The sequence below is a fragment of the Brasilonema angustatum genome (genome assembly GCF_059505445.1).
On the sequence record NZ_JCACKO010000129.1, the window covers coordinates 39,234 to 96,904 of the forward strand.

The 57,671-nt window shown below is 44.4% G+C and carries 53 protein-coding genes and 2 pseudogenes (1 of these 55 only partly in view); 20 read left to right on the forward strand and 35 right to left on the reverse strand.

Annotation, left to right across the window (positions count from 1 at the left end; translation table 11 throughout):
* Window positions 1-118 precede the first annotated feature (118 nt).
* From AC5JM2_RS22070 to AC5JM2_RS22105, 8 genes are all read right to left on the reverse strand, one after another.
* On the reverse strand, window positions 119-310 hold the full coding sequence (locus tag AC5JM2_RS22070; RefSeq protein WP_495836971.1) for a hypothetical protein: 192 nt from the start codon (window positions 308-310) through the stop codon (window positions 119-121).
* 445 nt (window positions 311-755) lie between these two features.
* The gene (locus AC5JM2_RS22075; RefSeq protein ID WP_495836972.1) at window positions 756-1,871 is read right to left on the reverse strand and encodes a T3SS effector HopA1 family protein; all 1,116 of its coding nucleotides are present in this window, start codon (window positions 1,869-1,871) and stop codon (window positions 756-758) included.
* Window positions 1,872-1,893: 22 nt separating this feature from the next.
* Window positions 1,894-3,054 (reverse strand): phosphotransferase, encoded by a 1,161-nt coding sequence (locus tag AC5JM2_RS22080; RefSeq protein ID WP_495836973.1) that lies wholly within the window; start codon window positions 3,052-3,054, stop codon window positions 1,894-1,896.
* On the reverse strand, window positions 3,054-3,662 hold the full coding sequence (locus AC5JM2_RS22085) for a helix-turn-helix domain-containing protein (RefSeq protein ID WP_495836974.1): 609 nt from the start codon (window positions 3,660-3,662) through the stop codon (window positions 3,054-3,056). Before AC5JM2_RS22085 ends, AC5JM2_RS22080 begins: the two co-directional genes overlap by 1 nt.
* Before the next feature lie 289 nt (window positions 3,663-3,951).
* Complete coding sequence (locus tag AC5JM2_RS22090; protein WP_495836975.1) at window positions 3,952-4,272, reverse strand: hypothetical protein; 321 nt, start codon at window positions 4,270-4,272, stop codon at window positions 3,952-3,954.
* Window positions 4,273-4,816: 544 nt separating this feature from the next.
* The gene (locus AC5JM2_RS22095; RefSeq protein WP_495836976.1) at window positions 4,817-5,041 is read right to left on the reverse strand and encodes a hypothetical protein; all 225 of its coding nucleotides are present in this window, start codon (window positions 5,039-5,041) and stop codon (window positions 4,817-4,819) included.
* Between the two features lie 10 nt (window positions 5,042-5,051).
* Window positions 5,052-5,195 carry a hypothetical protein gene (locus AC5JM2_RS22100; protein ID WP_495836977.1) on the reverse strand — a complete coding sequence of 48 codons (144 nt, stop codon included), beginning with the start codon at window positions 5,193-5,195 and terminating at the stop codon, window positions 5,052-5,054.
* A gap of 146 nt (window positions 5,196-5,341) precedes the next feature.
* Complete coding sequence (locus AC5JM2_RS22105; RefSeq protein WP_495836978.1) at window positions 5,342-5,851, reverse strand: DJ-1/PfpI family protein; 510 nt, start codon at window positions 5,849-5,851, stop codon at window positions 5,342-5,344.
* A 70-nt stretch (window positions 5,852-5,921) separates the two neighbouring features.
* Between AC5JM2_RS22105 and AC5JM2_RS22110 the strand changes: the two genes are divergently transcribed.
* On the forward strand, window positions 5,922-6,068 hold the full coding sequence (locus AC5JM2_RS22110; RefSeq protein WP_495837092.1) for a hypothetical protein: 147 nt from the start codon (window positions 5,922-5,924) through the stop codon (window positions 6,066-6,068).
* A 10-nt stretch (window positions 6,069-6,078) separates the two neighbouring features.
* On the opposite strand, the pseudogene AC5JM2_RS22115 reads toward AC5JM2_RS22110, so the two are convergent.
* A pseudogene (locus AC5JM2_RS22115) lies at window positions 6,079-6,231 on the reverse strand (nitric oxide synthase oxygenase); the annotation flags it as partial.
* A 12-nt stretch (window positions 6,232-6,243) separates the two neighbouring features.
* Complete coding sequence (locus tag AC5JM2_RS22120) at window positions 6,244-7,371, reverse strand: FAD-dependent monooxygenase (RefSeq protein WP_495836979.1); 1,128 nt, start codon at window positions 7,369-7,371, stop codon at window positions 6,244-6,246.
* 70 nt (window positions 7,372-7,441) lie between these two features.
* On the opposite strand from AC5JM2_RS22120, the gene AC5JM2_RS22125 reads away from it, so the two are divergent.
* On the forward strand, window positions 7,442-7,909 hold the full coding sequence (locus tag AC5JM2_RS22125) for a hypothetical protein (RefSeq protein WP_495836980.1): 468 nt from the start codon (window positions 7,442-7,444) through the stop codon (window positions 7,907-7,909).
* Window positions 7,910-8,320: 411 nt separating this feature from the next.
* Here AC5JM2_RS22125 and crtO read toward each other — a convergent pair.
* The 4 genes and pseudogenes from crtO to AC5JM2_RS22145 all read right to left on the reverse strand — a co-directional run.
* Window positions 8,321-10,021 (reverse strand): annotated as a pseudogene (gene crtO / locus AC5JM2_RS22130) (beta-carotene ketolase CrtO); the annotation flags it as partial.
* A 198-nt stretch (window positions 10,022-10,219) separates the two neighbouring features.
* The gene (locus AC5JM2_RS22135; protein WP_495836981.1) at window positions 10,220-11,479 is read right to left on the reverse strand and encodes an MFS transporter; all 1,260 of its coding nucleotides are present in this window, start codon (window positions 11,477-11,479) and stop codon (window positions 10,220-10,222) included.
* 171 nt (window positions 11,480-11,650) lie between these two features.
* Entirely contained in the window at window positions 11,651-12,388 is a 738-nt protein-coding gene (locus tag AC5JM2_RS22140) for an LmeA family phospholipid-binding protein (RefSeq protein ID WP_495836982.1), read from the reverse strand.
* A gap of 726 nt (window positions 12,389-13,114) precedes the next feature.
* Window positions 13,115-14,083 (reverse strand): hypothetical protein, encoded by a 969-nt coding sequence (locus AC5JM2_RS22145; protein ID WP_495836983.1) that lies wholly within the window; start codon window positions 14,081-14,083, stop codon window positions 13,115-13,117.
* Window positions 14,084-14,241: 158 nt separating this feature from the next.
* Here AC5JM2_RS22145 and AC5JM2_RS22150 point away from each other — a divergent pair, with 158 nt between their 5' ends.
* The 6 genes from AC5JM2_RS22150 (at window position 14,242) to AC5JM2_RS22175 (ending at window position 19,739) form a co-directional block, all read left to right on the forward strand.
* A complete protein-coding gene (locus tag AC5JM2_RS22150; protein WP_495836984.1) occupies window positions 14,242-15,705 on the forward strand; it encodes a sensor histidine kinase in 1,464 nt (487 codons plus the stop codon).
* Between the two features lie 216 nt (window positions 15,706-15,921).
* On the forward strand, window positions 15,922-17,103 hold the full coding sequence (locus tag AC5JM2_RS22155) for a sigma-54-dependent transcriptional regulator (protein WP_495836985.1): 1,182 nt from the start codon (window positions 15,922-15,924) through the stop codon (window positions 17,101-17,103).
* Window positions 17,104-17,115: 12 nt separating this feature from the next.
* Window positions 17,116-18,492: an RNA polymerase factor sigma-54 gene (locus AC5JM2_RS22160; protein WP_495836986.1), complete on the forward strand. Its 1,377-nt coding sequence runs from the start codon at window positions 17,116-17,118 to the stop codon at window positions 18,490-18,492.
* A gap of 248 nt (window positions 18,493-18,740) precedes the next feature.
* Entirely contained in the window at window positions 18,741-18,935 is a 195-nt protein-coding gene (locus AC5JM2_RS22165; protein WP_495836987.1) for a helix-turn-helix domain-containing protein, read from the forward strand.
* A 65-nt stretch (window positions 18,936-19,000) separates the two neighbouring features.
* Complete coding sequence (locus AC5JM2_RS22170; RefSeq protein WP_495836988.1) at window positions 19,001-19,156, forward strand: hypothetical protein; 156 nt, start codon at window positions 19,001-19,003, stop codon at window positions 19,154-19,156.
* A gap of 25 nt (window positions 19,157-19,181) precedes the next feature.
* Window positions 19,182-19,739, forward strand: coding sequence for an IS630 family transposase (locus AC5JM2_RS22175; RefSeq protein ID WP_495836989.1), 558 nt, complete (start codon window positions 19,182-19,184; stop codon window positions 19,737-19,739).
* A gap of 159 nt (window positions 19,740-19,898) precedes the next feature.
* On the opposite strand, the gene AC5JM2_RS22180 is transcribed toward AC5JM2_RS22175, so the two are convergent.
* From AC5JM2_RS22180 to AC5JM2_RS22210, 7 genes are all read right to left on the reverse strand, one after another.
* Window positions 19,899-20,690 (reverse strand): CPBP family intramembrane glutamic endopeptidase, encoded by a 792-nt coding sequence (locus AC5JM2_RS22180; RefSeq protein WP_495836990.1) that lies wholly within the window; start codon window positions 20,688-20,690, stop codon window positions 19,899-19,901.
* Between the two features lie 173 nt (window positions 20,691-20,863).
* Window positions 20,864-21,619: an SDR family oxidoreductase gene (locus tag AC5JM2_RS22185; RefSeq protein ID WP_495836991.1), complete on the reverse strand. Its 756-nt coding sequence runs from the start codon at window positions 21,617-21,619 to the stop codon at window positions 20,864-20,866.
* Between the two features lie 63 nt (window positions 21,620-21,682).
* Window positions 21,683-22,426: a CPBP family intramembrane glutamic endopeptidase gene (locus AC5JM2_RS22190; RefSeq protein WP_495836992.1), complete on the reverse strand. Its 744-nt coding sequence runs from the start codon at window positions 22,424-22,426 to the stop codon at window positions 21,683-21,685.
* A 108-nt stretch (window positions 22,427-22,534) separates the two neighbouring features.
* Window positions 22,535-22,891 (reverse strand): AraC family transcriptional regulator, encoded by a 357-nt coding sequence (locus AC5JM2_RS22195; protein ID WP_495836993.1) that lies wholly within the window; start codon window positions 22,889-22,891, stop codon window positions 22,535-22,537.
* Between the two features lie 118 nt (window positions 22,892-23,009).
* Window positions 23,010-23,567 carry a DsbA family protein gene (locus AC5JM2_RS22200; protein ID WP_495836994.1) on the reverse strand — a complete coding sequence of 186 codons (558 nt, stop codon included), beginning with the start codon at window positions 23,565-23,567 and terminating at the stop codon, window positions 23,010-23,012.
* A 169-nt stretch (window positions 23,568-23,736) separates the two neighbouring features.
* Window positions 23,737-24,366: a response regulator gene (locus AC5JM2_RS22205; protein ID WP_495836995.1), complete on the reverse strand. Its 630-nt coding sequence runs from the start codon at window positions 24,364-24,366 to the stop codon at window positions 23,737-23,739.
* A gap of 7 nt (window positions 24,367-24,373) precedes the next feature.
* Window positions 24,374-30,673, reverse strand: a complete 6,300-nt coding sequence (locus AC5JM2_RS22210; RefSeq protein ID WP_495836996.1) for a PAS domain S-box protein — start codon at window positions 30,671-30,673, stop codon at window positions 24,374-24,376.
* A 221-nt stretch (window positions 30,674-30,894) separates the two neighbouring features.
* Here AC5JM2_RS22210 and AC5JM2_RS22215 point away from each other — a divergent pair, with 221 nt between their 5' ends.
* Window positions 30,895-31,299, forward strand: a complete 405-nt coding sequence (locus AC5JM2_RS22215; protein WP_495836997.1) for a hypothetical protein — start codon at window positions 30,895-30,897, stop codon at window positions 31,297-31,299.
* Window positions 31,300-31,458: 159 nt separating this feature from the next.
* Here the strand turns inward: AC5JM2_RS22215 and AC5JM2_RS22220 are convergent, their stop codons facing one another.
* Together AC5JM2_RS22220 and AC5JM2_RS22225 are read right to left on the reverse strand one after the other, a co-directional pair.
* Window positions 31,459-31,902, reverse strand: a complete 444-nt coding sequence (locus AC5JM2_RS22220; RefSeq protein WP_495836998.1) for a hypothetical protein — start codon at window positions 31,900-31,902, stop codon at window positions 31,459-31,461.
* A 264-nt stretch (window positions 31,903-32,166) separates the two neighbouring features.
* The gene (locus AC5JM2_RS22225; RefSeq protein ID WP_495836999.1) at window positions 32,167-32,379 is read right to left on the reverse strand and encodes a hypothetical protein; all 213 of its coding nucleotides are present in this window, start codon (window positions 32,377-32,379) and stop codon (window positions 32,167-32,169) included.
* Window positions 32,380-33,106: 727 nt separating this feature from the next.
* Here AC5JM2_RS22225 and AC5JM2_RS22230 point away from each other — a divergent pair.
* Window positions 33,107-34,465 carry an acetyl ornithine aminotransferase family protein gene (locus tag AC5JM2_RS22230; RefSeq protein ID WP_495837000.1) on the forward strand — a complete coding sequence of 453 codons (1,359 nt, stop codon included), beginning with the start codon at window positions 33,107-33,109 and terminating at the stop codon, window positions 34,463-34,465.
* 488 nt (window positions 34,466-34,953) lie between these two features.
* Here the strand turns inward: AC5JM2_RS22230 and AC5JM2_RS22235 are convergent, their stop codons facing one another.
* Window positions 34,954-35,724, reverse strand: coding sequence for a peroxiredoxin-like family protein (locus AC5JM2_RS22235; protein ID WP_495837001.1), 771 nt, complete (start codon window positions 35,722-35,724; stop codon window positions 34,954-34,956).
* A gap of 299 nt (window positions 35,725-36,023) precedes the next feature.
* Between AC5JM2_RS22235 and AC5JM2_RS22240 the strand changes: the two genes are divergently transcribed.
* The gene (locus tag AC5JM2_RS22240) at window positions 36,024-36,638 is read left to right on the forward strand and encodes an HD domain-containing protein (RefSeq protein ID WP_495837002.1); all 615 of its coding nucleotides are present in this window, start codon (window positions 36,024-36,026) and stop codon (window positions 36,636-36,638) included.
* Window positions 36,639-36,780: 142 nt separating this feature from the next.
* Here the strand turns inward: AC5JM2_RS22240 and AC5JM2_RS22245 are convergent, their stop codons facing one another.
* From AC5JM2_RS22245 to AC5JM2_RS22270, 6 genes are all read right to left on the reverse strand, one after another.
* Complete coding sequence (locus tag AC5JM2_RS22245) at window positions 36,781-37,449, reverse strand: lipoyl protein ligase domain-containing protein (RefSeq protein ID WP_495837084.1); 669 nt, start codon at window positions 37,447-37,449, stop codon at window positions 36,781-36,783.
* A gap of 50 nt (window positions 37,450-37,499) precedes the next feature.
* Complete coding sequence (locus tag AC5JM2_RS22250) at window positions 37,500-38,003, reverse strand: YbjN domain-containing protein (RefSeq protein ID WP_495837003.1); 504 nt, start codon at window positions 38,001-38,003, stop codon at window positions 37,500-37,502.
* A gap of 108 nt (window positions 38,004-38,111) precedes the next feature.
* Entirely contained in the window at window positions 38,112-39,644 is a 1,533-nt protein-coding gene (locus AC5JM2_RS22255) for a hypothetical protein (protein ID WP_495837004.1), read from the reverse strand.
* A 173-nt stretch (window positions 39,645-39,817) separates the two neighbouring features.
* Window positions 39,818-41,014, reverse strand: a complete 1,197-nt coding sequence (locus tag AC5JM2_RS22260; RefSeq protein ID WP_495837005.1) for an acyl-CoA dehydrogenase family protein — start codon at window positions 41,012-41,014, stop codon at window positions 39,818-39,820.
* 370 nt (window positions 41,015-41,384) lie between these two features.
* Complete coding sequence (locus AC5JM2_RS22265; RefSeq protein WP_495837006.1) at window positions 41,385-44,150, reverse strand: CHAT domain-containing protein; 2,766 nt, start codon at window positions 44,148-44,150, stop codon at window positions 41,385-41,387.
* Window positions 44,151-44,632: 482 nt separating this feature from the next.
* Window positions 44,633-45,451: a type 1 glutamine amidotransferase gene (locus tag AC5JM2_RS22270; protein WP_495837007.1), complete on the reverse strand. Its 819-nt coding sequence runs from the start codon at window positions 45,449-45,451 to the stop codon at window positions 44,633-44,635.
* A 1,125-nt stretch (window positions 45,452-46,576) separates the two neighbouring features.
* Here AC5JM2_RS22270 and AC5JM2_RS22275 point away from each other — a divergent pair.
* The gene (locus tag AC5JM2_RS22275) at window positions 46,577-46,846 is read left to right on the forward strand and encodes a ferredoxin-thioredoxin reductase variable chain (RefSeq protein WP_495837008.1); all 270 of its coding nucleotides are present in this window, start codon (window positions 46,577-46,579) and stop codon (window positions 46,844-46,846) included.
* 143 nt (window positions 46,847-46,989) lie between these two features.
* Here the strand turns inward: AC5JM2_RS22275 and AC5JM2_RS22280 are convergent, their stop codons facing one another.
* From AC5JM2_RS22280 to AC5JM2_RS22290, 3 genes are all read right to left on the reverse strand, one after another.
* Entirely contained in the window at window positions 46,990-47,214 is a 225-nt protein-coding gene (locus AC5JM2_RS22280; RefSeq protein WP_495837085.1) for a hypothetical protein, read from the reverse strand.
* Between the two features lie 78 nt (window positions 47,215-47,292).
* Complete coding sequence (locus AC5JM2_RS22285) at window positions 47,293-48,084, reverse strand: YdcF family protein (protein ID WP_495837009.1); 792 nt, start codon at window positions 48,082-48,084, stop codon at window positions 47,293-47,295.
* A 150-nt stretch (window positions 48,085-48,234) separates the two neighbouring features.
* Entirely contained in the window at window positions 48,235-49,179 is a 945-nt protein-coding gene (locus tag AC5JM2_RS22290; protein ID WP_495837010.1) for a serine hydrolase, read from the reverse strand.
* Between the two features lie 13 nt (window positions 49,180-49,192).
* On the opposite strand from AC5JM2_RS22290, the gene AC5JM2_RS22295 reads away from it, so the two are divergent.
* From AC5JM2_RS22295 to AC5JM2_RS22310, 4 genes are all read left to right on the forward strand, one after another.
* Window positions 49,193-49,897, forward strand: coding sequence for a C40 family peptidase (locus tag AC5JM2_RS22295; protein ID WP_495837011.1), 705 nt, complete (start codon window positions 49,193-49,195; stop codon window positions 49,895-49,897).
* Window positions 49,898-49,910: 13 nt separating this feature from the next.
* Window positions 49,911-50,918: a glycosyltransferase family 2 protein gene (locus tag AC5JM2_RS22300; RefSeq protein WP_495837012.1), complete on the forward strand. Its 1,008-nt coding sequence runs from the start codon at window positions 49,911-49,913 to the stop codon at window positions 50,916-50,918.
* A 528-nt stretch (window positions 50,919-51,446) separates the two neighbouring features.
* Complete coding sequence (gene recA / locus AC5JM2_RS22305) at window positions 51,447-52,532, forward strand: recombinase RecA (protein ID WP_210619642.1); 1,086 nt, start codon at window positions 51,447-51,449, stop codon at window positions 52,530-52,532.
* A 197-nt stretch (window positions 52,533-52,729) separates the two neighbouring features.
* Window positions 52,730-52,891 carry a metallothionein gene (locus AC5JM2_RS22310; RefSeq protein WP_169265613.1) on the forward strand — a complete coding sequence of 54 codons (162 nt, stop codon included), beginning with the start codon at window positions 52,730-52,732 and terminating at the stop codon, window positions 52,889-52,891.
* Window positions 52,892-52,975: 84 nt separating this feature from the next.
* On the opposite strand, the gene hemL is transcribed toward AC5JM2_RS22310, so the two are convergent.
* The gene (hemL, locus tag AC5JM2_RS22315) at window positions 52,976-54,274 is read right to left on the reverse strand and encodes a glutamate-1-semialdehyde 2,1-aminomutase (RefSeq protein WP_495837013.1); all 1,299 of its coding nucleotides are present in this window, start codon (window positions 54,272-54,274) and stop codon (window positions 52,976-52,978) included.
* Window positions 54,275-54,391: 117 nt separating this feature from the next.
* On the opposite strand from hemL, the gene AC5JM2_RS22320 reads away from it, so the two are divergent.
* From AC5JM2_RS22320 to AC5JM2_RS22335, 4 genes are all read left to right on the forward strand, one after another.
* Window positions 54,392-54,577, forward strand: coding sequence for a ChaB family protein (locus tag AC5JM2_RS22320; protein WP_495837014.1), 186 nt, complete (start codon window positions 54,392-54,394; stop codon window positions 54,575-54,577).
* Window positions 54,578-54,680: 103 nt separating this feature from the next.
* Entirely contained in the window at window positions 54,681-55,331 is a 651-nt protein-coding gene (hisIE, locus tag AC5JM2_RS22325) for a bifunctional phosphoribosyl-AMP cyclohydrolase/phosphoribosyl-ATP diphosphatase HisIE (protein ID WP_495837015.1), read from the forward strand.
* A gap of 817 nt (window positions 55,332-56,148) precedes the next feature.
* On the forward strand, window positions 56,149-56,361 hold the full coding sequence (locus tag AC5JM2_RS22330) for a hypothetical protein (RefSeq protein WP_495837016.1): 213 nt from the start codon (window positions 56,149-56,151) through the stop codon (window positions 56,359-56,361).
* A 24-nt stretch (window positions 56,362-56,385) separates the two neighbouring features.
* Complete coding sequence (locus AC5JM2_RS22335) at window positions 56,386-56,583, forward strand: DUF2811 domain-containing protein (RefSeq protein ID WP_210619654.1); 198 nt, start codon at window positions 56,386-56,388, stop codon at window positions 56,581-56,583.
* 218 nt (window positions 56,584-56,801) lie between these two features.
* Here AC5JM2_RS22335 and AC5JM2_RS22340 read toward each other — a convergent pair whose 3' ends face one another.
* Window positions 56,802-57,671 carry the 3' portion of a UbiD family decarboxylase gene (locus tag AC5JM2_RS22340; protein WP_495837017.1) on the reverse strand. The gene runs 639 nt beyond the window's last position, so 870 of the gene's 1,509 nt are visible here — the last part of the coding sequence; the start codon falls outside the window, past its right edge; the stop codon is at window positions 56,802-56,804.

Sequence of the window (57,671 nt, forward strand, 5' to 3'; positions counted from 1 at the left end):
AAACAATTCAGTTCCTGCGGGTTTTAAATCCTTAACAGTAATATCAGCCATTTGAGTTCTCCTTGAAATCAATGTTTTTTAGTATTTGGACAAACGCTTGTGTTTGATTGCTCAATCTTTAGGTTCGGCTGCAAGTATTACCAATGATGATCACACTGCAAGCTACGCTGCCACCTACACAAACGACGCTACCACCACCTTGAATATTAGCAATATCCTCAGAACCGATTTCAGTTATAAAACTTTCCGGATCGTTGAAAAACAATTCAGTTCCTGCGGGTTTTAAATCCTTAACAGTAATATCAGCCATTTGATTTCTCCTTTCACATTTGAATGGTTTTTAGTATTTGTTAATCAAATACTTTTGTTTGCTTCATGATTAAATACTAAAAAATCTCCTTACGTAATTCAAGCATTTTTGCTCTATTTTAGGAAATAAAATCTACATTTTGAGGTGACAAGAGAGTTGTTTCTACCTTTAATTTAAAAAAAATAATTATATAAAAGTTATATAAATAGAGCTTTTTTGTAAAAACTACTTGTAGGGGTAGATGAAGTTGATAAGTGTATCAACTGAAAGTAGTAGAACTAAATAAAGCAATAAGAAATGTCTCTATCCTAAGTAAGAGAAATAACTGCAATAATTATTTCTCCAGAAGTTTGAAATGTTAGCAAAACCAATAAAAAAGCCCAAGAGGATTCTTGGGCTGAACTAGAAAAGTTTGAATGTGCAATTTTTTTAGAGATTTGAAGTATCAATCACATAGCTTGACTGGTGCATAGATGTCTTCAGAGTTGGCATTGAGGTAGGCCCGCTGCCAGTCAATTCCCAATCGGGAGAATTGCTCAAAAATAAAGGTCAACCTCGCCTCTGGTGAGTCATCCCCTTTGTCGCAAGCTTCCAGCAATCCATTAGCGACTATCTGACACCGATTCATCCCAAAGCTTTCTCGGTCAGTAAACTTGTGGTCTGGTTCTTCTGCTAACCCCAACCCTGGTGCAAGCAGCTTGGTGAATAAGGGAACTTCTGGCTGAAAATGCGATCGCAATTGGTAAACTGTCGAAATAACAGAGGCGATCGCTTCATAGTCGCTCTTGTCAAAGTACAAAACTCCTGAGTCGTAGCGCTTGTAATCAGCTGGGTTGTACAAAACCTTGAAGTTAAAAGGAATAGCCATTTCGTTCAGATGCTGCGTGAGAGCACTCATAACCGCAACTGCACCTTCTGAAGTCAAATTGAAGTAGATTCGCACAGTCTGCTGATGACCCTCTAAATTGAGACGAATTGGTCCTGCATTGCCCACCGCCACATAAAAACCGCTTTGGAGCAGATTTTTCGGCATGCGGATAGCCACCTGTTCACCCACCACAACAGTAGCTTGTGCTGATTGCAGATGCCGATCGCGCTCAATATGTAACCTTAGACCATTCTTAGTCACGGCTACGCTGCCATCACTTTCTTCCCAGAGAACATACCAACAAGAGTCAAAGTAGCCAGTGCCGCTATTACTTTCGTGCAAGCGATTGTAAAAACCCAAGTCTACTCCCAAAAAAGTATTGTTCTCTAAGTCCAGTGGCAGAGGATTGGAATCTGTTAGGCGTGCGTGGGTAGTTCGCATACCACCGTTGTAATAGATGCCGTAGAGAAAAGAGCGCAGTTGCAGGCTCACATATTTGCACTGAATCTCTACAGGGATTTGCTGAAAGCGGGCGATCGCCTCTGCTGGCAGTTCAAAGGGTTTGTAATCTGGATGACGAATGCTGAAGTCAGACTCGATCTGAACCTTGCTCGCAATTTCTTGCAGAGCATCCAGCACTCGCTTAGTTGCTACATCTGGCTGTTGAATTAGAGAATCTAGTAATTGTGTCATGGTTGAGTTGCGACTAAACATCTTAAGCAGCAGTACAGCTCAAACGTCCAGATTCAGCAGCAGCAGTGCCAAAAGTCGTTGACATGGATTGTTCTGGACGGCATAACAATGTCTTAGCTACCTGAAGCATGATTATTGCGATATTGCCGAAGGTTTTCTGAAACTGAATCATCGCCAAAATCTGTTGAATCAATACAAGACCGGCAAATTGCACCACACGCCGCAAGAAATCAGGGCGCTGTTGTAAGATTTCTGGGAAGGTGTCGAAATAAGCCAAGGTCAGAACAGCGATCGAAGGCTGAAGCACCTCAAGGGGAGTCGCCGCTAGGCGTAGAGATTCTTCAATACTGAGTGCATTGCTGATCACCAAGCTACTTAACCAAATTTCCAGATAGCTGGCGATAAGTGTTCCCAAATCAAAAGCAGGGTCTCCCCAATTACAGCGCTCCCAGTCAATGAAGCGCACAATGCTGTCACCGGATTGCTGCCAATTGGTGTGCAGGAGAATATTGTTCAACTTCAGGTCATGATGCGTCAGGCAACAAGGAGCGAAAGCGCTGCCCAGTTCTCTTATCGCTTGCCCCAAGCTGTCGTAGCGCTGATAGAGCGAAAAGAATTTTAGCGCATCTGCGGGTACTCCTCCAAAAATTTCCGGTCCAATCCGTTCCAGCCCCCGAATCAAGTTAAGCACTTGACCAGTGAGGGCGTCCTTTTGATTTTGATGGAAGAATTCCCGATAGTTCTGACGATTGAAGCTGGCACGATGGATAGTAGCTAAAACAGTGCCAATTGCAGAGGCGATTTGGCTTGGGAAGTTCTTTTCCTGAGCGTAGAAATCAGTCAAATCTTGATAGTCATCCAGATACCTGAAGACAAGAATCGAATTCTCTGGGTCAAAATTGAGCACCACCGGCAGCAATGGGCGAAGGTGATCCAGTTCTGGAAATTGGTTTAAGAACTCTTGAACACGCCATTCGCCTAAAAACTCACCAAATGTTTTCCCATCCTGATAGTACCGCTCTTGCTTGACAAGGAGTTTAGAACCATCTGGTAAACTCACTCTCAAGTTAAAATTCTTGGCAGCTACTAATTCAATCTGGAGCTGGGTTTGTTGTTCGGTGGTACAAAGACCCTGACTAAATAAATAATTGCCTACGTTTTGGGAGCTTAACAGTAGTGTCATTATACTTTTAAATCGCTATATTTATTGATGTTGATGTTGAGAGAACATGGGAGATTAGGCTCAGAGGAAGATTGTAGGTCGCCAATTGTGATGTGGGTGCTTTCCTTGGACGTTACTTTCTCTACTGTCTGGGTTCCTCGAGTCGAAAGCCCCATTTTTTTCAGCAAAAGGTTAATGTTGCGATCACTGACCGAAATCCCCAACTCTTTCTCCAAGTGCTTGCTCAACCAATGGGCTGTCCAAGTCTGAAACGAATATCCATAATCACGGGGACTATGGGTAACCAGTTCTTTCAAACGCTGCAAATATTCTTCATTAACTGCCTTCGGACGACCAATTGGAGACTCTTGCCATTGGTGCGCCATTCCAGTACGTGCTATGTGCATCCAATGCCGTGCTGTTGCTGGACAACACCCCAAGGTTTGACAAATTTCGGTTTGAGATTTCCCCGAATCTGCGAGCAACATAATTTCAATGCGTTGGCGATAAGACTCAGGTAAATCCTTATGCAAACTTTTTTGCAGCATTTTGCGCTGAAACGGTGTTAAAAATTTACCTGTTGCATTGTCTATTGCTTGAGTGTCAGGTTTTGTTCGGTCATGAGACATAGTAAGTAAAATTAGACTGCTTGAAATATCCCTAAAAAATTAATGATTTTTTTTTAAGATTAATGCATTTCAAATATGCTATGCTCTTACTTCAAACTCATTAAATAATTTGCAATAAAGCTCTGCTTGGCTTTAAATTGTTCTTAATCTTTTTTTATACTTTCGTTAATTATGTTAAAAATCAAGCTTTTTCAGTTGATTTTTCCGACACAATAAAAGGAGATATGTCTCCAAATAGGAATTGGCCAACCGACGTTAACAATACTAATTGCTAATACGAGTAAAGCGATCACAAGGTGCGCCCTATGCCTGACTCACTTCGTGAGTCCCCTGAACGGAGTTCAGGGCAACAAGCGGAGCTTGTTGAGGTATAAACGGGCGATCGCTCATGCGTTGATGCATCTGCTGCCAGTGCCAAACGCTTTTCGTTCTCCGGCCTTTGGCTTAAAATCCAGCATAGCAGTGGACTAAAACAGGATGTGATATCAAGTGTTGCCCGTCCGGTTTTTGTTTTATCTTCCCCGTCTCGATACCATTCCCGTAGTTGCTGACGCACAGTATTTTCCTTTTTACCCAGTAGTTCTGCTAAAAAGACTGAAACTGTTGTCAACCCGCGCTTATTGCATCATTACCATTCCAAAGCTCCACATTGCCAGTACGACAGCTTGAGGCTTTAGTTGTTTCGCATTTTTTCAATTACTTTTCTCGTCCATTCTCTTAATTCCTTACTTTTTCCTACCTGCATTCACTTTATTACACCCTGGATTATCCTCTGCTTTTGCCTTAAATATTTCTGCGGACTTCCATCAGATAAGTATTTTACCTGCTTCTCTATGCCTTTCTTAAATACTTACCCTTGAAAGGTGTAAGGAACCCCATCAATAAATTGAGGGGCTTGATACAAGGACGCCGTATTTCTCGCACCATGTGTCTCGAAATACATCTTTTTTCTTTTCCATGTTTAAAAACAGGAGCCAGTGCCGTGGGCGAGTCTCTCGACTTGAGGCATCTGGCGTGGGCTTGTTCCTTTTCGGGGCTAATTATCCCTTACACCCCTACACCCCTATACCCGCCCCGAAGGGGCTTGGTCAACAATTACGTTGGGGAGCAAGCAAAATGTATTTTATTATACTTTAAAACTTCTGCCTTCTCCTTCAAAGACGCTGCGCGAACGTACTTCTGCCTTTCTTTTTGACAGACATTAATAAAGGAGTTTTGTCTTTTTCAGTTAATTCGTCGCTCTCCCCTGCTTCCCTTGAATAGTCACATCTATCGGCATCACTTAGCAAGCTAGCTGCGTGTAATAGCGGATTAATATTACTTTGATTACCCACCACCAGAGTCACCATATTTTCAGGCTTCAAGTATTGCTGCGCCACTCGTTACACATCAGCTGCTGTGATAGCGGCGATCGCACAGCGCGCATACCCCTTGTTGATTGTAACGTCGTGCCAAACGGCGAATCCATTCCCGGCTGTAGCCTCTTACTTCCGCTACTTCTGCTGTTGTTTTCTCTTTGGCGCGAGCAGCCAAATTATTTGATAGTGACGGCTTTCAACTAGGTCAGAGCACTGACGATAACGTTGTTCGAGTTCTTCAACCCCCAAGTGCGGTTGAATCGTTACAAGTTTCGGCATTGGCGATCGCTATTGGTATATGCACACATATTTTATTAAACACTATTCATCCGGACTTGATATCACAGGTCCTGCTGTGAAGCGGTTGCGATCGACGACCACATGACCTCCTACTACTGGAATCGCGCCAAAGGGAGCAAGTGCCTCGATTGCCTGAAAATTTGTTGTTGCCCGGTAACCAGTCAATAAGCCCGCAGCAGCCAACGTCAGGCTACCAGCGCAGATGCCGATGATATACTTGGCGCGATCGCCTCGGTCAGCGAGAAATGCCAACGTTTCTTCATCAGACAAAAGATTGGTTGTAGAGGCTCCAACACACAGAACATCGAGGTTTTGGGGACAATCGGCAAAGGTGGTCGTAGCGTGCATCCCTTCCCGATGCACCATGCCAGAGGATTCAGTATTTTTCTGAGGGTTGGTGTGCTTCCAGAGGAAGTGAATGTCGCAATTTGGAGCATCACAGAACGCTGTGTAGACACCGATAATGTCGGGAACAAAGCAGTTCGGGTCTGCAAGAATACCAATTTGTAGGCGATCTAGAGCTTGGGTCACTTTGTTTCTCCTGGATGTGAATTCTTTTCGGTATTAGGCATAGCATCTATGCTAGAAATACGACTGGGTTATGCCTAGACCTCAATCGAGTACACTTTCTGCCATTGCCATAGTGGCAATTCCTTTGCAGCTTCTGTTTGAAGCTATCGACCAAGCTGAGAGTGAACAAGATCTGCGAGTGGACATTGTGGGTTGTGCCCTAAGGAAGTGTAGATAGGTAATAAGTTGTAGCGCTTCATATCGCCAAAATTGCGGGCACCAATTTCAGCACTCATATACCAACCGTTAAAGGTTCTGGTGCAAAAATACCAGGACGACTCGTTTTCCAACAAAAACGCTTGCCGCTGAGCTGACCAAACCGATGAATTAGACCACGACACCTAAGTGCTTCCCTATAGCTCAGCTAGTAGCGGACTGTAGTTTGCGCGATAGACGGAGTTCGCTAGGTAGCGCGTCATGAAATTTCGGATGATCGGCGGGAGATTTCGTATCTGGTCCCGACGGTGGGTCTGTTCATGTACCCAGCGAATCCGAGTGATCCGTTGGGTTGTATATTCATCCAGTACTTGCGCGACGTCTCGCTCCGACACGATCAACTTGGACAGCACGAGTGCGTCCTCAAAAGCCATTGCTGCACCCGACGCCATATTGGGTGATGTTGCATGGGCAGCATCGCCGATGAGTAAGACCCTACCCGAACCCCACGGCTCCTGCAGGATGTCCTCGATGACACCAAAGTGGATCTGTTCTGAAGACTGGAGTTCTGCCAGCGCTTCAGGCACTGGACTGGCGTAAGATCCGAAGCGCGATCGCAGCCGCTCCAGTCGTCCTTCTAGAGGATCATCAAGAGGCTGAGCGATTGCAGCGTCAGCGTAGCAATATACTTGACCGCCACCGACTGGGATGAACAGAAAGACTCCACGGTGCCCGGCAAAGACGGTCCATCCCGTTATCGATGGCGGACACGACACCAGGAACCGCCAGCCCACCTGACCACAATAGCGGGGCTGCGAGTCCCCGAAGATCAGCTTGCGAATCGATGAACGCACACCATCGGCACCCACCACGAGATCGTAGAGACTCTCGGTTCCATTGCTGAATTGAACTGCAACGAGGTTCTCACGCTGCTCAAGTGCAACCACGGTTGTCGAGAAGTGAAGCTGTGCAGTTCCCAAGGCCTCGACCATGATGCTCTGGAGCGCAGTTCGGCGAATACCCACACAGGGACCGCAGCTTGCCCATACGCTTTCAGTATCGATCGTGGCTAGCTTTCGACCCCGATCATCTAGCAGTGTCTGAGTCCGTATCAACGAACCTTGGCGAAGGACCTGGTCGAACAGATTCAACGACCGAAGCGCACGCATCGCATTTCCAACAAGGTAAATACCCGCACCATGAACAGACCATGCCGCCTGGCGCTCCACGATATCGGGATTCAGTCCCTGACGCTTGAGGGCAATAGCAAGACTAAGCCCAGCCATGCCGGCTCCAACGATGAGAACACGCTCAATTTTAGGCATTTTGGTAATCCTTCCGACTTGATCTGTATTGGAAGCTGAAAGAGACCGAAGCGAGGTGGGAGATCAGTTCATGAAGTTTGTGCAACCTAACGCTAGACTTCAGCGGCTCTTTGCCCGCCGCGCATGCGGTTCAACCGACAGCAACTCAACTGCTGATTGGACTGAACTGATTCTATCTAACACCCAAAACGGGATTGTAGACAGAAAGATTTCTGTACAACATACCCCTATATGCAATCAAAAGAGTACCCGATCGAGGTCTGGGCAGAGTGGGTTGCCATCCCTAGTATACCGAACTGCTGCTGCCCGATTAAACGCTGTGCAACCAATGCACTCCCTATTGTCTGACTTGCGATCGGCGACTGCAATCGGACCAGAAGCTTACTATCAATTCGTAGCTGAAGGTCGAATACAACCCCATCACGCAGAAGCGTTTGGTTTTTCTCAGGACACGCTCAAGCTAGAGCAGGGAGAGGAAATTCAGTGTGATGTTGTTGTATTCTCTTTAGGTTCGCTGACTTCCGTATTTCCCTATTAATAGATAGGAGTTGAAATGGAGATAAGCGAATTCATTGTTTGGAAACAAGTTGATTTATTGTGCTTATCATTTTAACCATTTTTACAGTTATCTATGTCATTTTGAAATCTTCTTTAGTTTTTATTAGGAAATAAGATGCGTTTCCCCTGCACCCGAGGCAGTTTTCATTTTTGCTCCCGATGGGACGCTTCTGGGGAGTATTGAAACGGGTGTACGAACAAGCAATTTAGCCTGGGGAGAAGATGGTCACAGCCTCTTTATTACAGGCAACACAGCCATCTATTGCATTCGCTTGACTGCCACAGGCGAGGGATACAGGACTTAAGCAACTGGCACAAAAGGGGGGGCGTGGTACAACCCTGCCCCACGGTAATTTAAATCAGACCAAACACATATAAACGTCTGGACGTTTTAGTTGTTAATCTTAAACACAGATTCAACTGTTGATTTAATCGAATCCCCTGCGTCCTTTAGCCTTTGTACTATGGGCTGCTTATTCTGCAAAAAGACTCGCGCACAGTTGCGTCCTGGCATTCCTGAAATTGAACCACCAGGATGAGTGCCTGCACCTGTCAAATACAAACCCGAAATGGGTGTTTGGTAGTTGGCAATCTCTGGCAAGGGACGGAAAAATACCATCTGATCTAAAGTCATATCAATATGATAGTAATTTCCTTTATACGCGCCTAATCTTTCTCCTAGTTCAGCCGGACTTTCCACGCCACGGGCGATAATTGCGTCCTTCACATTTGGTGCGTAGTCTGCTAGCTTATCAATCACCTTGTCTGCGACTTTGTTTTTTAATTCATCCGTCCACCCTGTACCATTTAAACCAGTACCTTCTGCACCTGCGACTTGATACGGACAGAAAAACTCAATCCATGCGGTATGCTTACCAGGAGGTGCCATTGATGGATCTAGCACTGTTGGCACAACGACATACATTGAGGGATCAGAATCTGGAATTTCTCCTAAACTACATTTGCTATGAGCCTGTTCTACATGAGCAACAGAATCTGCAATTAAAACAGAGCCAATCAAGTATTCGTCTTTGTGTTCGTGGTGCTCAAAGCGCAGTGGTTCGTTTAAAGCCAAGTCTATCTTGAGGATAGTTTCGTTGTTGTTGACAATGCGGCGTTCTAATCTTTCGCGTAAATCTGGATCAGCAGCATTTACATCGCTGGTATCCATTAATTGTAAAAACACACGCTTGGCATCAATGTTTGAAATCACTGCGTGCTTAGCACGGTATTCTACGCCATTAGCCACCCGCACACCAACAGCACGATTATCATCAATCAAAATTTTCTTAACGTGCTGGTCTGTCAGGATAACACCACCTTTACTTGTAACCAAATTTACTAAGGCTTGCGTTAATGCACCAGTACCGCCACGCGGTCTAGTCATCCCTGGATTATGACGCATTGCCATCATAATTGCACCAATACCAAGGGTTTTTTGGGAGGGAGGCGCACCAAGTTCTGATGCAAGTCTTGCCAAAGGTGCTTTGAGAAATTCTGAATCAAACCACTCGTTGACAATATCCTCACCGCTGGTTAGCATATTGCGAATAAAGTCCAGCGTCTTATTGGTAGAACCAATTACCGAAAATAAATCTTTTAGCTTTGCAATGTCGTAGTTGCCAAGAATATCTAAGACAGATTTCGGTGGTGCATTAAACATGGGAATCATCGCACCAATCGCCTGCTGCCAGTATTTTGTAAATTCTAGATATTTTTTGGCATCGCGTTCACTGTAACGCGCAATTCCGGCACTCGTTTTTTCTACTGATTTATGAGCTAAGAAATATTTGCCATCCGGATGCGGACAGAAAACAACTGGATCGCACTCCAGATATTGCAAACCATATTTTTCCAGTTCTAATTCTTGTACAACTGGTCCTAGATGAATAAACTCGTGGTCAATAGCACACAAATTAAACTTAAATCCAGGAGCTTCTTGTGGTAAATATTCTTCTGTTGTTGCCCCACCACCAGGAATAGGACGTTTTTCCAATAGTAGCACACTATAGCCAGCCTTGAGTAAATAAGCAGCACAAACTAAACCGTTGTGTCCTGCTCCGATAATGACAACATCATACTCTTGCATAAATGAAAATTCGTGCCTATACGTTCCTTTACGAGGTTACAAATTATGACTTCTAATTCCATCATTCGCCAGTTATAGAAATGAGAGAATACAAACAAATTAGCTAACCACTAATTGTAAGAAACAGCAGACAATTAGTAATTAGCGGTTGTATAATGTGCCCTACACTTTTACAATAGGTCGTTATTCATAGAGTTTTTCTCAAGACTCGCTTGAAACTAAAGATTGTGCTTTGTATGAACCTTTGGTTTCTGGTACCAACATCCAGAAAATAACAGTAGCAACAGCGGCGATCGCAGCCAAGCCAAGAAAAGCAATATTGTAGCCAGCCTTTTGTACAACAAACCCAGCTAGCAGATTACTCAGACCAGCACCTATACCAATAGCAGTATTTAGTGCCCCTTGTGTGATATTAAACCGACCTGTACCTTTAGTTAAATCAGCGACCATGAGTACTGAAAGTACACCAAAAATACCGCCAGCAACTCCATCTAAAATCTGTACAGAAACCAAGAAATAAGGATTATCTGTTAGAGTGTAAAGTACACCACGAATTGGCAAGACAGCAAAGCCAAGTAAAAAGACTGGTTTTCTGGCAGCATGTGCAAAACGACCAGCCAAGCTAGCAGAAGGAATCATCACTAACTGGGCTACGATGATGCAAGCTGACATATAAAGTGTAGCTCCTGTAGCTTTGCCTTCTGCAAGTCTCTGACCGACGAGTGGTAACATCGCTGCATTGGCAAAGTGAAACAGAATTACTGCAAGACAAAATAAAAGTATGCGGCGATCGCTGAATAATTGCATAAACCCAGAGACTTGATGCCCCTCTTTTTCTGCACTATCCTCATCCTCTTCTTTTGCACCACGCGCTAATTTGTGGTCAATTTCCTTTTCGCGAATCCTCGAGACGGCAACTGCGCTAGCCGCCGCCATCGCTGCTACCAGAAAAAAGATACCTTGGCGAGTAATAAAAAAACCTATTAAACCAGCCAAAGTCGCTGCAAGTACATTGCCTGCATGATTAAACGCCTCATTGCGACCAACTCGACGATCGAAATTATCATGTCCTACCAGTCCCAAGCTAATAGCAGCGATCGCAGCTGGAAACACCGCTGCTGCCAAACCAATTAAAATTTGACCACCAATGACTATCGGAAAAATCGGGAAAAGGGCTATTACGATGCAACCAATAGATACAAGGGTTGCAGCCACTATAATCAATTCTCGTTTTTGACGCAGTCGGTCTACCAACCCACCTATTGGTGTTTGGGCAATAACTGTTGCAACAGTTGAAGCGGACATTGCAATCCCAATATCTACTGGATTCCAATGTTCTGAAGCTTTTAAAAAAATAGCTAGATATGGTCCTACACCATCACGCACATCAGCTAGAAAAAGGTTTAAAAAATCGAGTGCTCTTAAACTTTTTTGGCTTGGTTTTCTACTTTTTTCTTGCATGAAAATAACTCCGATTACCAAAATCATTTAATCATTGAAAATTAGACCAGTCTATATCTCTAAAAGTATAGTTTTAGGTTTATTTTTCCTGTATAGCAGTTAAGCTGATACAATCTTTTACTGTTCAAATTTAGTTAAAATACCTCCTTTTATTACTAAAATTCATAACAATCAGAAGGAAGGAAATTGTTTAAGACGAGCATCTACCAAAAGGAGCATCATCTCTTTTTGTATTTCCATCTTTCTGATTTGCAACACGATATCTTCATATTTAAAATATGGTAAGTTTACCAATTCTTTTATTTTTTGCATTAAGGCAACAACCACTTCAAGTGAAACTCCTTCTCCTTGAGTACAGTTAAAATATTCTAGAATGATAGGTTTATCGTCAGTACGTGGAGAATATTGTGCTGTAAAACTTAATGGACGAGTATTTCCATCCTCTGTTAATTTCACTTTTAACGCCACTGTCATTTTGTTATCCTCTAGTAGCTTCATTTGTATCTCCTCTGGATATAAAGAGACAGTTTTACCATCGGCATTAAACTCAAAGCTTGGCATTTTGCTACGGATAAACTCGGAAGTCATAGCACGGTTAATATCTTTTTCTGTCATGACAACACGAATAGTGATATTAACTGGTTCATTCAGTTCAACTTGACCAAAGAGAACACTGAATGGATTAACTGCGACATTATCTATTTGCAGCTTGATTTCCTGTATGCGAATATCTTGTTTGACCAATCCCTGACCTTCAACTGAAACTCCATCTACTAGCCCCTGCAATAACTTCAGAAAATTAGTTTGTATATCTACGTCTATTTTGTCTGCTGTATCTAGCTGTTTAGAAAGTTGCTTCTCAGCTTCGCGGGAAAGCATTTGTTCTTCTATACGTTGATATTCTGACATGAGTGAATGATTTCCTAGTATGGTGTCACTGCTTAATTTTGACGCCAACAACTGAGGAGTGTATCTACATCAGGATATAGAAGATATAAAAAAGCTGAATTTGTTGACTTTCGCCTAGAAAATGTGTTTATTATCTGACATCAAATTGAGAAATCATCTTTGCTGTCTCAAGACCTTTTCACAAAAAATGAGGTCATGTAGGACTCATATTTAATTTGTGACTAAGCTAGGTACACTTTCTGTAAAACTTAAGCGTTATGCGTTCCCTACTTCCACGAGTAAATTCACACTCATCAAACCGGATTCCTATACTTATTTTGCTTTAGTTTATAGCAAAATAAATTATAATAGGATAAATTCGATTTTCAATCACCTTACTGGTGGTACTTCATTATTAAAGTAGTCTTCTAAATGAGAAATAGGCTTTAAACCGACAGCATCTTCAGAGAGTTCTGTTACTAATTATTCATCAAAAGAAACATACATGATTTCCTCATGTACTGTAATATTAGGTGACAAAGAGAACTATAGCAATCCGTGCAGGAGTTGTAAAATTATTCGTTGAGGTGGGGAACAGAGAACAGGGAAGAAGAATATGCAAATGTACTTTGTTTTTTCACAAATGAAATAGGACTGCTATAGTCTATAGTCATGCGTTGAGGGGTCATGAACTTATTCGTTGAGGCGACGCAATTTGCTCTTGTCTTTAAGATTGATTTCCTTTGTTTAAGGAGCGATTGCCACATTGCGTTCATTCACCTTTAACGTAGTAGCTTTAATCACCTCACCGTATTTATTGCGAGTACCAAAGCCTTGTACCTGAACTTTGTCACCTACTTGAGCCGTATTAACAAGTTGATTACCAGCATGAGGTGGAAACTTCACTTGTACTCCCGAAGAAAGAATCACGCCATTAATTTCTCCTCGCTGTCCTACCAACCATTGTTGGGCTGTTCCTTCGGCTGATAAATTGCTGTAATCATTGGGGGTAGGTGGAGGTGGGGGTGGTGCATCGGGAGTTGGTTTGTTTGCGATTGTCTGCTGGGTTTGACGATTGGTGATTTCGTTTGCTTTAATTTCTTGTCCAAAGGGCGTGGATACACCCGTTTTTCCTGTTACGCTGATATCAGTTCCTAAACTGATTTGTGCAACTAAATTTCTGTTCAGATGTGGTGGAATTTTCACTTGCACTTTATTGTTGAGCAATAACCCATCTACTCTACCTTCAGGGTTGAGCAGGTATTGCTGAATTTTACCTGTCAATGTAGTAGCATCATTGTCTGGAGGAACTGGTAGTGAATCTGGAGGAGCTGGTAGTGAAGTACTTGCACGACTCTGGTCGAAATTGCTAGGATTTGGTCGTACCGAACTGATTTCGGACGAACTTGCACTCCAAGCTGGATTTCTGGTCATGGCACTGTAAGCCCATATACTACTGAGGGCGATCACCACCCCCACAGCTCCACTGCCGAGCATCAGCCGCAGGTTACGCCGCTGTGTTTGATCTTGCATCTGTTTTGCTTGCATCAGTTTTAACGCTTCCTGAAGAGCCTCTGGTGAAATATTTGCTTCTGCTGCTGCCTGCATCAATTCTGCCGTTGAGTAATCTTGATGTCGCTGCGCGTGTAACTTAGCAGCAAGGCCAAACACATCAGCAGCCGTTTGACTAGATATACGATCATTAAGGTGATTCATGATGGGGTCTTTGTGAATGGATGAGAAGTGATTCGTCACACAACGCCTGATTCATAATTATGTTGTGCAAAAATCGTGCCAAAGATACAGGTTAGATACATTTGAGTAAGGCAAGATAAGAATTGAAACAGATCACTGTTCAATGAACCCAATTTTTGATGAAACTTCGACGCTGGACACTGCGGCAGCAGCTCACCATCCTGACTATCCTATTTCTAGGTTTGAGCGCGGTAGCATTATTGCTGTTAGTGCAACTGTTTGAAAGTTTTGAAGGCGCGGTGGTGGCTCATAATCAGCAAGAACTTGCTAAAGCCAACACGCGTTTAATCAAGCTGTTCTGGGAATCGAATCTTTTTAAGGGGGGAGTCTCGAAAGGGAACATCAATAGACCTTTAACAGAGCTTTCCACTGAAGTATTGGCGAACTTTGGGCGAGTTGAAGGTGGCTTTTACCTGTTACAGGGAGATCAGCTTCTGGGCTATGCTTATCCCACACACGGTGGACCTGTGCCCAAAAGCGATATTCCACCAGCTGAACGAGATACAATTCTCCAACTGGCACGACGGGCAACGAGTCAAGGATTGCCTCAAGAATTCGTCCTGCGTCCTAAGCTGGACGTTGTGGTGGTGCGCGCAGATCCTCTGCCACTTTGGGGAGCGGTATGGACAATGAAGCGGATACCTCGCACAGAGGACAGCCAGCAAAAAATTCTTAGCGTACCAGTTGTCTTGGGAATGTTGGTGGTTGGTTTTTGGACTTTTGCCATTGCGCTCCAGCTACAGTGGGGTGTGCAACGGCTCCAGCAGAGCATTAAGGCAATGGAAGCAAATCAGGCAAATCAAATTCCACCCCTACCTGCCGAGATGGGAATGTTGGGAGACGCCATCAATACAATGCAGTCCCGTCGTCAAGAGTTAGAGCAGCGTCTGCATCGCGTGGAACGACTGGCTTCACTAGGACAGTTAGTAGCGGGTGTTGCTCACGAAATCCGCAATCCCCTGGCTAGTATGCGTTTGAATTTGCAGTACACTGATCGGCAACTGCGAAAGCAAGGCTTAACTACATTGCCTATTGATAGTCTCTTAGAACAAGTAAACCGTCTGGAGCATCTTGTACAAAGACTTTTATATTTTGACAAAAATCAGCAGCAGGAGGCTTTAGCTCTGACATCGCTAGAGAACATTGTCTTGGAATCTGTCTCGCTGTTGCGTCTCAAAGCTGAAGAACAGGGGGTAGACCTAGTTTACCAAGCTCCCGCCCACCCAATGCCAGAAATTTCTCTGCGTCGTCGCGAACTGGGACAAGTGATGGTCAATTTAATTCTCAACGCCATTCAAGCCAGTCCTGAAGGAGAACAGGTGACGGTAGGAGTGGAAGAGGAGTTAGGCGCTCAAAGTCAGCAAAAAGAGCGTTACTTTGTGGCTTGGGTAAAAGATAAAGGACCTGGTTTACCGCCAGAAGAGCAAGAACGCATTTTTGACCCGTTCTACTCCACCAAACCAGAAGGAACAGGACTGGGACTCTCAATCAGTCATGAGATTGTAACTCGACATGGAGGATATATCCAGGTGGAATCATCTCTAGGAAAGACACGATTTAGTGTTTTCTTACCTTACGACTAACGCAAAAACTCTCTCAAACTTTTATTTCTTTGTGTCCTACCCTGCGGGAAGCCACTAGCCCCTAAGGGGCAAAGCAACCTTCGGTTCGCTAGCCCCGGAGGGGGCGCTGCGCAAACGCTAACGCCGGGGGGATACTCCCCCCGGCAGACTTTGGAGCTGCGCAAACGTGTCTATGCGGTTCATTTTCTCTTCCAAATTTCTCATGCAAAATTAAAAATGGCTAAAATCCTAATTATTGATGATGAAAGAGCACTGCGGCAGGCGATCGCCCAAATTCTTCAAGATGAAGGATATGAGGTGCTGCAAGCGGCAGATGGAGAGCAGGGTTTGAAGATCCTGTTGGACAACACAACTCATCCTGATCTCGTCTTTCTGGATTTGAAGATGCCCAAAACCCAAGGAATCGCAGTCCTAAAAACTCTCGAACAAAGACTGTTTGAGTTACCTGTGATTGTCATGACTGCTTATGGTACCAGTCGCACAGCAATTGAAGCCATGCAGTTGGGTGCTTACGATTACCTGACCAAACCTTTTGATTTAGAAGACTTAGTTAATATCACCCAAAAGGCACTTGCGCATCACCAAGAACCTGTGTATCAAATGGGGGAGTCGGACTTGCAGAGTTTGGAGCAGTCAGACGAGTTATTGGGGCGATCGCTCGCTATGCAAGAAGTCTTCAAACTCATCGGGCGGGTTGCTCCAGGAAACACCACTGTTCTAATCACAGGAGAGTCGGGCACTGGTAAAGAATTAGTTGCTTCCACACTCCATACTACCAGTCCTCGTCGTAAAGGACCGTTGGTGAAGGTTAACTGTGCCGCCCTCCCAGAACATTTGCTAGAAGCTGAATTATTCGGACACGAAAAAGGTGCTTTCACCGGAGCGAATCACCTGCGAATTGGTCGATTTGAACAAGCAAACGCTGGTACAATTTTTCTCGATGAAGTTGGGGAACTCAGCCCTGTTATTCAGGGTAAGCTGTTGCGTGTCTTACAAGACCACTCATTTGAACGGCTGGGAAGTAACCAAACTCGTACCGTAGATGTACGGATTCTCGCTGCTACGAATCGGAATTTAGAGCAAATGGTTAAGCATAACCAGTTTCGGGAAGATCTATATTACCGCTTCAACGTAGTCCGGATTGATATGCCACCATTGCGCGATCGCCCGGAAGATCTTCAACAGCTAACCCAGTACTTTTTGAGTACGATCGCTTTGCGCCGAGGACTCAAGCGCTTGGCACTCACAATGGCAGCAATGGAAAAACTCACAAGCTACCATTTTCCTGGAAATGTGCGCGAGTTGCAAAACACACTCGAACGTGCTGCCGTGCTTTCTGGTGGACGTGCTATTTTACCAGAGCATCTGATATTGAGTCAACAATCACAACCAGAGTAGGAGCAGAAAATCATGTCTGCACTTATATCCACACCTTCGGTAGAAACCCATTTAGAGACTCAAGCAGTCCTTTATCCAAGCTTGCGCTATCTCGTGCAACTGCTGCCCTTGGATCATCGACGGGTTATTAAGCATCTGAGAAATGAAGTTGAACAAAATCCCTTTTTGCGTCGCACGACGAGTTCTGGCAATGGAGAAACTCTGGTGTCAGATGTTTTACCAGATTGGTATACTCCAACAGCAGCAGAACTTAGTCTTCAAGAACATCTGCAAGGACAAATTTCAGCCCTCAACCTATCCTCTCGGCAGCAAAAAGCTTTACTTTACTTGATTCAATGGTTGTCTCCATCTGGCTACTTGGAAGAATCACCGCAAGTTTGGGCGGCGGGTAGTGGGTTTTCTGTCAGTGAACTAGAAGCTGTGATTCCTGATTTGCAACGTCTGGATCCACCGGGAATTGGTGCGCGATCGCTTCAAGAATGTTTGTTGTTGCAACTTCCGGATCAACCCGAAAATTTAGCTAGACTATTAGTCCAGGATTATTTAGAGGAGATCGCAGCTTGTGTCGGCAATTCCACTGATGCAAAATTTTACCGAGAAACCCTACTGCAAAAGCTACGGCAGACTAGATCTAGTCTTGATTCAGAAACACTCGGTAGTACTATTCGCCAGATTCAAACGCTAGAACCTCGACCAGCCAGGAACTTTAGTCACACTCCTGCACCAATTGTCACCCCCGATTTAAAAGCGGAACCTTATGCAGGCGGTTGGCAAGTTATGTTGGCTTACGAGATGAGTCGAGATTTGTGCCTTGATGAGGAAGCTGTTGCTGTTCTCAACCGTTCACATCGTAAAACCAAAGAAACTCAACGGCTGGAAGTTCTGTTGCAAAAAGCTCGTTCTTTGCTTACCGCATTGAACCAATGGCAAGATAATCTCCTCAAAGTGGGAGAGTTTTTGGTTGATCGTCAACAAGCTTTTCTTTCAAGTCGAGACGCATTGGATCTCGTTCCTACACCACAACAAATGGTTGCTCAAGCGGTGGGACTCTCAAATGCAACTATCAGTCGAATTGTGCGCGAGCGATATCTGTTAATTAGTGGACAACCAAGCCAGATTGTACCATTACAAAAGCTTTGCACACCTGCTCGTGTTGGTGGACACACACCACAACAAATACAGCAGTTCATCCAGCAACTGATTCAAGAAGAATCTCCTGTAAAGCCTTATAGTGATGAGCAATTAGCACAGCTGATTAAGCTGCGATTTGGTTTACCCATCGCTCGTAGAACTGTGACCAAGTACCGCAAAATGGCAGGTGTTGATTCATCTAGTCGTCGTAAGATGCCCTTCGGGCAGGGTGTAATATCAAATCCGGTATGCATCTGAGTGATAAAAAAACCGCAGAGGCGCAGAGGACACAGAGACAGAGGAAGAAGGTTTAACTTATGGCTACGCTTTTCGCAATCAGTCGGTCACGTCAGTGCTACTGTTGCCTCAACCTCAACCAATGTTTCTTAGGAGAGGGTTAGGCTCAATATCATGGGTTGTAAATAGATCCCCACACTTACAGCGGTTTTCAATTGAGTAGACTACAAATTGGGTAAACTAGAGGAGTAGTAAAAATACTCACGGTAATGCCTGCTCCCTACTCAAATGATCTACGCCAACGCGTAATTGATGCTTATACAGCGTATGATGGGTCACTTCGACAACTTGCAGACCGCTTTAAAGTGAGCTTATCGTTTGTCCAACGGTTGATTCGTCGCTATCGAAACATAGGACAAGTGATTCCAAAACCTCATGCAGGTGGAGCGATTCCTAGCCCCTAAGAGGGGCGCTACGCAAACGGAGAGCTTCGCTTAACGCTAAAATTACAGTCGAGAAATTATCAACAGTGCAGCAGCTAGTAGATGAACAACCGGATGCCTTACTAGAAGAATTGTGCGAGCGTTTGGCGAAACGGAATGGGATTACTGTCAGCATCTCAACCATGCATCGTGCAGTTCAACGCTTAGGGTTGACCACTAAAAAAAACACTGTATGCCAGTGAGCAAGACAGCCCACGAGTCTCTAAGATGCGCTTTGAGTATAGGGATTGGGTATTGAACGTTGACCCGCACAATTTGGTATTTGTAGACGAGTCAGGTCTAAACTTAGGAATGACACGACTCTATGGACGTGCAGAACGTGGTGAGCGGTTGTACGATTCTTGCCCCCGGAATCGAGGAAAAAACATATCGTTAATTGGGGCGTTGAGTTTGGACGGACTCATTGCCACCATGAGTATTCCAGGCAGTGTTAACACCGACGTTTTTATAACTTACATTCAAGAGATTTTAGCGCCACAGCTGTGGAAGGGAGCAGTCGTAGTAATGGATAATCTGTCGGTGCATCAAGCCCAGGCAATTCGAGATGTCATTGAGGCTGTCGGTGCACGGGTTGTCTTTCTACCCCCTTATTCACCGGATTTGTCCCCCATTGAATTGTGTTGGTCAAAACTCAAACAGTGTTTGCGTGCTGCAAAAGCTCGAACTTACGAGTCATTTAACCAAGTTTTAACGCAAATTGTTACTGAGCAAATTTCGTCCGATGATGCTTGGGGCTGGTTCGCTCACTGTGGTCTATTCATTTGAAAACCGCTGTAATCATTTGATTTACCACCTTAAAACTGTAGAGTTGAGCATCAATTCAAGTAGTGGGCATCGCCCACCATTTGTAAAACCTTTCTTTGTAAAACCTTTCACGGTAAAACTTTGTGGGCAGTGCTAGCCCTACGGGATCTATTCCAAAACTTAAGCCAACCTTACCAGTAAACCGCTAAGAACAAAGGTAAAAGCATGAAAGCTGATATGGGCTAACATTGCAGCCTCTAGCGAATATTGCCAAAAGAGCCAGCCAAACGTAATCCCCACAATCCCATTCAGTAACAACGCCCGAATAATCACAACTGGAGTGAGGGGAACGATCACGGCAGTCGCTGGCAGGTGTAGTAGTCCAAATACCAACGCGGCTAGAACGATCGCACCCTGGTAAATCCCTTGACTTGGCAACGTAACGCCTTGTTTTAGTCCTTTCCACGCGATCCAAACAAGCAGCGACATTAAACCCCAGCGCATCAAAATTTCCTCAGTGATGCCGCCATAGAACATTGCTGTGAGCAAATTCAACCAACTTGGCTCTGTATTATTGGCTGCCCGTAGCGCTTCAGGTAGGACAGGTTGCATCAACTGATCGAGCAACAAGAGAACGATCGTCGCCGCTGCACCCACACCCAAGCTCCACTTCATCTCAACGGCAAAAGATGGAGACTTAGCGGTGTGAAACACCCAATGATCAATCAAATGGGAGCTTAATCCAACACGATAGGCACAACCAATTCCGATCAGAATGCTGATTGCCAGTAGAACTGAATACTGTAGTCCTTGCAGAAGCATTAAAATCCACAATGGAGGCACTTTTTCCAGTGTTTCTGGAGATAGTTTCGCTAACTGTTGCTCGACTACAGAAATAGACGTGATCGTGTACATCACAATTCCCACACTGCCCAATACAAATAAAATCCCAAATTGTTTCAGAATTGCCATTGGTTTAATCTCTAGAGACATCAGAATACTGGGTAGACACAATGCCAAGATAGAGAATGACAACTGGTGACTAACGTCACCTTATCCTGAAGTATCATTCTATTTCTCCTAAAATTAAACTCGATTGTGCGCTCTTGAAATGGATCGATTCACTGTGAGTTCACCCTCAACAATCAACCTACTGTATATCCGCCATCGATCGCTAAGGGTTGTCCCGTAATATAGCTGGCAGCATCAGAGCAGAGAAACACAACCGCTTGAGCAATTTCCGTTGCCTGACCGATACGACCCATCGGAACCATAGACCCGAGATCATCGAACGTGATGTTCATCTGGTCAGCGCTACGAGCCATGAGGTCAGTCGCAATGGGACCAGGATTGACGGCATTAATCCGAATGCCCTGTTTGGCATAATCGAGGGCAGCCGAGCGCGTCAGCCCCATCACCGCATGTTTGCTGGCAACGTAGGGAGAGATCCCCGGAAGCGCAACGAGACCATTCGTTGATGAATTGTTCACAATCACCCCTGAGCCTTGGGTCAGCATCTGTTGAATTTCATATTTCATACATAGAAATAGCCCTCGCGCATTGACCGACATGATCTTGTCAAAATCCTCTACCGATTGTTCATGCAACGGTTTAACAGCCAGATCGATTCCAGCATTGTTAAAGGCACAATCGAGTTTGCCGTAGGTTGCGATTGCTTTCTGCACCAATTCCCGAACATCCGCTTCACTCGATACATCGGATTTCACGAACAAGCATTGCGCTCCAGTATCACGAATCAGAGCCGCAGTTTTCTCACCTTCTACATTGAGTCTGTCGCAGAAGACGACTTTTGCGCCAGCCGCACCAAAGGCGATCGCTGTTGCTCTACCAATTCCCGATGCGCCTCCAGTAACTAAAGCCACTTTATCTTGCAATATCATCGTGTTTCTCTTGTTTCAATCAATATTGACCTTCAGCACAAAATCAAACTCCAATCTGTCATATTAGCCCGCGCCGATAAGCAGCATCGCCGGGATTGTGGGCAGGTTGAAAACGACGTGAATGACGACGGCGGGCCAGACCGATCCGCTGCGGCGGAAGACCTCGGCAGTGGCGAGACCAGCCACCACGGCTGTGGGAAAGATGATGTTGATGCCGTGAACGAGAGCAAAGATTAGGGTGCTACCCACGACCCCAATCAACGAACCGTAGCGCAGCAGCGCGTTGGCGACGACTCCCCGGAAGAGCAGTTCCTCGCCGAGGGGCGTGACGATTCCGAGGAACAACGTGGCCAAAACCAGAGATAGTACCCCGCCGCTGCCACCCTCGGCGTACACACCCTGGACATTGTTGGTGTTCCCGGTGATCTGGATCCAGCCCAGAACCGCCAGTCCCTTGAGCACGTAGGCGACTAGTCCAGCTCCGACCCCGATGAGCAGCCAGCGCCTTGAGACCCGGCGCACGCCGAAGGCGTTCAGGGAACGAATCCGCAGTAGCACTGCCGCTGCGAACCCAGCAATTCCGGCGATACCGGAGAGCGAGGTGAAGACCAGTCTGTAGACCACGGGGTCAAGACCGAGCCGCTTGAGTTGCGGGCCAACCCCGAACCCGACGGCTGCGAAGACGACGAGACCGACGACGATCTCGAGCCAGCCCGGACGGGAGACCTTGTTTGGTGCGGACAGCTCAGAGGAAGCGGCGGGGGTCTTTCTCGATCCCCGTGCATGGTGAGAAAACATTTTAGACATGGTAATGAACTTCTAAATTTTCTTTGGCTTAGCTAACTTGAGTTGTAGTGAGTTCCAACACTCAACTTCTTCCAGATTCTTACAACGGTTTCTCAGAGTCTTATAGAGTCAGCGAACTTGTTTTGGGGTCATTCCAGTGAGGCGCTTAAGCTGTTGGGTCAGATGGCTTTGACTGGAGAAACCTACTTGTAAAGCAATGTCCGCGATCGTCCAATCCGTTTTCAACAGCATCATTTCGGCCCGTTCCACTCGCTGTCGAATCACATACTGATGCGGTGAAATTCCCATTGCTTGTTTGAATAAACTGGCAAAGTAAGTCGGGCTAATATTGATAATTTCTGCAAGTTCAGTCACTGACAAATTTCGGTCAAGGTTAGTATGAATATAGTCGAGTACTTGCTGCAATTGGGTATGCGTTAAGCCTCTGTTCTTGAATTCAATTGTTGGTGTTGTAATTGTTAGCATGGTTCAAAAATTAGCAATCTTGTTCTACAAAACAGGCAAAAGATAGCTATCTAATTTCGATAGCTTACCAGCACTAATAAAGAAGTCAGATATAAATTGGGAGCAAAGATCGGGGAACTTAATGACTTGCAGCAATAATGGCTGCCATCAACTCCGTCGTGTTCCAGTGCCCGCTATACCGAGTTCCATTGATAAACAGGGCTGGGGCAGACGTTACTCCAGTATGTATTCCGCCTTCGATATCTTCATTGATGCGAGCGACATGCACTTGTTTAAACAACTCTTTCAGAAACTGAGGAATGTCAAGCCCTAAATCATTCGCGTACTCGACAAGATAACCGTTCTCCAACTTTTGTTGATGGGCAAATAAAGTGTCATGCATTGACCAAAACTGTCCCTGGGCGGTGGCGGCTTGGGCGGCTTGGGCTACCCGGTGAGCATGGGGATGAATCTGTGTTTGCGGAAAATGGCGGAAGATGAAGCATAAATAATCCTCTCCAAAAGAAGCACTAAGCTCTCGTTTGATAACTTTAATCATCTTGTAAACGCCTGCACTTCTAGAGCATTGATAGTCTCCATACATCACCAGCACTACCTTGGCACTCAGCACACCTTGAATACGATCTTGGGTTGAAGGTGGTACAAGTAAGGAACTGTGGTTACGGTCGTCGCTCATCTGACTGCATGACTATTTACATAAATTCAATATATGCTATTGCCTTCAAGTCGTCGTCTATAATGAGTTAAAATTTTTACAGTATAAATTGATAGAGCAACCATTCTATCGTAGAGTGGAAGCTTAGCTCTAACTCAAGTTAGAATCCAAATTCAATAGAAAGTACACCCTATAAACTGACAATGCCGCGTTTGACGGCAACAATCACAGCTTGGGTGCGATCGCTCACATCTAACTTATTCAAGATCCGATTTACATGAGATTTAACAGTACCTTCACCGATACTCAAAGCAGCCGCAATTTCGGCATTACTCATCCCCTGTGCCATTGAACGGAGTACTGTCAGTTCTCTTTCACTTAGTTCTGGATTGCTGAGGCGCTGTACCAACTTTGCTCCCACATCAGGCGGAATATACTGCTGACCTCGATGAACAGTACGAATGGCATTCAGCAGCTCGTCGGGTTCAGTTTCTTTCAACAGGTATCCTTTTGCTCCTGCCTGCAATCCCCGATAAATATCTTCGTCACTATCATATGTTGTCAGTACAATAATCCGAGCAGATTTAGCGGTAGCACGAATTGCACCGATGGCGGCAACTCCTTCAACTTCAGGCATTCGGAGATCCATTAGCGTTACATCCGGTTGGTGTTCCCGAAATAAGGCGATCGCCTGTTCCCCATTTTCTGCTTGCGCAATCACCTTCATATCTGGATCACGGTTAATAATCGTGGCTAATCCTTGCCGAAAAATGGAATGATCGTCCGCAATCAGAACCCGAATCGTCGTGGCTTGGCTCATCGTGATGCTACTCCCGATTGACGGTGACAATAATCTCTGTTCCTTGCCCAGGTTGACTCCTAATCGTCAGTTGTGCGCCGATGCGCTCTGCCCGTTCGCTCATGCCTAATAAGCCAAAACCATTAGAGGATGGAACACTCCCAACTCCAAAGCCCTGCCCATTGTCTTTCACGCGCAAGCAAAACCGATCACGATCATATACTAGCTCCACTCGAATTTCGTCAGCATTGGCGTGTCTGATAACATTGGTCAATGCTTCCTGCCCAATTCGCAGTAGGTTACTCTCTAGTTCAGTGGGTAGAGAATACACTGCACCCTTGATTTCATAATATAAAGTGGTATCAGTTGCGGCAGATCTGATTTGAGTCACCAGACGATGTAGAGCACTCTGTAAACTGCCCTCCTCCAAAAGCTGAGGACGGAGCGCTACCACCGATCGCCGCGCTTCAATCAGTCCAGTTCGCGCCAATTCTTTGATCAGGTCTAGATGTGCCTGAGTTGCTTCTAAATCATCCGTTAGTACCTGATTTGCAGCTCCCACCTGAGCCAGAATGCCTGTAAACGCCTGAGCGAGTGTGTCGTGAATTTCGCGTGCCATGCGGTTGCGTTCTTCCAAAATTGAGGCGGCTTCTGCTTGCTTAAGAGCCGTAATATCTCGCGACAGCCAAATCACCTGCTCGTGCCGAATCGGTGCAATGCGCGCCGAAAGCCAGGTTTCTCGTCCACCCGTCCACTGACTGTATTCAACTGTAAGTACTTGTTGGGTTCTCAGCACCTGCTGAATGTAATTTAGGAATTCATCGGCTTGTGCTTTTTCAAAAATCTGGTGCAGTGTTTTACCAATACATGTGTCTTCCTCAATGGGTCTATGCAACTTTCCTTCGACCATTTCGATTATTTGCCCTTCAGCAGTGAGGACACACAGCAGATCGGGAATGGCTGAAACGAGTGCCCGCAGTTCTGCCTCTGAGGCTTGCAACGCTATTTCTGCTTGCTTGCGATCAGTAATATCTGCAATCACTCCTTCTATGCATTCATCGGCTGCATTCAGACGAGAGGAGTAAAGTCCCCAAAACGGTGTGCAATCTCGTTTTCGCATCTGTGCGGCAAAGCTTCGCACTTCCCCATCACGCTTCAGCAACTCAATGGCTTGTTGGCGATCGCACTGATTTACATAGTAGCCTGTGGTGTGTTCAAGCCCAATGATCTGCTCTGGTGAATCAAAGCCAAACAGATTTGCAAAGCGTTGATTGGCATCGAGAATTAATCCATCACAGATGCGGGTTCGGTAGATGCCGACCTGCGAGTTTTCAAAGATAGTTCGGAACTTGGCTTCACTGCGTTGTAAGGCCTCTTCTGCTTGTTTACGCTGGGTGGTGTCATTTCCAACCGATAAGATTTCAACTAAGTCTCCCTGTTCATTTAAGATTGCTTGATTCGACCAGGCAAGCCAAACTCGCCTACCGTCTCGACACAGGTTTTCACCCTCGCCTTGCGGGTACGATTTAGGATTGCGAAGTAAATCGTGGATAAATGGTCTGACATCGCGTCCAGAGGTTTCGATTTCTGGAACGATCGTTTCGAGTAAGGTCCGCCCTAAAATCTGATGTTCTTCATAGCCAAGGAATTTCACCCCATAATCGTTGATGTATCGAATCCGTCCTTGCGGATCATAGCGAATGATGACTGAATTCGCGGTTTGTAACAGGTTGCGATAATTCGCTTCACTTTGTCTCAATGCGGCTTCGGTTTGTTGACGTTCAGAGATTTCCTGCTGTAAGGCTTGAGTTCGCTCTTCTACCTTCCTTTCCAGTGTTTCGGCATAGTCTGCTAAGCGTTCATACAACCGAGCATTTTCTAGTGAAATCGCTGCCTGAGCAATCAACAGTTTGAGGACTTGTAAGCGATCGCTGGAAAACACTCCAGTACTGAGATTGTTTTCCAAATAAAGAACGCCGATAAGCTGACTTTGCTTGAGAATTGGCATACAGAGGAGCGATCGCGTCTGTTTGTGTTGAATATAAGGATCATTCAAAAAAGACGGTTCGTTGACTGCATCATCAAGCACCAGAGTGTCTTGAGTGCGTTCTACCGAGTGAATGACGGAGACAGAAATTGTTGAACAGTCAGCAATAGTAACCTTTTCTAGGTGGTACTGTCTACTCCCACTGCACTGAGCCACCACAGTAAGCTGATCGTCTTCTGAGAGAATTAGAGCGCCTGTTTCGGCTCCGGCATTTTCTATCACCACCTGCATCAACGTAGCCATTAATTGATCGAGATGGATCATTTCTGAGAGGGCTTGAGCCGCTTTCATCACCGCAGCCAAATCGATCGCCGCAGTCGGACGACGGATCGTTTCATCGGTCAAGATTGAATTCGATTGCCGAATCAAGTTGGAATTGAGTAGTTGTGGATAGCGTTTTTCTAAGTCTTTAACTTTAGCTATTGCGCCCCAGCGACCATAGCAGCAGTGCGCCTCTTTCATGTAGGTTTGGGCAATTTTTTCCCGACCTCGCCCCAGATAATGTTTAGCCGCTAATTCATACGCTAATGCTTCTTCCTGGATAAACTCATTTTCAGAAGCGCCTGCGATCGCTCGTTCATAAAACTCTTCAGCCTCAAAGAACTGCCCTAAGACTCGCGCTTTCTCTGCCTCAACCAGATGATATTTATGCAAATAATTCATCGGAGCGTGTTCTGCCCATTTTCGCATCTTCGCTTGGTTGGCGTTAACACGGCTCATCCAAGCTACTTTTTCAGAGCTTGAAGCATCAAATAACAGGCTCAAAAGCACCAGAGAATCATAAAAAAGAAACAGCATTTCTATTACATCTTCTGAAGCCTGCTTTGCAAAGTCAGCAGTTTGTGCAGCTTGATGATACTCTCCAAATAGATAACATAGTATCAGTTTGTTTAAGCAAAAGTAGTGGATTTCAGTGCTGTTCTTAATTGCAGTAGCATGCAATAGCGCTTGCTCTTCATCATATACACTTCCCACTAAGCAACTGGGATTCTCAGATCTACCTAACAAATTGAGGATTGTCTGCCAAAGTACTGCAATCCAATTCAAGGAAGTTTTCCGTCTGATTTGCCTGATTGCTTTGCTGTAGCTTGCCGTTTTATTTTCCAGTTGGGTGAGTTCATCCCCGGCAAAAAATCTGTAACAACAAATATTACAGGCAGCATAGCTTGCAAATTCAAAGTCTCCAGTTTCCACGCCGTTTTGATAAGCATCAACTAGAATTGGTATTGTTTTCCTAAAATGCACCTTTGAGGGCATGATATTGGCACTAAATATCGTTAATGTTTTACTTCTCCCTTCTTGGATATTTGATCGTTCTGTCAGACTTAGAGCCAATTGGCCAAATTTATAGCCAAGTTCGATGTCTTGAACCACTGCACCTAGAACAACTCCGTAGCTAGCATAACTCAAGGGTGACCAGGTAGCGTTGCCATAATTGAGTGATAAATCTACCATTTTGCACACAATCAGTATCATCACTGCTGGTGACACCATAGAAGCAGTAACCGCAATATTAGTCAGAATATTCATTGCCGCGAGCGGCTCTAGTGCGGTCATTCTCGGTAGATTAATTAAGTCTTCAATTTCTCGTCCAGCGAGTAGTGCAGCCGTTTCCTCCAATCTGCTTTGAACATCTAACTGACTTGGAGTTTCTATCAAGGGCACTACCAAGAGCTTTAATACTGCCAAGCCAAGTTCAAGGGCTTCTTCTGAGTTGCCCTGTGACAAATATCCTTGAATTCTGGTATCATAAACCTGCACTTTGTCAACTACTGTCTTCGCATGATCGAGTACCACTTCTACGAAGTGTTCCATTTCACTAAAGCGACCGTGAAGATATGCCGCTCCTGCAGCTTCTGAGTACAGCGCTAAGGTGAGGTCATACTCACTCTGCCAACTCTCTGGATTGAGGAGTTTCAGTCCTGTAGTGAAATATTTAAAAGCTGCTTCATAAGCCGTTGCTGCCTTTGCTTTCTGTCCTGCCATTAAATTCAATCTGGCAATTTCAGTTCGTTCTGGTTGAGCAGTGACTAGTTCAACCCCATGATTAAAATGATCGACAATGGCAAATAGTCGATCAGATCGTTGCTCTTGTGAAGTTTTTTCGAGTAAATTGTGACCGATTTGGAGATGAACAGCTTGTTTCTGCAACTCATCAATCAAAGCATAAGCAGCTTGCTGGACGCGATCATGCAAAAACTTATACTCTTGAACTAACAAGTTTTCATCTAATTCTGACACAGGTTGAATCAATCCAGCTTGGATGGCTGCTACTAAATCTTGGAAAATCGCTTTAGGTGATTTTTCGCAAACGATCGCCAACGTCTCTAAATCAAATTCAGCTCCAACACAAGCCGCTAGGCAAAAAATTTGCTGTGTTGCTTCTGGTAATTTCTGCAACTGACGCAGCAGCAACTCCACCACATTATCCGTGATCTCTTGAGCTTCAATCTCAGCCAAGTTCCATTGCCAGCTCAACTGTTGTGCATTAAAGGTCAACAGATTTTCGCCATACAGCAGCTTCAAAAATTCACCGACAAAGAAAGGGTTGCCCTCGGTTTTACGTGACACAGCTTGGGCTAGGGAACGAACTGTATCAGGATTGTGATGTAATGTCTCAGCTATCAGTTGGCTTAACGGTTCCAGTGTTAAGGGAGTCAGAATGATTTGCTGAAGCATTGCTCCCTGGTTCCGTAGTTTCTTTAGCGTCAAAACCAATGAATGCGTTGGAGTCACTTCGTTGTCTCGGTAGGCTCCGATCAAAAATAGATATTGGGTTTGCTCGTCGAGCAAGATGAGTTCAATTAACTTCAGCGTCGCAAAATCGATCCACTGTAGATCGTCTAAGAAGATCACCAGGGGATGCTCTTTTGCACAAAACGCCCGCACAAATCGTTGAAACGTTAGGTTGAAGCGATTCTGGGCTTCCGTTGCTCCAACTTCTGGTGCGGGCAACTGCTTGCCAATGATTAACTCAACTTCCGGAATGACATCAATGATGATTTGTCCATTGCTGCCCAAAGCGGTAAGCAGGCGCGATCGCCACTGTTGCACTTGCTCGTCCGGTTCCCCCAGAAGTTGCTGCACCAACTTTTGCAGGGCATCCACAATGGCGCTGTAGGGAATATTGCGCCTGAATTGGTCAAATTTACCCGATATGAAATAGCCGTGCTTTGCTGTGATGGGTTTATAGAGTTCTTGCACCAATGCTGTTTTGCCAACGCCAGCGTAACCAGCAACGAGCATGAGTTCGACATTGAATTGAGCATTTTCTATGCCTTCCTCTAGTTGACAAATTTCCCCAAACGTCTCTTTTCTAGCCACTCTGTCAAACGCCGCCAATAATGCTTTAGTCTCCGCTTCTCGTCCATACAGTTTTTGAGGAATGCAAAACTGTTCTGAAACATCTTGCAGTCCCAACGACATGGCGTTAATCTGACCCATTTCTGTCAGTTGTTGAGCGCAGCGTTCTAGATCAGCTTTGATGCCCCAGGCACTTTGATAGCGATCCTCCGCATTTTTCGCCATCAGTTTCAAAATCAGGTCTGAAACGGGTTGGGGAATCGTCGCGTTCAATTCGTGCGGGGGAATCGGTGGTCTGGCAATGTGACAGTGAACTAGCTCCAGGAGATCTATAGTGGGAAACGGCAATTGTCCCGTCAACAGTTCGTAGAAGGTTACGCCCAGCGAGTAGAAATCGGTGCGATAGTCGAGCATCCGGTTCATCCGCCCAGTTTGCTCTGGCGACAAATAGGCGGGGGTTCCTTCCAGAAGATGGAGACTTTTGAACGTGGGATTGGTGCGGCTGAAGCGAGTCGCAATTCCAAAATCAATGATTTTAACAACGCCAGTCCTTGGATTAAAGACAATGTTGCCGGGATTGATATCTTTATGAATGACATGAGCAGCATGGATTCTACCCAGAATCTCTGTAATGGCGATCGCCATATCCAAAAAAATCGACAAGGGCATGGGACAGAAATCTGATTGCTGCCGCATCGAAGATTCCAAAGACTCTCCGCCAAAGTCTTCTAGAAGGATGAAGAGCGTGCGCTGATAGTTCTGCTGGCTGTATGCCTTAACTACGCCTTCGATGTTAAGGGAACGGGTAATTTCATATTCCTGCCGATAACGAGTTAATTCCTGAGAAGAAGGATAATCCTGCTTCAGAACTTTAGCGATGACTGCACAATTCTGCCGCTCTCTTATGCCCCGATACACTAGAGAAACCGAACTTTCATAGATTTTGCTGTGGATGGTAACTCCGGGTAAGGCAATCATTGGATTCTTTTCCAGTGAGTGTCATCAGCCATATCACAAAGTATATCGTTTACCAAACTCCAAAAAATAATCTCTTCAGCACATTTGCCGAAGAGGAGGTCTGAAGCAGTTGCAGAGTAATGGTTTGAGATCTTGTGGTAACAGAAGTAGTGTATAGCGATCCGTTTCTGAATTAAAGGGGGCGGGATGTCCTGTCACCAAAACAAAACACTAAACCTATCGTGACATACTCCTACACTTACTGCAAGCAGTACAGTCTAGGCTTCTCAGCCAATCCAGCTATTGCTTCGGAGGCGCTGAGCTTTGCTTTAAATCCACGGAATGCCCTACCGCAGATTAGATTTCTTACCTTGAACCCCACAAATTTTACTGTCCTGGATGAAGTGCTGGCTTATTTGCGCTATCGGACAAACCAATTGGTAATTTGTATTAATCAAGATGTGCCTACTTACTTTTCTGCTGTGCAACGGAGTCGCTTACCAATAATCACAATGCTACTGGACAGAGGCTTATCAGACACAATACGGGTGAAGCAAACGATATACATTGTAGCAAACAAACACAGAGATTGGGAATTCCGCGCTAAACGCGCCGCTTCGCTAACAAGCACTCCACTTCCTCGTTAAGTGGAGTCAACATCCGTCGGGAGTGCTTTCGTCATTCCCCGCCTTATATCCCGGCACCAAGTTTTCAACTATGGTGCGGGGCTTACGGCGAAAAAGCTAAAACGTTACTTCTGGTTTCCAGGCCCAGCTTGGGAACCAGAGGTAACACTTCATCAATTACTATTGTGGTGCAGGAGGTGGAGGAGCTACTTCATTTCTTCCACGTGCAGGAGGTGGGGGCGGAGCATTCCGTCCATCTGGTCTGGGAGCCATTGCTGGCCCTTGATCTGGGCGAGGACCCTTCTTTCCTAGTCGTTCTCCTCGCTTATGTGGAGGACGTGGCGCTTGAGCTTCGTAAGAACCGTTATAAGGAGGTTCTGTAAATATACCTGGTCGAGGATTTTGTACTCTCGGATTAACATCTGGTCGGGGCACTAGTCGTGCTCCTGGCGCTCCTGGTGATGCTGGTGGTGGGGAAGAGTTATCTGGTGAAGTAAAAGTTTGTACATCTTGAGGCTGTGGTTGAGCAAATGCGGGAGTTTCCACGGCGATCGCCAAACTACTCACAGCCAGAACTAAGAATACACCTAAACGACCTGACTGATATTTTGCTGGTTGAAACATTATATATTTTCCAACGTGTCTGATAATAATGTTTTATGCAAAAATCATGCCAATTCGATTTTTCTAAGTCGTTAGGGTTGGCTAAAACCATGACTTAACAGGACTTGCTTCTAAAAAACTTACGAGTCAGACTAGTAAATTCTGCCCCAGTTTAAATGTGTGCATCAGGCAGATGGGCGAACCCCGTCAGTCAAACAAAAACCCTCCGAGAAACCGGAGGGGTGGGAAATAAGGAGGTATTTTGAAATTAAAATAGGCTCCTTGCTAGAGTAGATCTAGCTCCTGAAGAATCTTAAGCAAAGTAACAACTAGCGAAGCAATAGAACCTACATCCTTGGTAATTTTGAGTAGTTTTCGCCAGTTGTGTAGAGATCGTTTCTTTTTAACCTGTTTAGACTGACTTGAATCATCAGCGTTTTCTTCTACAATAGAAGTGTGGACGCTTTTGCCAAAAGCGTCAGCTTTTTGTTTTCTCATAATTTCCCCTGATAAGTGGTTTGAGTTTTTGGTTGATCGCCAGTTAGCCAAAGACAATTAAGCAACTTTTCGTGACAGCCTTTGGTTGATTGCCAGTCAGCCAAAGGCTATTTAAATGACATTCAAAAAAAGTCATATTTTTTGAATGTCATTTTCCTGTCTGAATACTGATTGCATCTCCTATTGTATGATTAAGTACTTTCCCTTAACTCTTCACCTTTAGGCATAAATGCGAAATCAATTATTCAGTGTTTTCCCTTAACCTCTATTTTATTCAGAATACAAAAATCCGCTACTAAAACTGGTAGCAGATTAGATCGAATATTTTCATGTTTCTATTCACTGAAATTTTTACTACTAACAAAAGAAAGTATTTTCAGCAAAAATACTGATATTCGCTGTGCCACTTTATTTTCTGTCCAATTTTATATCCACTGGAGTTTCGACTAAAAGTCAGCGATACGCCTTTGACGTCTGCTATCCGCGCAATCGCCAGTCAAAGAGTACAAATATACTAAACAGGGGGGACATTTATTTTTTGGATTTCCGTTAAGACAAGGATTAATGAAGCGGAGGCTGCAGTCAGCTAAAACGGTCAGAATTGATCTCTAGGATTTGGTGAATGCCGATCGCTCTACTGTTTCCAAATTTAGTATGCAAATATACACATAATATTTTTATATTGCAAGACTATTTAATCAATATTCAAATTTGATATCAACTTTTTATGGTGGATCTTTCACAATCCAATATCATAAGTCTCAAATCCAGAGTTGCTCTACCTCGTGTACCGCACTTGGTAACATCTTTACCTGGTTCTCGTGCGAAAGAGATAGTGGAACGCGATCGCGCTGTCACTTCTTGTTCCTACACCCGCGACTACCCCTTGGTTGTTAATCGAGGTGAGGGGTGTATGGTGGAAGATGTAGACGGCAATGTGTTTTTGGATATGACTGCAGGAATTGCTGTCACAGCCACTGGACACGCATACCCGGAAGTTGTGCAAGCGATCCAACAGCAAGCAGCAAAGCTGGTGCATATGTCGGGGACTGATTTTTACTACGAACCAATGGTGGAACTAGCGGAGAAATTAGCCGACTGTGCCCCTTTCCCCAATAGTGCAAGGGTGTTTTTCACCAATTCTGGAGCTGAGTCTAACGAAGGAGCGATCAAACTAGCAAGATATTATACTGGGCGTTCTCTGATAGTTGCCTTTTTGGGAGGATTCCACGGACGCACCTATGGCGCGATGTCTCTGACTGGTTCCAAAGTCGTGCAGCGAGCAAACTTTGGTCCTCTGGTTCCAGGCGTGACGCATATCCCCTACGGAAGTCACGCAAGCTTGGATTACTTAGAAAAACAATTATTTCCCACAATGCTACCGCCAAAAGAGATCGCGGCAATTGTTGTGGAGGCGATACAGGGAGAAGGGGGTTATATTGTGCCAGAGGATGGATTTTTGCAGCGTATTCGCCAAATATGCGATCATCATGGCATTCTGATGGTCGTTGATGAAGTGCAATCTGGGATGGGACGCACAGGTCGTTTATTTGCCATTGAACATTGGGATGTTATGCCTGATATCATAACCACAGCAAAAGGTATCGCCAGTGGTTTACCTTTGGGAGCTATTCTCTCTCGCCCGGAAATCATGACTTGGCAACCAGGTTCCCATGCTACCACCTTCGGTGGTAATCCTGTTGCCTGCGCGGCTGCGATCGTTACCTTGCGACTGTTGTCAAGTGGTTTGATGGCAAACGCTACTAATATGGGAGCATTACTACAAAAGGGTTTGCGTCGTCTATCACAGCAGTTTCCGCAAGTTTCGCCGCCACGAGGAAAAGGCTTGATGGTCGCAGTCGATTTGTTAGATAATCAAGGTCAGTTTGATTCTCAACTACGCGATTTTATTCTTCAAGAAGCTTTTTTACGTGGTTTGTTATTGCTTGGTTGTGGAAAAGCAGCCATTCGCTTTTGTCCGCCTTTGGTTATTGATAGTGACCAAATTCAAACAGCTCTCGAAATTCTTTCTGAGGTTTTAACAACTCGTCGTAATTCTTCATCCGTGCATACAATGGGGATCTAATATAAGACTTACGCAAAAGAGATCCCCCAACCACGCCAGGTGCTACAACGGGGGCAACCCTCCGCAGTCGCCACAACGAGGCCAACCCCAACGCCAGACGCCTTAAGTCAGGAAACCCGCCCACGGCGCTGGCTCCGCAAGGCGCTGCTCTCCGCAACACACTGGCTCCCCTAAAAAAGGGGGCTTTTAAGATTCTCCCTTTTTTAGGGTATAGATAAATGCGTCCCCAATTGTTAATTTCAAAATTATTTCTTTCTTTGTTGGTTTTTGTTAGCACAGCGGGGCGTTTGCGTAGCGCCCCCTTAGGGGCTAGCCCTCCTTTGAATTTTGAATTTTGAATTGTTTGGTCGCATTCTTTTTTCAAATTGGTCTAAGTAAGTCGGTGCAAAAAAATCAAACTGTGTAAAGAAAAGTAAATAAGGCTGAAACTCTTTTTCTCCCTGCTCCCTGCTCCCTGCTTTATTCCAACAAGAATTATTTACGCCGACCTACTTACCCGTAACAAAAGATAGAGGATGACTCATATCAGCAGCAAAACCAAGGATGGCGCGATCGCGATGCTCGTAAAGCAATTCGCCTTGAGCATTAAACAGGAAAGTTGCTCCTCGTTGGGTAAGATAGGCAGAATTAGGAACATATGTCTTCCAGTTACTTAGCACTTCTGCCATATTTCGCAATCGTAAAGTGGCTAACTCAAACGGGCGCTGAAAACCTTTGCCACCCGCCCATTTAAAGAATGAACCTTTGAGTGGAGGCAAAGGGCGAGCATGAACAATTTCTTCATCGCCAATTAACTGAGGTGCTTTTGTGTCGCCCCTATATCCGCGAAACACTTCTCCTAGAGTACCAGGGCTACCAATTCCAGCACACATCAACATCAGGTTGAGCCAAGCATTGACTCCGGGCGATAAACCAGGTAGTTTGAGGGATAGACCTTCATACAGGTTGAGCGTTTGATGTAATTGGGCAGTGGGATCTACAAACAAACAATCTGCCGGAAATCCAGTATAACTACAGAATCGCTCACCAGAAGTGCGATCGCCAATTCCCACGGCTCGGATTGCGATTCCTTGCGCTTGAAGCCGTTCGGCATCTTGTCGCAACCACCAAGCATATTCAAGGCTGTCGAAATCTCCTAATTGTGGCAATATTAGCACCAGCTGCTTTGGTGAGGAAAAGCAACCGCTCAAGATAGATACAACTGCTCCATCACTCACGCGTTGACGTTCAGTTTGGTCCAAAATGCTATATGTACTCATCCGCTGCTAAGAGGTTAACTCTACATTTATCGTAAATCTTTGTAAAGGCGATAAGTAACTTACAGTAGTTTTCATATGAATAGACCACAAATCGTAGGGGAGCCAGTGCGTTGGACGGGTTTCCCGGCTTGAAGCATCTGGCGTTGGGCATTGCTTAGAAAAGCCGATGTGATAGACATTTGAGATATTAATGAGCAATGCCCACCTTACAGAAAACCGCTGTATAGTGGTTTCCAATTTCAGTAAGCAGAACTTTTCGATCTACTGATATTTGTAAATCTCTTTAGCAGGACAAGAAAGTGCAAATTAGCCGACTCACTCAACAAATACAATTCATCATCGAAATCGATAAACTAAAACAAATCCTCCGCCAAACTCTGTTGACTGATGGTTCACGTCAGGAAAATAGTGCAGAACATTCCTGGCATTTAGCAATAATGGCTGTAATATTAGCAGAATATGCTCCAGAAGGAGTTGACTTATCGCGTGCTATCAAGATGTTGCTCATTCACGATTTGGTGGAAATTGATGCAGGTGATACCTTCTGTTATGATGTGCAGGCTAACGAAAGCAAGCAAGAGCGAGAAGCTCAAGCAGCGTTGCGTCTATTTGGACTTTTACCAGCAGATCAAGCAAGTGAGTTGCGTTCTGTTTGGGAAGAGTTTGAAACACTGCAAACACCTACTGCGAGATTTGCAGCAGCCTTGGATCGCATACAACCCTTGCTGCACAACCAGCAAACTCAAGGGGGTACTTGGCGGATTCATAATGTTACACGCGATCAGGTGATGAAACGCGTAGCGCCTGTGGAGACGGGATCACCAGAACTGTGGTCTTTTGTGCAGCAACTGATAGAGGATTGTATAGCAGCTGGTTATCTTAAAGATGCTCCTGCAAGTACTCCAGCAAAGTAATACATCTCAAAAAGATAACGGGGCGGTATAATGCCCCTTCAAGAATTACACTGTGGCACATTTGGTAGGAAAGTGGCGCATTCCTTGGAGTTTTCCTGAAGCTTGCCCCTGCCCAACAGGTATTTGAGCCAATAGCGCCTAACTAGCTCAAAATTGCTTCCCACTCAGACTCACAGAGTGGTTGCACTTTTAACTCCATACCAAAACAATCTTCAGCAGCAGCAATTAAAGCGGCAATAATCTTCTCAATATCTAAGTTCTGGGGAAGGTGCACAGGGGAAAAAGATTCTGTACCAAATACTTGAGTAAATAACTCAGCACAGGGGTGCAAACGGATGGAACCATGTTGTAAAATAGCTGCACCTCGTCGCAGTTGGGCGCTACCAATGAGTTTAGTACCATCTGGCAAAATTAAATCTGCACCAGTCGCAGTGCCAAAACAGTTGGGATTGTGGATGTAACCGCGTCCAGCTGTACCGTATTGTAATTCTATGCCGAGCGATCGCCACCCTTGAATCAAAAACTCACAAATTTTTTGATACACCTGAACGCGACTCCCGACAAATCCAGATATTACATCAGATGTCACAACAGCGTAGGTTAAATCACCTTGATGTAACACTGCACGTCCCCCTGTAGGACGCCGCACTAAATCTAGTTTCTCACCTTGCCAAACCAGATGCTGCCAATGTTCAGGATATTTCTGTTGATGGTAGCCTAAAGAAATGGCAGGTGGCGACCAAGTGTAAAATCGCAAAGCAGGAGGATGTCCCGACTGATGCTGTTTTAACAACCAGCTGTCAATCGCCATCTGCACATCACCAGAGGCTTCTAGCAAGGGAATAAGTCGCCACACTACAGTCAAGCTGCACCAAACTCAGATTGTAATATTTCGTCGTTGTTATCGGCGATCGTTGCCACGATAGTAATTAAGCGAGAAGCTTCGCCAGCAGACAAATCTGCGAGAGTGCGTGTTGCAAGTACGACAACTTGGTTTTCAATGAAGGCGAAACGCGATTCAAAGGTGCTAGATGCATTCATCTCTAACAACTGTCGCATTAACTTAGGTTCATCTTTGGCGGGTAATTTCAGCACTGCAGACCAAACTGTTAAAGTATCTTCATCTGTTGTGCCGGTGAGTTGGACATACACTTCCACTGTGCCGTACTTGAACTTCCAACGGTAACCACCTTCTGAAGGATGACTCACCATTGCGCTGTCATCTTGTTCTAGGGTGTCGATAACGTTTTCGATTATCTCCACGTAGTTGATGTCATTTGTTTCTTCGATAATCTCATCGATGAGTTCATCAGTGGATGTGGATTCAGTCTCAACCGTTTCTGGATTGGATTGGTAGCTTGTCATACAGATTTTTGTCTCAACAGCATAATTGTTCCATCTAGACTACTTTATAGCTTTTGAACCCCACAATCTCAGTAACAACAGGTTTCTGAGATTGTGGTAGTTTTGGCTTTAAACCAAAGTACTGTAGTCTAAAGTGCTATCTGCAAAGATAAAATTTTCAAAGTTAGTAGTGGAGAGTGTAATCACATCTCCATTGTTATTGAAGCTGATGTTCGCTGGTTTGAGAGCATTATCTGAAGTCACACCAGAAATGGTGAGTTCAGAGCGATTGAATTGACTTAGATCAAGCGTATCCCAACCAGACCCGCCATCAACAGTCCCGGTACCAAACCCTTTGAAGTAGTCATTTCCTTTGCCTAGTTCAATTTTGATACCACCACCAATAGTTACTTTCTGTTGAACTTCACCGATAGTACTGATGGCTGTAATTTTGTCATCGCCATCGCCAGTTTTGATGCTTCCCTGTCCATAAATGCCATAGGCTGCACCACCAATAGGTGCTGTGGCTTCTCCGGTAATAATATCTTGACCAATACCTGTATCAATCAGCCCATCGTTGAATATGCCATAGGCAGTACCTTTTGCTCCTAAGATATTGCCAGAACCAGTAATTGTGTCGTTACCCCTTCCTGTAGTGATGTTACCGTCTTTAGTATTTTGGATGCCTGTTCCATCGGCATTCTTTTTATAGACGATGTCACCAGTACCTGTGCCTGTGCCTGTGATTGTGTCGTCTCCGTCCCCAGTATCAAGTGTATTACTGTTAGTGATGCCTATTCCAACACTATCACCGTAAGTGAAAAAGCTATTAACTGGAGGAGCGATACTACCAGTACCAATTATTTTATCATTTCCGTTCCCCATATGCAGACTGCCACTGTTAACGATGCCAATTCCATCACCATTTCTAAAAAAGGGTACGACTCCAGAGCTGCCTACACCGCCGATACCAATACCAGTAAGTATGTCTTCTCCATCTCCAGTATCTAATTTGCCAGTGTTCCTGATACCTGTTCCAGATCCGCCGGCACCACCATAGCGAGAGCCATTATCACCCGTGGCTCCCTGACCAGTACCAGTAATAATATCATTCCCCCCCCCTGCATTTAGAGTACCTGTGTTTTCGATGCCAGTCCCTGCACCGCTAAGACCGCCGGCAGAGAATGCACTCGCGCCTGGACCACCGTTACCACCTGTACCATTGCCGATGATTGTGTCATTGCCTAACCCAGCATTAAAATAGCCAATATTCTGGATGCCGATACCATCCCCTGCATTACCGCCAAAAATCGTGTTTAGAAAAACAGACTGCGAAGGCTCCAATACACCTTGACCTCCACGACCCCCAATACCATTGCCGATGATTGTGTCATCGTCTAACCCAGCTTTTAGAGTGCCATTATTGTGGATGCCGATTCCATCACCACCTTTGCCTCCATTAGGGTTTTCACCGATAATACCTTTGCTGCCTTCCCCACCAGTGCCAGTGCCAGTAACAGAGTCATTTCCTGAGCCTGTATAAATGAAACCTCCAGTTAAAATATCAATCCCAATTGCTGGAGATGTATTTGATTCTTCACCAACTAAAGTATCGGAACCAGCCGTGCCTGTGAAATTTGGTGGAACAGTCAATCTAGGCATAATTACAATCCTCTAGAGATTCATTTTCTTTTACTTAACACTCTGTGAAAAGAAAGGATTTTACGCAATACCCGCTATTACTTTATAAAAATTGGAAAATAATGTAGAGACTGTACTGTACAGTCTCTACATTATTTTCCAACAGACGTTTATTAGTGAAATACTATACCAAGCTACAAACAGTTAACAAGTCCAAGACGCAGAACTTCCCTTGTGAAGTCACATGAATATCCAATAGAGGCATCGGCAAGAAACTTACCTGTTTGAGCCTGCTTAGTAACTCCATAGCCACCAAGAATTTCAAGTGCTGTTTGCGCGTTTTTAATTGCCACATCCACAGCAAAAGTCTTAGCTGCTGGTGCCTTCACCATTGCAGCGAGTTGGGGGTTAGTGTCTGCAGTATTTGCTGCCTCCCATACCGTTAATCGCGCAGCCTGGGTATTTATCATCATATCAGCAAGTTTCAAGGCGACTGACTGATGCTGGATAATTGGACGCCCCCAGCTAACCCGCTTTTTGGCATAATCTAAAGCATACTCATATGCAGCGCGAGCCAAACCAACGTAGCAAGCCGCAAGTCCAATAGCCACCTCAGGAAGCAACATGAGAAGTTTTGCCGCCTCCCCCTCTTTGCCAAGAAGATTCTGTGCAGGTACTCGCACGTTGTCAAGATGAATTTCTGCATGATGAGAAGGTTTCCAACCAATCATCTCGGTTCTCTTACCAAATTTCAGACCGGGGGTATTTGCTGGAATGTAGAATATAGACATACTCTCGCCCAAAGGCTTATCGAGAGCGGTGCGTGCAATGATGAAATATGCATCTGCAATCCCAGCATTTGTGACTAACGATGACTTTTTCCCGTTCAGGATGTATGCATCACCATCGCGTTGTGCAAAAGTCTTAAGTCCGATATTAGGATCAGGTATTGGACAAAACAAATCTGAGGTGGCGACGTTTGGCTCACTCTCTGCAGCACTATACAAGTGAGGTTCCCCGGAACGAACATGCGACAATATTCGCTTTTGCTGTTCACTTGTTCCAGCCCTAGTCACGAAAAGCGACATTGCAGCAGTCAGATTAAAGTAACTAGACGCAATACTGACATCAACCGCACCTAGTTCTTCCAGAACCAAAACGAGATCTACGCACTTTCCACCCAAACCACCGTACTCTTTTGGGAGTAATAATGACGTGAATCCTAGTTCAGTTCCTTTGCGGAACAGACTTTGACAGAAATCCCAAGGTTCTATTTCTGGATTATCAGATTCCTCAATGATTTGAACAATAGGTTGAATCTCTGTTTGGGCAAACTCAAGCGCTTTAGACTGCAACATCCGCTGTTCAAGAGTGAGGCTGAAGTCAATCATGATTTGTTTTTTCCTTCATCATTGGATGTTCTTGACGCCATAGGTTAGTAGTCTGCCAAACCAAAACTTGGGTGTGGGTTGGGGGAAAGGGTAAAAAATAAGACATCTTTATCCTTTCCCCTGGCAAGTTTCCTGAGCAAAACACTAGGAGCAATTTGGGATTTGCTTTCCATATGGCTCTCGCTAACTATCATATAGCCCTTGAGATGGTAGGAAAATCTTACCTATAACTCGATAATTTTCGTTTCATATGTTATTTTTAAGTCTTGTAACTCTTACTAGATAAAGTTTTCAGTCTTTGTGGCCTAACTTCAAGACATGGCAATTTAGATAAAAAGATGTCAAAATTACATATAAAAAAATCAACTCCTCATCTCCACTCGCCCTGCAAAGTAAACGCTGCCCAATATGAAGGTTTATTCCATCTTGAGTCTTGCCACAGTTTCAGTTGTGCAGCACGTAAACCAGCAGCAGGTGACTTTCCTTGCTGTAAGATTTGCTTATAAAATTCCTGCATCAATTGTGATGTCCCCTCGTCATCCACCCGCCACAGAGACACAGCCACTCTTTCTGCGCCCGCATACATCAAGCCTCTTGTCAACCCTACTAAACCTTCACCATTGACATCCTTGCCTAATCCGGTTTCGCAAGCACTCAGGACGACTAAATCAGCGGTAAAATCGAGGTTGAAGATGTCACCCAACTGCAGATAACCTTGAATCGGTTTACCAGCTTTGTCTACAAGCGAGAGAACAATTCCTGATAATTCTGGGTTGTTGGGATCTGCAAAGCCGTGGGTAGCAAAATGCAGGAACCGATATTGCGAGAGTTGTTTGTTAGTTGCCCAATTGTAGTTAGCGTCAAAATCAAAAGCTTGCAGGTAATTTGATGATGGTACAAGTTTCAATATTGCCTTTGCTTCTTCACCTGTACCAGGAAGTCGCCCCCACCCGTTGCGGTTGAAACTTCTTGCTACTTGCTTAAGGGCAGACTGTTGTAGTTGACTCCTCAAATCCAGTTCAGAAGCAAGTGTCTTTGATTTGCCACTCAGGCGATCGTCATCTGCATCGAATACAGGATCTGCTAAGATAGCGAGGGTTTTGGGTGCGGTTTTGCGTCCTTTGAGTTCTTGTCTTTGAAAGGCAATAGTTGATGCTGAAGGTAGATTGACTATTTCATGGTTGACAATTAATGGCTGATAATTGGAAGAAGCGGCTGATTTTCCTGGTTGAATTAATGCGGCAAAAGGAATCGATTGCAAAGCACCATCAGCAACAATGACTAAGCGCTTTTGTCCTAACTTGTCAGCCACAGGTGCGAGGATGAGTTGACTGAGTTCTGTTGCAGTTTTGGCTGCTAAGTTCCCTGTTGTTGGTTGTTGCAAGTCGTCTCTGAAATTCCTGGCTGGTGTTTCTATCTGTTTACGTCCAGGGAGTTCATAGCTATTGAGAGAATTGGGAGTGACAACCCAAAGATAACTGCGTTCTTCACCCAAGGAATATTCCAACAAGAGGGTATCTTTATCAAGTTGTTGCTGAATTTGGGGTAACTTCAAAGGTTGGGGATACTGTAGTGCTGCATATTTAGGGCTACTGGTGCGGATTTGAGTTTGTACTTCTTTTTGTTGAGTCAGGAGGTTATCAATTTCTTTTCTCAGGGCTGCTGCTTGTTCTTCTTTATTACCAGGTAACTCTTGCAGACTTTTGGCTTTGACATCAACAAGCACTTGCAAGCGCTGTTCTTCTGCCAAGAGTTTGGGATCAATGCCTTTGCGGATACCAGCACGAGCTTCGGTTAATAGTTCAATTAAACCACGGGCGCGAGAGCGTTCGCTGATGTGCAGTGCAAGAGCATCATACCCTTTTGATAGGTTCTTTTTGTGCAACTGCATCAACAAGTCGATGTAGAATTTGTAATAACCTTGCTTTGAGGCAAAGTAGGAAGTTCGTAAGTCTTGGTTGACAACTTTCGTGCGTAAATCTTCGATAATTTTGATAGAGGCTTCGATTTGTTTGAGGGATTCTTCTAAGTTGCCTCGATTGCGTTCTAGGTAAGCTATGTTACCAAGGGTAGTAGCTTCTCCACCCTTGTCGCCCACCGCACGGCGCAGTGGAAGTGCTTGGTTATAATATTCAAGTGCTTTTTGTTTTTCTCCTAAATCAGAGTAATCAGAGTAAACTGCGCCGATACCATTGAGTACTCCAGCTTCTCCACCCCTGTCGCCTACCGCACGATATAGTGAAAGTGCTTGGTTGAGGAATTCAAGTGCTTTGTGTTTTTCTCCTAAAGCGGAGTAAACTTTCGCGATATTATTGAGTGTTCTAGCTTCTCCACCCCTGTCGCCCACCGCACGATGTAGTGAAAGTGCTTGGTTGTAAAATTCAAGTGCTTTGTGTTTTTCTCCTAAAGTGTCGTAAACTCCCCCGATATTATTGAGTATTGTAGCTTCTTTAAACCTGTTGCCCATCGCACGAACCAGTGGTAGTGCTTGGTTGTAAAATTCAAGTACTTTGTGTTTTTCTCCTAAAGTGTGGTAAGTTAGCCCAATATTATTGAGTACTGTAGCTTCTCCATCCCTGTCGCCCACCGCACGATATAACGGAAGTGCTTGGCTGTAGAATTCAAGTGCTTTTTGTTCTTCTCCTAAATCGGAGTAAACTCTCCCCATACCAAGGAGGGTAAGAGCTTGCTTTCCTTTATCCCCCACTTTCTGCCATAATTGCAAAACTACTTCAAATTTTCTAATCGCCTGTCTCAATGATTCTGCGCTACCTTCTTTGAAAAATGCAAACCCTTCATCAAAAGCTTTTTGTGCTGCATCATAAGTTTCTTGTTGAGAATTAGTTTCTGGTTGCTGCGCTATAAAGCGTGTATTTCTCTTCTCACTCCAAAAACTCAAATCGTCGGTTTCACAAACAAAGCCTGTTTCCACTAACTTATTTGAGTCAGTGCAGGTGTTTTTTATTCGTGTACTAGCACCTTTCAAACGATTAGTTACCGTCAAGCGAGAGTTATGAGATATTGCCCCCACTGAATCTGATAACAAAACTGCACCAAGCAGCAAAGTTAAACTGTAACGAGCACAATTCAGTAAAATCCAGCAGATATCCTGCCGAGACTCGTCTTTTTTGTTCATACTGAAGTCTCAACTTATGAATAGTTACAGTCAGAATTCTGCCGGCACAAGAACCCTGTTATTTATACATTATTTAGTTATCTTCCAATAAATTGTGGGAATTTTATTGTTATTTTATGGGTAATGTTTACTTCAGTTTGTTTTGGTTTCGTTTTTTGCAACCAATGGAGAGAGTAGGGGATTTTCTGGAAGGTTGATTAAAGCTATTTTCAGTTAATTGAACCACAGATGTTCGTAGGGGCTGTTCTTTGCCCATTGGTGTCAACTTAAGCTATAAGTCATTATTGGCAAGCATTTGAGCATTTTTGATGTACCATCTAGATTTTTGATCCCCCCTTAATCCCCCCTTAAAAAGGGGGGAAATAAAATCTTAGCCCCCTTTTTAAGGGGGTTGGGGGATCTACAACGACGCTCAATTGGGTGTTTGAACGTGATTGTTGACACGTATGGGCTAGACAAAGCCCCTGCAAGAAACTTCAAATTCAAACTTTAGCAGCCGTAACGCTTGGAATATTAACCTTCAACCGCTTAAACATCGCTTCTCGCGCTTGCAAGGCTAAGGTATTATCAATCTGTGGCAAAGTGATAGGCTGTTGATACTTCAACCGCAACGCTGTTTGAATCAGCCAGTCAGCGACAAAGGGATTCTTTGGTAACAGGGGACCGTGAGAATATGTCGCGATCGCATTCTGATAAAATGCTCCTTCTGTCCCATCCTCGCCATTGTTACCTAAACCGTGCACCACGCGTCCGAGTGCTTCCACTTTTCCTAGCTTGGTGCGTCCGCCATGATTTTCAAAACCAATCAAATAAGCTTTGCTACCTGTCATCTCTTCCAAGTCCCGCGCTAGACGAGTTGCTGTCACTTCAATGACCAAATTCCCAATACAGCGGCGGACATTTTCGCCAGGATGCACTGACACCAGATCTAATATGCCTAAACCTTGAATACGCTGTCCAAAACCTGGTTCATAATAATGTCCCAACAACTGGGGTGAACCACAGGTAAACACACCTGGAGTCCCATTTTCAATTTTTTCGCGCATTGCTTCTGCTTTAGCACCTTGCAAATCGCGCATGACGATTTCTTGCTGACGATCTTGTGCACCACCACCAACAATCACATCTACTGAACGAATATCAGCATCTGTCGCGCTTTGATCTAATGGTAAAACTTTGACACTGTATCCCCGCCATTGACTTCGCCGTTCTATACAGATGACATTACCCCTGTCACCGTACGTACTCATCAGCTTTGGATACAGCCAACCAATTGTTAACTCATACTGTTGATAACTCATAATTTATAACTATTTGCAGCGTCTCTACAATTCATAACTTTTCCCTAGTACAGTCGGAGAATCCGGTGCATATAAAAATCTGGTTTAGTGAGATAGGGAACAGGGAACAGGGAACGGGGAACAGTAAATATAGCAATCCTATTTGATTTGTGACAATTGCGCATCATCAGATTCCCGACTTCGCAAAAGTTGTCGGGAATCTTGTTGTTCACCGAGTCCCTATGCCTAACGGCACGCTACGCTATCGGGACGGGTGTAAGGGTGTAAGGGTGTAGGGGTGTAAGGGAAACCCGTCTGTGAATATAGGTTAGAAGCCTCTCCTTTAAAGGGGAAAAGAAAAAAAGATGTGTTTTCAGACGCCCTTAGCGCAAAAAAACACGGTGTCCTTGTTTAAAACTCCATCCCTTCAGGGTGGAGTCCCCTACACCCTTATACCCCTATCCCCCTACACCCCTAGTTATGAATGATTTATGACTCCTAAAACATTAAGTAAGTTGACAAATGCCGGAAAAATCCAATACATTATAATCCCCTGGCGGACATCACTGTTACCGACAAATCATAAAGTCATGATTTCAGAATCTTAAGCAAGCAGTTGACCTTCGCCCTTGGCGCGAAAAAACACGGTGTCCTTGTTTAAAACTCCATCCCTTCAGGGTGGAGTCCCCTACACCCTTATACCCCTATCCCCCTACACCCCTAGTTATGAATGATTTATGACTCCTAAAACATTAAGTAAGTTGACAAATGCCGGAAAAATCCAATACATTATAATCCCCTGGCGGACATCACTGTTACCGACAAATCATAAAGTCATGATTTCAGAATCTTAAGCAAGCAGTTGACCTTGGGAACATCCAAGAGTAAAGATAATAAGGATTAGACCTCTTGCCGAAGTCCGAGGCGACTTTGATGTTGCCATAGCCCTGTTTGTCTCTTTCTTGATTGGGAGGACAAGCAGGCAAGGACTATAGCTAATCATTGAATAATAAAGCCTGCAAGGGCAGGCTTTGTTTGTCTAGTAGCTACAGAGGCGTAAATGTGGCGTGTCTGGTGCAAACTAACTACCAACAGCAATAAAATGTGCAAGCAGTCTATTTTTCAAAAAAGCAAGTTCAGTGAGGGATGGCTGTGGAGACACTTATGGAACAAAAACTAAGTGTAAATACTAATATGAAAATTGGCGATCGCGTCCGCGTTAAAGAATCCGTCATAGTCTACCATCATCCTGAGCATCGCGGTCAAGCTTTTGACATCAAAGGCACAGAAGGTGAAGTGATAAGTATTGTTAATCAATGGCAAGGTAGACCTGTTAGTGCTAATTTGCCGATTTATGTCCAATTTAGTAAAAAATTTAAGGCTCACTTGCGTGAAGGAGAGTTAGAAGTTATTTAGCTTCTTTGTGGTCAACGACTGCATTTAGTGAGTATCATTTTTGAAAATAAGTAGCCTCCTTTTAGCAGGAGGCCATACTTTACTATATCTAATGACTCTTACATTATTCCCAAAGGAAGAACTTGTGAAACGTCAGAATATGCCTACCGACTTTTACGAAACCACTGCATGATATTTAGCTCGCCCCGCATTTTTTCTAAATCTTGACGATTGCGCTCTGCTGTCATATAATAATTTTCACAATATTGCTTGAACTCTGAGCGCGTCTTAACTTCTGTGTAAAACTGATGAGTAGTTTGGTATGCAGAAAATGTATCCTCAACTTCTGATTGAGGAGAAGGTATAATGTGCGATAACTCTTGAGACATATTCACAAATTAAGTTAGAAGTTAAAAGTTGAAAGGTTGTAAGTCGAACTTATTTTACAAATCTCTATTTATTATGACTTACAGCCATCCGCGCAAGCGATAAGCGAGAATACCAACGTATTCCTTCAAAGCAGACGTAAACAGGTGTAAATTATCAACATCAGGTAACACATTTAGTAACGCTGCTTTTGGAGTGCTAGTCAGTTCTTGCAAATCACCGCGAGTGACGAGAAAGTCAGTAGGCGTTGGAATAACATCAATACCTTGATGTTGGAAGATAAGAAGCGATCGCGGCATATGAATTGCGGAAGTCACCAGCAAAACACGGCGAATTCCACGAGATTTGAGAATTTCCTTGACATTCACCGCATTTTGATAAGTATTGAGGGAATTGGGTTCCTGTACAATAGCTTCTTTTGGGATACCAATAGCGGTGAGAATAGTAGCCATATCCGCTGACTCTGATGAACCGCCTCCCTTCCATTCAATGCGACCACCACTCAAAATGATTATAGGGGCTTTTTTCTGGCGGTAGAGTTGAGCAGCATAAATGACGCGATCGCCTGCTTCATTTAAATCTACCGATGGTCGTGGTGGCAAAGCTGATTTAGTCGCACCGCCCAAAACTACGATAGCTTCTGCCGTTGGTATTTCAGTCAGTGGAAGATGTTGCCATTCTAAAGACTGGACAAGTAACCGAGAAACCCAGCCATTACTAGTAATTAGCAATAGCATCAACGCTAATGCAATTGCAAGCGCTGCTGTGCGTGGTCGTTTCCATAACATAAAAAATGCTACCAATAAGCATAAGCAAGCGAGTCCCAGAGGATAGAAAAATAATGGTAGCAACTTAGAGAGATATAAAAACATTTGCCAAATTTCTCAATAGAACTATGAGTTTTTAATTAATTCAGCACTTACGCACTCAAAACCCGAAACCTTGATCGCCCCTTGAAAAGGGGGGAATCTTAAAAGCCCCCTTTTTAACTCTGTTGGTGGATCTCTTCTGCGTAAGTCCTACTAACCCAAACCCTCAACTGCTTCCCTCACCAGCTTCGAGACGAAAGGCAAAATTTCGCGGTTCTTAGCATTTGTTTTGCCTTCAGTAAACACAACAAGCAGATAAGGGCGTTTTTCGTTTAACTCTATATAAGCAGCATCATGCCGGACTTGACTCGTCCAACCTGCTTTTGACCAAATTTTTGCTTCTTGAGGAAGTCCACCGCCCAAAAAACCTGTCACTTGGTCTTCTTCAACATCTTTTGGCAAGTCATTCGGGTTAAGACTGCGTTTGATCAAACTCATCATGGCTTGCGATCGCCCACTAGACACCGCCACACCACCAATAATACTGTGTAGCAACCTGGCGGTAGCATTTGTTGTCACCATATTCCGATTCTCTAGCAACTCTCCTACAAAAGCCCGTTCGCGTCCGTAAGGTCCATCACACCAGGGTTTTTGGCAAACATTAATCGTTTCCATATCTGACCACTTAAGAGATTGGAAATAGCGGTTGACAATATTACGCTGCTGCTTCCAAGTTTCAAATGGTCCGGGTGATAATTCTGGTCCAGAAGTCGTTCCACTTAAAATATCTACAACTAAACTCGTCGCATCATTGCTAGAATCAACAATCATATCGCGTATAGCTCTTTCCAATTCTTTAGAAGTGGAAACCATATTTTTCTGCAGCCATTCGTTGACTGCAACCAAGTAAAACAACTTCACCACACTTGCAGGGTAAATTCGTTCTACTCCGCGATAAGTGAAACCACGAATTGGGTAGTTCCAAAAATCATCTGGAGTTAATGCACCACCAGTGTTCACGAGTACTGGCGGATCGTAGACAATCCAAGTCAAAGCAATTTGGTTGCGGGCTAAAGTTGGAAATGCAGCCCAAGTTGCTTCTAAAATGCCTAACCCAAGTTTTTCCAGTTGATCGTCTTTATTAAAGAAGAAATTCATTGTTGTTTCACCAATGTCCTTTAATCTAGAATCTCAAATCCAAACTCTCAAATCAGGTGAGTACCAGTGCCTAGCTGACCTGAACATATATGATTCTCCCAGTTGTCAACGACTGGCAACTCAAGCTGCAACTGGGCGATATTTGTGGGTAGGATCAAACTATCAAGATTGTGCAGTTGAGGTGTGTTTGTGCGAAGATGACTATCCAGGATGGCTGTCACTATCCGATTTAGGTTTGTTACAATCATGCACTGTACCTTATAAAGCGAAAAGATTTTCGGAATCACAGATAAAAAAACACCTGCCAGAGGTGATTGGGTTTACCCAACAAGCTATGCAACAACCAAATTATTACCTCTGGGGTGGTACGGTAGGACCAAATTACGACTGTTCGGGATTGATGCAAGCGGCGTTCGCCTCGGTAGGTATTCGTATACCCAGAGATGCCTATCAGCAGGAAGGTTTCACCCAAGCCATTTCTATCGCAAAATTACAACCAGGTGACCTTGTTTTCTTCGGAACTTCCCAAAAAGCGACTCATGTGGCACTCTATTTGAAAGATGGCTGCTATATCCACAGTTCCGGCAAAGAAATAGGACGTAATGGAATTGGCATTGACCGTCTTTCGGAACAAGGAGAGAAGGTTAGTCAGTCATATTATCAGCAACTGCGCGGTGCAGGAAGAGTGGTCAGAAGTTACGAACCACAAAGACGCTGAGGGAAAGAGGAATATGAGGAGTGGACTGGTTTCTGATAGACTTGCTGGACAAAATGAGGCGATATACTCAGTTGTTCCAGATGTTTCGGTTGTGGTGCCTGTGCATGATGAAGTGGAAAGTTTGCCTCATTTGCTTGAGGCGATCGCCTTCACTTTATCCGCAACTGAGTTGAGTTATGAAATCATCTGCGTAGATGATGGTTCTACAGATGGTTCTGCAGAGTTTCTTAGAGAACAAGCGCAAATCCGCAACGATTTGAAAGCCGTAATTTTGCGTCGCAATTATGGTCAAACTGCGGCGATGGCTGCTGGGTTTAACTACGCACTGGGTAAAGCAATTGTCACTTTAGATGCTGACCTTCAAAATGACCCTGCTGATATCCCTATGCTATTAGCAAAGTTGGAGGAAGGCTACGATTTGGTCAGCGGTTGGCGGAAAAATCGCCAAGATGGTGCTGTGAATCGATTACTTCCTTCCAAAATTGCCAACTGGTTAATTAGGCGAACCACGAGTGTGTATATTCATGACTATGGTTGTTCGCTCAAAGCCTACCGCGCCGAACTCGTGGCAGATATGAACCTTTATGGAGAACTGCACCGCTTTCTTCCGGCTTTAGCGTATATTGAAGGAGCTAGAATTACAGAAATGCCCGTGCGTCATCATGCCCGTCGCTTTGGTCGCAGCAAATATGGGATATGGCGGACGTTCCGAGTGTTGATGGATTTGTTAACAATTTTATTTATGAAAAAGTTCCTTACACGCCCAATGCACGTTTTTGGGTTGTGGGGATTGGTTTCAATGGCTTCAGGTGGGGCGATTGGAATTTACTTGACCTTTGTCAAATTTGCTTTTCATCAAAATATTGGCGATCGCCCTTTACTAATTCTGGCAGTTCTTTTGCTAGTAACCGGGGTACAGTTGTTTTGCTTCGGTTTGTTGGCAGAATTACTGATGCGTACTTACCATGAATCCCAAGGACGCCCCATCTATCGCGTGCGTGAAGTAGTCACAAAAGTCTAGCCCCAAAGGCTTGACTTATTTGGAAGTCCACAAAATTTATTTTTCTGGCGATCAGCTGTGACTGCATAACCCGCAATTTGGGTTATGAAATTTCGGCTGCTTTTTTACTCGTCGATTTATACGATAGGCGTCCTTGGGCGTACCCATGCAGCTCCTCAGCATCAAGCTTACATAAATAAGAGAAAAAACTTCCCAAATTTTCAGTATAATCACTAGTTTCTATCACTATCACGCCCACTGAATAAAACAAATTAATCACTTAAATGAATAACTAGTAACTTAGGTTACATAGTTATTTTTACTTATCCAAACCAGACCACTCTTGCGTTAGGATATTGTCACACTTCCCTTTTTCACCATGCCGCCGGGAAGTAGCCCAAGTCGGTAGTCCGATTTGGTGGTGGGTACTTCATAAAGTGTGTTTAAATAGATTAATAGTACATTGGTACTCCTAAAGCTTCCAAACCCCACTTCTAAATCCATAAACAAATCCACAAATATATAGATAGAGATACATAGAGGGATCGAATGGCTGTTAACACCACAGATAATGCCGGCAAGCAAAAAGCGCTCAACATGGTACTCAATCAAATTGAGCGTACTTTTGGCAAAGGAACAATCATGCGCTTGGGTGACGCTACCCGGATGCGGGTAGAGACAATTTCTAGTGGGGCACTCACCCTGGATTTGGCGCTAGGTGGCGGTTTACCCAAAGGACGGGTGATTGAGATTTATGGTCCAGAAAGTTCTGGTAAGACCACACTAGCACTGCACGCAGTTGCGGAAATACAAAAAAATGGTGGTATAGCTGCCTACGTTGATGCTGAACACGCCCTTGATCCCGCCTACGCTGCAGCGTTGGGTGTTGACACTGAAAATCTGTTCATTTCGCAACCTGACACTGGGGAAGCGGCTTTAGAAATTGTTGATCAACTTGTCCGTTCTGCTGCAGTAGACATTGTCGTTATTGACTCAGTGGCGGCGCTCGTCCCCCGTGCTGAAATTGAAGGTGAGATGGGAGATGCTCACGTTGGTCTTCAAGCGAGATTGATGAGTCAAGCTTTACGTAAAATTACTGGTAATATTGGTAAATCTGGTTGCTCAGTTATTTTTCTAAACCAACTGCGTCAAAAAATTGGTGTCAGCTACGGAAACCCAGAAACAACAACTGGTGGTAACGCTCTCAAATATTATGCTTCAGTACGCTTAGACATTCGCCGGATTCAAACCTTGAAAAAAGGTACAGAGGAATTTGGTAACCGTGTGAAAGTCAAAGTTGCAAAGAATAAAGTAGCACCACCTTTTAGAGTCGCGGAATTTGACATTATCTTTGGTAAAGGTATTTCTACTTTGGGTTGTCTTGTCGATTTGGCAGAAGAAACTGGTATCCTCCTTCGCAAGGGAGCTTGGTACAGCTACAACGGTGAGAACATCTCTCAAGGACGAGACAATGCCATTAAGTACCTAGAAGACAAGCCTGAATTTACTGAAAAAATTAAGCAGCAGGTGCGTGAAAAACTAGACATGGGAGCTGTTGTTTCTGCTAACTCTGTGAGCAAGACAAGTGAAGATGAAGAAGATGAAGAAGACTTAGAGTTACTCGAAGAAGACTAACACTAGTCTTGGTGTTAGCTGAGTCGAGCAATATGGCGTTTGGTGCGGCGATCTGCACTCCGTGTGATCGCCTTTTTTTTTGGGGGTTTTCTGCTTCCATCGATACAACACACCAACTGTCAAACTAATTAATTTAGTATATATGAATATATGTTCAGATGTGCTAAATTAATTTAAGGACAAGTTAGGAGAAAATTATGACCACCGTAACCCAGATGAAATGTGCTTGTGAACCTTGCCTGTGTATTGTTTCACTAGAGAATGCCGTTAAAAAAGATGATCAATACTACTGCTCAGAAGCCTGTGCAGAAGGGCATAAGACTATGAAAGGCTGCGGTCATGGCGGCTGCGGTTGTTAAAAAAGTACTAAGAATTAAGGACTGGGGACTAGGAATTTTCTTTCCTAGTCCCCAATTTTTTCTCCTCAGTGCTGAGTATTCAATTTACAGGTTTGACATCACATCTCGTGCGACTTTTAGAGTCTGCTCAATATCTTCTTCGGTATGGGCAATAGAAGTAAACCCTGCCTCAAATTGAGATGGTGCCAGATAAATCCCTCGTTCTAACATTCCACGGTGGAAGCGTCCGAATTTACCTGTATCAGACTTTTTGGCGTCCTCGTAATTATGGACAGGTCCATTGGTGAAGAATAGACCAAACATCCCACTGATTTGACCTCCACAAGCTGGGTGACCTGTTTCTTTGGCAACTTGCAGCAAGCCATCGGCTAACTTTTTCGTAATACTGTCCAAATACTCGTATGTACCTGGTTTTTGCAGCAATTCGAGTGTTTTAATTCCAGCAGTCATTGCTAAGGGGTTACCAGAAAGAGTCCCAGCTTGATACACAGGACCATTCGGAGCAATCATTGACATAATATCGCGACGACCGCCGTAAGCTCCTACTGGCAAACCACCACCGATAACTTTGCCTAAAGTTGTTAAATCAGGGGTGACGCCAAACTTCTCCTGTACGCCGCCGTAAGCAATTCGGAAACCCGTCATAACCTCATCAAACACTAACAATGCCCCATGTTCTTGGGTCAGTTCTCGTAGACCTTCTAGGAAACCCGCATCAGGGGGAATAAACCCAGCATTGCCAACGATTGGCTCTAGAATCACACCAGCAATTTGGTCACGGTTTTCCTCAAACAGGGCTTTGACAGCTTCCAGGTCATTGAAAGGAGCAGTTAGGGTATTGCTGGTAGCCGATTTGGGTACGCCAGGAGAATCTGGTAAACCAAGTGTGGCGACACCAGAGCCAGCCTTTACTAAGAACATATCGGCGTGACCGTGGTAACAGCCCTCGAACTTAATGAGTTTATCGCGTCCAGTGAAAGCCCGCATTAAACGCAGCACTGCCATACAAGCTTCTGTGCCGGAGTTAACAAATCTTACCATTTCGATACTAGGAACGGCATCGATGACCATTTCTGCCAGTATATTTTCTAGGACGCTGGGCGCACCAAAGCTCGTTCCTTTTTCCAAGGCTTCATGCAGTGCTGCAATCACTTCAGGATGGGCATGACCACAAATAGCTGGTCCCCAGGTTCCCACATAGTCAATGTACTGGTTACCATCCACATCCCAAATGTATGCGCCATTAACTCGGTCAAAAACAATCGGTTGTCCGCCCACGGATTTGAAAGCTCGGACAGGAGAACTGACTCCCCCTGGCATAAGATTTTGGGCAGCAGCAAAGATTTCTTGTGATTTTGTTGTTTTAATAGTTGTATTTACCAAAATAATCTCCTAGAGTGGTTAATAAAAAGCTCTATCCTAGGATAGGAGTAAATGTCGTCTAAAATTCATATCCTAGTAAAATACCTAGTTGAATAGCTGAACCTAGAAAGTAAAAATATGTTATACAAGTCCAACCAAGACTTGCCTTTAGATATCCGCACTCGTTTCTCTGAACCATACCAAGATTTGTACCGAGCTGCTTTTAACTCGGCGGTTCATTGGTACGGTGAGGCACCAAAGGCTCACCAAGTCGCATTGAGCGCAATTAAAATGCAATCGGCAATGTATAAAAACTTTGTTTAAAAGGTGGAAGTTCGGTAATGAGTGAGAAAATACATACCAGATGCAATATTTAGAATGGTATCGTGAACCCATGAACTATTTCTGAAAAAACAAAGCGACTGGTATGTTTTCTTCCGATTTGCATTTAACACACGACGCCATCCCGGTTGAAAGAATTCGCTACGATGAAAAGGGTTTAGTGCCAGCAATTATCCAAGATTATTTGGATGGCACTATTTTAATGATGGCCTGGATGAATCAACAGTCGCTACAAAAGACTTTGGAAACAGGAGAGACTTGGTTTTGGAGTCGTTCCCGGCAGGAGTTATGGCACAAGGGAGCAACTTCAGGGCATATCCAGAAAGTGAAAACTATTCGTTACGACTGCGATAGTGATGCAATTTTGGTGGGGGTAGACCAGATAGGAGATATAGCCTGCCACACTGGTGAGCGCAGTTGTTTTCACAAAGTGGATGGAAGTATTGTGCCGCCACCCGGAGATACACTATCGCAACTGTTTGCTGTAATTTGCGATCGCCGCGATCATCCGCAAGAAGACTCTTACACCTGTAAGTTGTTCGCAGGGGGCGATAACAAGATTTTGAAGAAGATTGGTGAGGAATCTGCTGAGGTGGTGATGGCGTGTAAGGATGATGATGCGGATGGTATTGCTTCAGAAGTTGCTGATTTACTATACCACACTCTTGTGGCATTAGCTCATCATAAAGTTGATTTGAAGGCGGTTTATCAGAAGTTGCAACAGCGCCGGAAATGATTCGTACAACACTTATAAAGCCCTTAACTTTAAGTTTGAGACAAATAGGTCGCAACAGGGCAGGGGGTTCGTTCTAGGGGCAAAAAGTAGATATAACTCCTAGGCGCACTCTCCAGTACAGTTGGCTGTTCATAAAATACATCGTGGTTAACTACCAAAAACCTTGAAACAAAAGAAAGCTTTTTGAATTTTGTTAGGACTTACGCACTAACGAAAAATAAGGCTTTGCGATTGCTTCCCTATGCCTAACGGCACGCTGCGCTAACGATCGCAATGACAGAATTACATTATTTTTGCGTAAGTCCTGTTTGTAAAGTGCGTGTCTGTAGAGTCTATTTTGAACTCCGAACAGCACAAAGCCTGTTGAACCGCTACAAAAAGTACATGTGTACTAAAAAAGAGTTTTGAAATTAATTTTGTCGTTTCATCCCCCTGTACTACAGTTCATTACAGTTCAAATTCAGATTTTTTGTAATTCTTATCATTGAGTGGAATTTTCCTCACTGATTCCACAGACTTTCCACAGCCACTTGCGGAGTTTTCCACAGTTGATTGGTTATGTGACAAGCTTTTACTTTTTTACTGTGGATTTCTTTGTGTTGCGAGTGAGCATCTAATACTACCGAGTTACTATTAAGTTATGTAAACAAAAATAGTGGGAAACCTGCTTTTTTCGTAAAGATTTATTTCTTAAAAATTTCTGCGTAACGTTTCGCAGCATTGACAAACCCACCCCCTTTTAACGCAAAATGATGCGACTTGCTTTTTTAGTCCGTTAAACTGCTGTGTAAATCTACCTAAACTTTTGCTACATATTATGGGACAGGATCAGGGTTGGGCAAAGTCTCGACAAAACTGGACAACCATTAAAAAATCTACTTGTCTAACGAGTAAACTTTGCCCAGTTTGGCGATTGATTGAGAATAATCGCAATAATCCTCGTATTAGAACCCGCCAAACTGTCAAGGAAGTCCCGCGTTTTGTCAAGAAAATGCACTATGGCTTACTAGAAGCAAGTTACCCCTATTAGAGAACTTTAAAGGAGACGAATCTTATGAATCCAAGAGTTAGCATCTTTACAGAAATCCCTGAAACACTTGATGAATCGCTGAAAAACTACTTGGAAACACATCCAGACTGGGATCAAAACCGTGTCTTGACAGCAGCATTGTCCTTGTTTTTACTTCAAAATGGAGATAGCGATCGCCGTGCTGCACGGGTTTATCTGGAAACTTTGTTTCATCACTGCTAAGTAGAAATCTATTCTCTGCATCAGGGCTTTCAGTTAGACTTGCAATTGATGAACCATAAATTGTTTTGTGATATCTGGCACACTGTTTATAAGGAAACAACGCCTTTTTTTGAGTCCGACAAGTGCTAATAAAGGCTTAGTTTGCAGTAGAAAACCAAAGCTTTAACCTTTTGCCGTAATTCCCCATCCTTCCACAGGCTGGGGATGTAAGGCAGGTACTACCTGACGTCGTAACCAAACAAATTCGGATCGACTTCTCCCAACTGCAAATCACCTAAACCATACTCCGCCCAACGCCTCTCAACCATCGCTGCTACTTCTGGATCTGACTCCAAAGGCGCACCCCATTCATGGTCGATTTCCGGGGGAATCTTGGTTGTTGCATCAATTCCCATTCTTCCTCCTAAACCAATCTTCTCGCTGGCAAAATCCAAACTATCAAACGGCGTATTGGGCAAAATAAACACATCTCGTGTGGGATCCACTTTGGAACTAATTGCCCATACCACCTGACGCGGATCTCGGATATTAATATCTTTATCTACGACAATCACAAATTTGGTGTAGGTGAACTGTGGCAAAGCACTCCAAAAAGCAAGAGCTGCCCGTCGCGCTTGTCCTGGATATGATTTATCTATAGATATAATCGCCGCTTTGTAACTCAAAGCTTCCATTGGCAAGAAGAAATCGACAATTTCTGAAACTTGTTGTCGCAAAATCGGGGTGTAGATGCGGTTGAGTGCGATCGCCATCATCGCTTCTTCTTTCGGTGGACGTCCGCTAAATGTGGTTAAATAAATCGGGTCTTTGCGGTGCGTCATACATTGGAAGCGAATCAGGGGCGAATCTTCCACGCCGCCATAATAACCCATGTGGTCACCAAACGGACCATCTGGCAAAATTTCGCCTGGTGTAATTGTCCCTTCTAAAACAAATTCTGAATCTGCTGGGACTTGCAAATCTACCGTTTTACATTTTGCCAACTGTACGCCTGAACCGCCGTAAAGTCCGGCAAACAACCATTCTGATAAGTCTACAGGTATCGGTGTGGCAGCTGCCATGATTATGAGGGGATCTACGCCCAGGGC

Coding starts and splice junctions, on each gene's coding strand:
- AC5JM2_RS22070 (WP_495836971.1), bottom strand. CDS start 310: ATGGCTGATATTACTGTTAAGGATTTAAAACCCGCAGGAACTGAATTG.
- AC5JM2_RS22075 (WP_495836972.1), bottom strand. CDS start 1,871: ATGACACAATTACTAGATTCTCTAATTCAACAGCCAGATGTAGCAACT.
- AC5JM2_RS22080 (WP_495836973.1), bottom strand. CDS start 3,054: ATGACACTACTGTTAAGCTCCCAAAACGTAGGCAATTATTTATTTAGT.
- AC5JM2_RS22085 (WP_495836974.1), bottom strand. CDS start 3,662: ATGTCTCATGACCGAACAAAACCTGACACTCAAGCAATAGACAATGCA.
- AC5JM2_RS22110 (WP_495837092.1), top strand. CDS start 5,922: ATGCCTAGACCTCAATCGAGTACACTTTCTGCCATTGCCATAGTGGCA.
- AC5JM2_RS22120 (WP_495836979.1), bottom strand. CDS start 7,371: ATGCCTAAAATTGAGCGTGTTCTCATCGTTGGAGCCGGCATGGCTGGG.
- AC5JM2_RS22125 (WP_495836980.1), top strand. CDS start 7,442: ATGAAGTTTGTGCAACCTAACGCTAGACTTCAGCGGCTCTTTGCCCGC.
- AC5JM2_RS22135 (WP_495836981.1), bottom strand. CDS start 11,479: ATGCAAGAAAAAAGTAGAAAACCAAGCCAAAAAAGTTTAAGAGCACTC.
- AC5JM2_RS22140 (WP_495836982.1), bottom strand. CDS start 12,388: ATGTCAGAATATCAACGTATAGAAGAACAAATGCTTTCCCGCGAAGCT.
- AC5JM2_RS22145 (WP_495836983.1), bottom strand. CDS start 14,083: ATGAATCACCTTAATGATCGTATATCTAGTCAAACGGCTGCTGATGTG.
- AC5JM2_RS22150 (WP_495836984.1), top strand. CDS start 14,242: ATGAAACTTCGACGCTGGACACTGCGGCAGCAGCTCACCATCCTGACT.
- AC5JM2_RS22155 (WP_495836985.1), top strand. CDS start 15,922: ATGGCTAAAATCCTAATTATTGATGATGAAAGAGCACTGCGGCAGGCG.
- AC5JM2_RS22160 (WP_495836986.1), top strand. CDS start 17,116: ATGTCTGCACTTATATCCACACCTTCGGTAGAAACCCATTTAGAGACT.
- AC5JM2_RS22165 (WP_495836987.1), top strand. CDS start 18,741: ATGCCTGCTCCCTACTCAAATGATCTACGCCAACGCGTAATTGATGCT.
- AC5JM2_RS22175 (WP_495836989.1), top strand. CDS start 19,182: ATGCGCTTTGAGTATAGGGATTGGGTATTGAACGTTGACCCGCACAAT.
- AC5JM2_RS22180 (WP_495836990.1), bottom strand. CDS start 20,690: ATGGCAATTCTGAAACAATTTGGGATTTTATTTGTATTGGGCAGTGTG.
- AC5JM2_RS22185 (WP_495836991.1), bottom strand. CDS start 21,619: ATGATATTGCAAGATAAAGTGGCTTTAGTTACTGGAGGCGCATCGGGA.
- AC5JM2_RS22190 (WP_495836992.1), bottom strand. CDS start 22,426: ATGTCTAAAATGTTTTCTCACCATGCACGGGGATCGAGAAAGACCCCC.
- AC5JM2_RS22195 (WP_495836993.1), bottom strand. CDS start 22,891: ATGCTAACAATTACAACACCAACAATTGAATTCAAGAACAGAGGCTTA.
- AC5JM2_RS22200 (WP_495836994.1), bottom strand. CDS start 23,567: ATGAGCGACGACCGTAACCACAGTTCCTTACTTGTACCACCTTCAACC.
- AC5JM2_RS22205 (WP_495836995.1), bottom strand. CDS start 24,366: ATGAGCCAAGCCACGACGATTCGGGTTCTGATTGCGGACGATCATTCC.
- AC5JM2_RS22210 (WP_495836996.1), bottom strand. CDS start 30,673: ATGATTGCCTTACCCGGAGTTACCATCCACAGCAAAATCTATGAAAGT.
- AC5JM2_RS22220 (WP_495836998.1), bottom strand. CDS start 31,902: ATGTTTCAACCAGCAAAATATCAGTCAGGTCGTTTAGGTGTATTCTTA.
- AC5JM2_RS22225 (WP_495836999.1), bottom strand. CDS start 32,379: ATGAGAAAACAAAAAGCTGACGCTTTTGGCAAAAGCGTCCACACTTCT.
- AC5JM2_RS22230 (WP_495837000.1), top strand. CDS start 33,107: ATGGTGGATCTTTCACAATCCAATATCATAAGTCTCAAATCCAGAGTT.
- AC5JM2_RS22235 (WP_495837001.1), bottom strand. CDS start 35,724: ATGAGTACATATAGCATTTTGGACCAAACTGAACGTCAACGCGTGAGT.
- AC5JM2_RS22245 (WP_495837084.1), bottom strand. CDS start 37,449: ATGGCGATTGACAGCTGGTTGTTAAAACAGCATCAGTCGGGACATCCT.
- AC5JM2_RS22250 (WP_495837003.1), bottom strand. CDS start 38,003: ATGACAAGCTACCAATCCAATCCAGAAACGGTTGAGACTGAATCCACA.
- AC5JM2_RS22255 (WP_495837004.1), bottom strand. CDS start 39,644: ATGCCTAGATTGACTGTTCCACCAAATTTCACAGGCACGGCTGGTTCC.
- AC5JM2_RS22260 (WP_495837005.1), bottom strand. CDS start 41,014: ATGATTGACTTCAGCCTCACTCTTGAACAGCGGATGTTGCAGTCTAAA.
- AC5JM2_RS22265 (WP_495837006.1), bottom strand. CDS start 44,150: ATGAACAAAAAAGACGAGTCTCGGCAGGATATCTGCTGGATTTTACTG.
- AC5JM2_RS22270 (WP_495837007.1), bottom strand. CDS start 45,451: ATGAGTTATCAACAGTATGAGTTAACAATTGGTTGGCTGTATCCAAAG.
- AC5JM2_RS22275 (WP_495837008.1), top strand. CDS start 46,577: ATGGCTGTGGAGACACTTATGGAACAAAAACTAAGTGTAAATACTAAT.
- AC5JM2_RS22280 (WP_495837085.1), bottom strand. CDS start 47,214: ATGTCTCAAGAGTTATCGCACATTATACCTTCTCCTCAATCAGAAGTT.
- AC5JM2_RS22285 (WP_495837009.1), bottom strand. CDS start 48,084: ATGTTTTTATATCTCTCTAAGTTGCTACCATTATTTTTCTATCCTCTG.
- AC5JM2_RS22290 (WP_495837010.1), bottom strand. CDS start 49,179: ATGAATTTCTTCTTTAATAAAGACGATCAACTGGAAAAACTTGGGTTA.
- AC5JM2_RS22295 (WP_495837011.1), top strand. CDS start 49,193: ATGTCCTTTAATCTAGAATCTCAAATCCAAACTCTCAAATCAGGTGAG.
- AC5JM2_RS22300 (WP_495837012.1), top strand. CDS start 49,911: ATGAGGAGTGGACTGGTTTCTGATAGACTTGCTGGACAAAATGAGGCG.
- recA (WP_210619642.1), top strand. CDS start 51,447: ATGGCTGTTAACACCACAGATAATGCCGGCAAGCAAAAAGCGCTCAAC.
- AC5JM2_RS22310 (WP_169265613.1), top strand. CDS start 52,730: ATGACCACCGTAACCCAGATGAAATGTGCTTGTGAACCTTGCCTGTGT.
- AC5JM2_RS22320 (WP_495837014.1), top strand. CDS start 54,392: ATGTTATACAAGTCCAACCAAGACTTGCCTTTAGATATCCGCACTCGT.
- hisIE (WP_495837015.1), top strand. CDS start 54,681: ATGTTTTCTTCCGATTTGCATTTAACACACGACGCCATCCCGGTTGAA.
- AC5JM2_RS22330 (WP_495837016.1), top strand. CDS start 56,149: ATGGGACAGGATCAGGGTTGGGCAAAGTCTCGACAAAACTGGACAACC.
- AC5JM2_RS22335 (WP_210619654.1), top strand. CDS start 56,386: ATGAATCCAAGAGTTAGCATCTTTACAGAAATCCCTGAAACACTTGAT.